Here is a 55,829-nt window from a genome sequence, read left to right as displayed (position 1 = left end):
GCCCACGAGATTGAAACCCTGCTGCGCGAGAGCTTTCCCAACGCGGAAATTCAGGTTGGCGGCAGCGATGGCGTTCACATGTCCGCCATGGTCGTGGACGAGAGCTTTCGCGGCAAGAACCGCGTCCAGCAACAGCGCGCTGTTTATGCGGCCCTGAAAGGCAAAATGGACGGCCCGGACGGTGACCTGCACGCGCTGGCGCTGACCACCAAAGTGCCGGAGTAGGATGGAACATGCGATTGTAATCTCAATTGCGGTTTCCGTCTTTGTTCTGCTCATCACTCTGTTGGCGCGGAACAAATCAAAGACTGGGCGCAAGACGAGGCGTGGATCGCCGCCCGGACAGGGATAACACCTCCTATATTCCTCCTATCAATCACATGACGCTACAATTAGCTCGGCAGAGACCCATATCCCCAAGGAAACGCAAGATTACGCCAAAGCTATGATGCCGAAGAGCAAAGGAAACGCGAAATGACCGACGTGAAGACCCAGATCGACGAAACCGTCAAAGCCAATGACGTGGTGCTGTATATGAAAGGCACCAAAGAGATGCCTCAGTGCGGTTTCTCATCCCGTGTGGCAGGTGTGCTGAACTACATGGGCGTGGACTATGCCGATGTGAATGTTCTGGCCGACGAAGCAGTCCGTCAGGGTATCAAGGACTATTCGGACTGGCCGACAGTGCCGCAGCTTTATGTCAAAGGCGAATTTGTCGGTGGTTGCGATATCATCACTGAAATGACCCTGTCGGGTGAATTGGACACGTTGTTTGACGAAAATGGTGTCGGCTACAACAAGGACGCAGCCGACAAAATCCGTGAGGCCAACGCCTGATCCGGCCTTAACGGCTGGAACAATCCTGAAAAATGACCTGCTCACTGGCGGCGTTTGTCGCCAGGAAGCTTACTGTGGCATTCCACCCTTTTGACCGCAGGATATAGGTTCCGTTCGTATCCACCGATTCGTACCGAATGCCCGAGCCGCTCTCGACCTGACGCATCGCTACCAGAGAATTGTCGACCATCGTTGCCGCGGCGCCCGAGCCGTCCGATGCGTTGAAATAGGTCACTGGCAACGGAATACCGTTCTCGCAGTTGAACGTCACCGTCAGTATGTCGATCTCGGCAATTGCCTTGGATGCACATACAAGGGCCACGGCCCCGCAGATCAAGCCGCATGCTCGTTTCATTTTGCTTTGTCCTCGATATCTGATGCCAGGGCTTCTGCCCGTGCGGCCAGTTCGGCCAGTGTATCCGTGACCGAAGGCGGCACGACAGCGACTTCGATCCGTTCGGGTTCAGGTGCCGGCGCGCTGCGTAGCGTTTGAAGCTCGGCCTCGGTTTCGGCCAGCTTCGCCTCAAGCGCTTTGACTTTGTCATCAGTCGCGGCTGTTTTATCCGCCAACATTAGACCGGCCATCAACAACATGCGGGATTCGGGCATACGCCCAATCTGATCCGAAAGCACCTGCGCTTCGTCATCCAGCATTTTCGCGGCGGCCTGCAGAAAACTTTCTTCCCCGTCCTGACAAGACACGTCAAACCCGCGCCCGCCGATATGAATGGTCACTTCGGGCATTACTCAACCTCACCTTCTGCCAGTTTCGCCTGCGATAGCAGAGGCTCAAGGCGAGCCAGAACAGCCCGTGCCTCGGCCGCATCGGTCGCTTGCGCCGCGCGCGTTGCTTCCAACTCCGCCACAGTCGCCTTATTCAACAGCTCCGCGTCCTGAACTCCCTCTTGCGCCGCAGCGCGCAGGGCATCAACCGAGTTGCGGAGCTGCTCATTCGCCTGCCGCATCCTCTGCAGATCGTCATCCAGACGTGACATGGCAGCCCCGTGGCTGGCGCGCTCGGCCCTCAACATCTCCAGCTCCGCGTTCAGCTCGGCAACCCGTTCGCTATCGGCCAATTCGGCCCTCAAACGGCTATTCTCGGCCTCGATGTCTCCAGCCCGCAAGATAACAGCCCTCATCTCTTCAATCTCGGCCCGCAGCGCGGCCGGGTCTTCCTGACCTTCCAGATCAGCCCGCAATTGCGCGTTCTCGGCTTTCAGAGCGTCCAGTTCCTCGGTGTTTTCCAGTGCCGCCTTCGCCTCAGCCAGTTCGGCCCGCGCAGCCTCGACCGCAGAAAGCTTTGTTGCGGCTTCGGCCAACTCAGCCCGCAGAGCGTCCACATCGGCCGTAGGCTCTGGCGCAGCACGCAGCGCCTCCATATCGGCGCGCATACCGTCAACTTCCTGCTCGTGGCGTTCCTTCAACGAGGTCAGGCGCTCTTGCAGCTGTGCGTTGGCAACGCGTTCATCGTCCAGCGCCGCTTGCAACCCTTCATCTGCATCGCCCACCGGCGCGTTATGCAGGGCGGTCACGCCTGTGCCAATACGCTCCATCGCGGCGAGAATGCGTTGCTGTAACTCTTCAATCTGGCTCATGCCCCTGTCACCTCTTAACCAAGGTTCATTCTGTTGCCGAACCGTCCGAATCAAGAATCGGTCCCGCTTGGCACCAGTCTAACGGAATGTGACGGAAAATACCCACTGTTTGGTTTCAAAGGCTTGGACAGCTCTCTTCAAGCGGTGCGACCTTGTTTCGCCCGGTTCTGCTTGCACTTTGAGGGCTGAATGCTATTGAGCGCGCAATCTGCTTCAAATCCAAAGGAACAACGCCCGTGGACCTGACTGCGCTGCGCAATGCAAACCCCGAACACTGGGACAAAGCTGCGGCCATCCGCACCTTGACCCTGGACGCCGTCGCCGCCGCCAATTCCGGCCATTCCGGCATGCCGATGGGCATGGCCGATGTTGCGACCGTGCTGTTCGAAAAGCACCTGAAATTCGACGCCTCGAACCCCAGCTGGCCCGACCGTGATCGGTTCATCCTGTCAGCGGGTCACGGCTCGATGCTGGTATATTCGCTGCTGTACCTCACCGGCCACGCGGATGTGACACTGGAAGAGATCAAGAACTTCCGTCAGCTTGGCGCAAAAACTGCAGGCCATCCGGAAAACTTTCTGATCAACGGTGTTGAAACCACCACTGGTCCGCTGGGTCAGGGCATCTCGAACGCCGTTGGCTTTGCCATGGCCGAGGAAATCCAGCGCGCGCATTACGGCAAGAAGATCGTTGATCACTACACCTACGTGATCGCAGGCGACGGCTGCCTGATGGAAGGCGTCAGCCAAGAAGCGATCACTCTGGCCGGTCGTCATGAGCTGGGCAAGCTGATCGTCTTCTGGGACGATAACAACATCACCATCGACGGAACTGTGGACATTGCCGACCGCACTGACCAGGTGCGCCGTTTTGCCGCCTCGGGCTGGCATGTTATCGAGATCGACGGCCATGATCCGCAAGCCATCGACGCGGCGATCACGCAGGCGAAAAAGTCGAAAAAGCCTTCGATGATTGCCTGCAAAAGCCACATCGCTCTGGGTCACGCCGCACAGGATACCTCGAAAGGTCACGGCGCGCTGACAGATCAGGAGCAGCTGAAAGCCGCCAAAGAAGGCTATGGCTGGCCGCATGACGCATTCGAGATCCCTGCCAACGTGAAATCGGCTTGGGAAGCCATCGGTGCCCGTGGCGCCGCCGAACGAGCGGAATGGGAAGAGCGTTTTGCGCAAATCTCAGAGCGCAAACAGGCCGAGTTCAACCGCGCCTACGCGTTTGAAGCGCCAAAGAAGCTGGCCGGTGCGATCCGTTCGTTCAAGAAACAGATGTCGGAAGACCAGCCCAAGCTGGCCACCCGCGCCTCGTCCGAGAAGGTTCTGAACGTTGTGAACCCGATCATGACCGAGACCGTGGGCGGCTCGGCCGACCTTACCGGTTCGAACAACACCAAATCGGCTGATATGGGAGTGTTCCTGCCCGAAAACCGCAAGGGTCGCTACATCCACTACGGTATCCGTGAGCACGGCATGGCCGCAGCGATGAACGGTATGGCGCTGCACGGTGGCATCCGCCCCTATGGCGGGACCTTCATGGCCTTCACCGACTATGCCCGCCCGTCCATGCGTCTGGCCGCGCTGATGAAAATCCCGTCGGTTTTCGTGATGACCCATGACTCGATCGGTCTGGGTGAAGACGGCCCGACCCACCAGCCCGTCGAGCATCTGGCAATCAGCCGCGCGACGCCGAACACCTATGTGTTCCGCCCCGCCGACACCGTTGAGACCGCCGAGGCCTGGGAACTGGCGCTGACCTTCAAAGACAGCCCCTCGGTCCTGTCGCTGACCCGTCAGGGCGTGCCGACCGTGCGCAAGGATCACAAAGCCAAGAACCTGACCGCTCAGGGCGCTTACGTTCTGGCCGAAGCCGAGAGCAAGCGTCAAGCGATCCTGATCGCCACAGGCTCTGAGGTTTCGCTGGCGATGGAAGCCAAAGCGATGCTTGAAGCCGAAGGCATCGGCACCCGTGTTGTCTCCATGCCCTGTATGGAACTTTTCGCTGAACAAGACGAAGCCTACCGCAAACGCGTGCTGCCCGCCGGTGCTGTCCGCATAGGAATCGAAGCGGCCGTGCGCGCCGGAGGCTGGGACCAATGGTTGCTGGGTGAGCGTGGTCGTGAAGCCAAGGCAGGTTTCATCGGCATGTCGAGCTTTGGTGCCTCTGCCCCGGCTGGCGAGCTGTACAAGCATTTCGGCATCACCGCCGAGGCCACCGTTGCCAAGGTCAAAGAATTGCTGGGCTAAAACAGCCTGCCACAAAATGAAAAGCCCCGGTCCACACCGGGGCTTTTTTCTTAGACAAAGATGATCACAGACTGCATTCCATCCACGATCAAATCGCCTTCTGTGTTCCAAACGCGCATGACCTGCGAACTATAGCCATCGCGGCCTGCAGTCAGTTGATGCTCCAGTAAAAACCAACCGTCGCGTGTTTGAAAATCCTCGGACAACACGTTGAAAATCCAGTTCATTGACGAATTTGGCCCGGGTTTCTTTAGCGTGGGGTAGATAGCTGGCGGTGGCAGGTCAGCGATTGAAATCAACCCCTCCGTCCTATTCCACATCCGAGGATCGTTGTGTCGGGCCCAAAGGCGCAGATACCCGCGATCTGCCCCCATGAAAGGCAATTCACCCTCGACCTTTCTGACGTCAAAGTTTGTAAGGAAAGGTATCGGCGGTCGTGGCAAATCTGGAGAGAAATAATACTCCGTCATCTCGGGCGAATCTGCGGGCTTGGCCGGGCAGTCGAACGCGACATGGCTGTCTTGCGCGCGGCCAAAGGAAAATGTCGCTTGCGCCGCAACACTGCCACCGATTTCGGCAAGAGCGTTGATGGTCGTCACATTGCGCCCCTCGCGCAAGATTTCCGTTCTGACTTGCGGCGCATCAATGATCGGCGCCGTGAAATTGACCAACGCCGATCTGAGGGGCGGTAGATCGGCGTGCCGATTGTAAACCGTTGACAACATTAAGGCTGACGAAAACCCACCGAATGTTGTGCGGCCTTGCTTCCAGTTCTTCGGTATTGGGTAGCTGAGGCAATCGTCTTGCGCCTCAGCGGCGCTGAGGACATCGAACAGGGATGGCTCGGACATGAGAACTTCACCTAGTAATTGGTGCGGCGAGGATAATACGGCTGAAGACGGAGGCCAGATGGACCTTACGTCATCGCCTAGTGTTCTTTGGATGAACCTGAAAACGCCCCCATCACGGGCCCGATGACTTTGGTTGCCAGGGGGATCAAGACCATCCCCCAGGCCAGACCAAAGATGCCGTCCATGGTCGCCTTGGCGATCCACTCCGCCGCGGCCTCCCACTGCGCGGAGACCGAATGACCAACCGCATAAGCCCAGTCATGGATATGATGCCCCAGCCAGCCAAAGCCCAGAACCTCCATCCCGTGGATGACGATGGACCCGCCCACCCACAGCATGGCCGCCGTTCCGACGATCGACAGGGTTTTCATCACTGTGGGCATGGCCTTGACCAATCCGCGCCCCAGACCTCGGCCCACCGGCGTCGGAGCGTTTCCGGCCAGATACAGCCCGACATCGTCCATCTTCACGATCAAGGCGACTGAGCCATAAACGGCCACCGTCACCCCAAGCCCGACAACAGCCAAAGTCGCCGCCTGCATCCACACATTCGGAGCCTCAATCGCGGCCAGCGCAATGGTCATGATCTCAGCCGACAGGATGAAATCCGTCTTGATCGCACCTTTGACCTTCTGTTCTTCAAGGTGGCCCGGATCGCGTACATCCATGTCCTTTTCAATGGCGTGGCTGCCATGTGGGAACAGAACGTGGAATATCTTCTCAGCCCCTTCAAAACACAGGTATGACCCGCCCAACATCAGTAAAGGCGTGATCAGCCACGGCGCGAAATTCGCAAGCAACAGTGCGACCGGCAGCAGCAGAATGAGTTTGTTGAAAACCGACCCACGGGCAATGCGCCAGATGATCGGCAACTCGCGCGCGGGCGCGAAGCCTTGGACATATTTTGGCGTAACCGCTGCGTCATCGATAATCACTCCGGCCGTTTTGGCTCCAGCCTTACCAGCAGCCGCCACGACATCATCCACCGAGGCCGCAGCCACCTTGGCGATCCCCGCCACATCATCCAAAAGGGCCAACAGTCCGCTCATCGCGTGTCCTTTCCTGTCACCTGCCGCAAACGGACCCTACCCGATCCAACAGCTAGCGCAAGCGTTAGCGCAATCTGCCCAGGTTTGCGCTAACACCTTAAAAATATGCCGCTTTTGCCCTTTTGAGATTCCGGTTTCAAGGCTATATGGCCTCAAACGCAAGCGCATTTGGAGACGTCACATGACCATCAAGGTCGGTATCAATGGTTTTGGCCGCATTGGCCGCTGTACCCTGTCGCACATTGCCGCCTCGGGCCGCAACGACATCGAAGTGATCAAAGTCAACGCCACCGGCCCGCTCGAAACATCGGCGCATCTGCTGAAGTATGACAGCATTCACGGCCGTTTCCCGCGCGAAGTATCGATTGAAGGCGACACCATGGATCTGGGCCGAGGCCCGATGCAGATGTTCTCGACCTACGACATGAACGAATTGGATTGGGAAGGCTGCGACGTCGTTCTGGAATGCACCGGCAAGTTCAACGACGGCACCAAGGCAAAAACCCACCTGGATCGCGGCACGCAGAAGGTTCTGCTGTCGGCCCCCGGCAAAAATGTCGACAAGACCATCGTGTTTGGCGTGAACCACAACACGCTGACCGCAAATGACAACATGGTCTCGAACGGCTCCTGCACCACGAACTGCCTTGCTCCGCTTGCCAAGGTTCTGGACGAAGGTGTCGGCATCGAACACGGTATCATGACCACCATTCACGCCTATACCGGCGACCAGCCGACACTGGATCGTCGCCACAGCGACCTGTACCGCGCTCGCGCGGCGGCGATGTCGATGATCCCGACCTCGACCGGTGCAGCGGCAGCCTTGGGCGAGGTTCTGCCAAATCTGAAAGGTCGTCTGGACGGCTCGGCAATCCGCGTCCCTACTCCAAATGTTTCGGCCGTAGACCTGAGCTTCCGCGCCTCGCGCGACGTGACCGTCGAAGAGATCAACGCAATCGTTGAAGAGGCCGCCAAAGGCCCGATGCAGCGCGTCCTGGGCTATGAGCCCGCGCCTCTGGTCTCGACCGATTTCAACCATACCGAGGAAAGCTCGATCTTTGCTCCTGACCAGACCCGCGTGGTGGATAACCGCATGGTCCGCGTGTTGGCGTGGTATGACAATGAATGGGGCTTCTCGGTTCGTATGGCCGATGTTGCCGTCGCCATGGGGCGCCTTAACTGATTACCCCATGATCGCTTGAACAGCTTCGCCCGCTCAGGTTATCTGAGCGGGCGTTTTTGTTCGGGGCCCTCATGACAAATCAAATCGCCATCTGGCTGGCGCTGCTGATCTTTGGCGCAATCATGCTTGACTATGCCCTGTTCGGGACCGAGCATTTTCTGTTCCTCGGCAAGAAACTTTACGACTTTCTCGACTGGCTCGCCTTCTGGCGCTGAGCAAGGTTTTACTTGACTTTCTCGCCGATCTCGCTTTGTTAGCGCTAACTCATTTCGAGCAGAGACTCTGACGGAGCAGGACATGACACTTAAACTGGCCATTAACGGATTTGGACGTATCGGGCGCGGAGTTTTGCGCGCGGTTATGGAGTCGGGACGGACCGACGTAGAAATCGTTGCGATCAACGATCTGGCCAAGCCGGAAATGAACGCCCATCTGTTCGAATTTGACAGCGTTCATGGCCGCTACTCCAAGCCCGTCACCCTGTCCGAGGCCGGTCTCGACGTTGGCGCGGGTCCGATCCGACTGACCAGCGAACGCGATCCCGAAGCGTTGGACTGGTCGGATGTCGATGTCGTGCTGGAATGCACCGGCGTATTCCGGACCCGGGAAGCGGCTGAGCGTCACCTGAAGAACGGCTCCAAGAAAGTCCTGATCTCCGCCCCGGCCCGTGGAGACGGCGGCGTCAAGACGATCGTATTTGGGGTGAACGACTCCGAACTGACCGCTGAGGACACGATCGTTTCGAATGCCTCATGCACAACCAACTGCCTGTCGCCTGTTGCTGCGGCGCTGGATGCCGGGTTGGGGATCGTGCATGGTAACATGACCACCGTTCACGCCTATACCGCAAGCCAGCCGGTACATGATACCGCAGGCAAAGACCCTTACCTGTCACGCGCGGCGGCTCTGTCGATGATCCCGACAACCACCGGTGCTGCCGCAGCTGTTGGTCTGGTTCTACCTCAGCTGGCGGGCAAGCTGACCGGTCAGGCGATCCGCGTGCCGACCCCGAATGTCTCGGTGGTTGATCTGGTGGCCGAAGTCTCTCGCCCAACGACCGAGGACGAGGTCAACGCCCTGTTTGTTGAGGCCGCTGCCAAAATCCCTGGCGTGCTGGCCGCAGAAAATCGACCGCTGATTTCGATCGATTTCAACCACGATGCCCATAGCTCGACCGTGTCGCTGGCGGAGACCAAGGTCACAGATGGCACGCTGGTGCGCGTGCTGGCATGGTATGACAACGAATGGGGTTTCTCGAACCGGATGCTGGACACAGCCGCCGCGATGGGCGCGTTATCCTAACCGCTCTTTAAGGGCCACATTCACGCTGGGCGTGACGAATTTCGACACGTCCCCGCCTAAACGCGCGATTTCTTTCACCAGTTTCGAAGCAATGGCCTGATGCCGCGCTTCGGCCATCAGGAACACGGTCTCGATGGAATCGTCTAGAGCCCGGTTCATGCCAACCATCTGGAATTCATACTCAAAATCAGCAACGGCCCGCAGCCCGCGCACGATGACCTGCGCGCCCACATCCCGCGCGCAGTCGATCAGCAAGTTCTCGAACGGATGTGCCACGATCTGGGTTCCGGTCTGTTCCGACAGATGCGCGCATTCCGCCTCAATCATGGCAACGCGTTCTTCCAGCGAGAACAAAGGCCCCTTGTCACGGTTGATGGCCACGCCGATCACCAGTTTGTCTACCAGCGCCGAGGCCCGACGGATGATGTCGATATGCCCCAAGGTGATCGGATCAAAAGTTCCGGGATAAAGGCCAACCCGCATCACGCTCTCCTGCGTTCAAAAACTGAACGATAGCAAACACAATCATGCTGCAGGTGCAAGAGGGCGTTATGCCCTGCCCCCCTCAATGCCCCATGATCATGCCTTGCAGGGCGTCTTTTTCCATTGCAAGCTCGGTCAGTTGCGCCTTGACCACGTCCCCGAGGGTGACGATGCCGACAAGCCTGCCATCCTCGACAATCGGCATGTGGCGGAACCGGCCTTCGGTCATGCGTGCCAGAATATCTTCGACCGATTCCTGTCGTGTCGCAGTGATCAGGTCTTTGGTCATATAGCTATCGACCGATTGGTTCAGGCACCCGCTGCCGCTGGCCGCCAGTTCTCGGACGATGTCGCGTTCGGACAGGATACCGATGGCCGTGCTGCCTCCGTCCTCTGAGACAACAACTGTACCGATGCGTCTTTCCGCCAGTATCTTCGCCGCCTCGGACACAGTCGCGGATGGAGCGACGGTCACCACCTCATCGGTGGCTTTGGATGTCAGAATGGCTTGAACGAGCATAAAAAAAACCTCCGGCAATAACGTACTGTTTTCCAAAGCGTTGCCGGAATGGTCATGTGTGTCAAGTTCCGGCTTCCGCCTCAAGCCGTGCAACTTCGTCGCGAATCCCACGGGTCAATGCCTGCGCAAAGCGGTTGAGGCGTTCGTTTCGCTGATCGCCCTGATGTCGAACCAGATGAAAGCTGCGGGTCAGACTGACTTGATCGGTCAACAACCTGCGCAGGTTCGGATGAAACGGAAGCGTGAAGTCATGCGCAACGCAGATCCCCGCCCCAAGCGCCGCCTGACGCAACTGAACCGGTACCGAATTCGACGCAAGCGCTACCCGGTCAATCCCCAGATCGTTGAGGTAGTCCAGCTCGCGATCAAATATCATATCAGGGATATAGCCAATCAAACGGTGGGCTTTCAGGTCCTCGACCGTCTGGATCGGGGCGTGTCGGTCCAGATAGTCCTGCGCCGCAACCAGATGCAGTTTGTAGTCGCTGACTTTTTGCACCAGCAGCTTGCCTGCGGTCGGAGAGCTGACCGTAACAGCCATATCCGCCTCACGCCGCGACAAGTTGATGATCCTCGGCAGCGCTAGGATTTGAATATCCAAATCCGGATTCGCGTCGCTGATCTTTGCACAGACCTGAGGCAACAGGTAGTTCGCCGAACCATCCGGAGCACCAATTCGAATCTGACCACTCAGCGACTCGGTCGACCCAACCACTGCGCCAGCGGCAGCGCGCATCGCCTCCTCGGCTTGCAGACCGTGATCCAGCAGGCGTTCTCCGGCTGTTGTTAAAATGTAGCCTTGTTGCGACTTAGTGAACAGCTGCGCGTCCAGACTGCCTTCTAACCGGGCGATCCTCCGGCCAACGGTAGCGGGGTCAATCTTGAGAATCCGCCCCGCTGACGACAGGCTTTCCTCACGCGCGACGGCAAGAAAAACGCGCATATCATCCCAATTTGGCGTCATCCCGCCCCCCTTGCATTTTTGCAAAGCTCTTTTGAGACATTGCCTCTGTTCAGGTTATTTCTGCAAGCCTATTCTGCGCGCAAACATATCGGAGGAGTTTGCAATGCAAGATCTGACTCATTTCATCAATGGCGAGAACGTGGCCGGAACCTCGGGCCGTTTTGATGACGTTTTCAATCCGGCAACGGGTGAAGTTCAGTACAAATGCCCAATGGCAAGTGCGGCCGAAACCACCGCCGCGATCGAGGCCGCCGCAGCCGCACAACCCGCATGGGGCGCGACCAACCCGCAGAAGCGCGCGCGCGTCATGATGGCCATGGTCGGCCTGATGAACCGCGACATGGACAAGCTGGCCGAAGCGCTGAGCCGTGAGCATGGCAAGACCATCCCCGACGCCAAGGGCGACCTGCAGCGTGGTCTGGAGGTGATCGAATACTGCATCGGCGCACCGCAAATGCTGAAAGGTGAGTTCACCGACAGCGCAGGTCCGGGTATCGACATGTACTCGATGCGCCAGCCTTTGGGTGTTGTCGGTTCGATCATGCCGTTCAACTTCCCGGCGATGATGCCTCTGTGGCACGTTGGTCCGGCGCTGGCCTGCGGCAACGCCGTGGTTCTGAAGCCGTCCGAGCGTGACCCCTCAGTTCCGCTGATGCTGGCCGAGTTGTTCATTGAGGCCGGTCTGCCCAAGGGTGTCTTTCAGGTCGTCAATGGCGACAAAGAGGCCGTGGACACTATCCTCGACAGCGAAATCATTCAGGGCGTCAGCTTTGTCGGCTCGACCCCGATCGCGCAATACATCTACAGCCGCGCGACGGCCAATGGCAAACGCGCGCAGTGTTTCGGCGGCGCCAAGAACCACATGATCGTCATGCCCGACGCGGATCTGGACCAAGCCGCAGACGCGCTGGTCGGTGCGGGCTTCGGTGCGGCGGGCGAACGCTGCATGGCGATCTCGGTTGCCGTTCCTGTGGGCGAAGAAACAGCGGACCGTCTGATCGAAAAACTGATCCCGCGCGTCGAAAAGCTGAAAGTCGGCCCCTACACAGCCGGAGACGACGTGGACATGGGCCCCGTTGTGACCGGAGCTGCAAAAGAGCGCATCCTCGGCCTGATCAACTCGGGCGTTGAGCAAGGCGCGAAGCTGGTCGTCGACAACCGCGATTTCAGCTTGCAGGGCTATGAGGACGGTTTCTTTGTCGGCCCGCACCTGTTCGACCACGTGACGCCAGACATGGATATCTACAAGCAGGAAATCTTCGGCCCGGTCCTGTCGACCGTTCGCGCAGGCTCCTACGAAGAGGCGATTGGCTTGGCAATGGACCACGAATACGGCAACGGCACCGCGATCTTCACGCGCGATGGTGACACTGCACGTGACTTCGCGAGCCGGATCAACATTGGCATGGTTGGCATCAATGTCCCGATCCCGGTTCCGCTGGCCTACCACACCTTTGGCGGCTGGAAGAAATCCATGTTCGGTGACCTAAACCAGCACGGCCCGGACAGCTTCAAATTCTACACTCGCACCAAGACTGTCACGGCCCGCTGGCCGTCGGGCATCAAGGAAGGTGGCGAGTTCAACTTCAAAGCGATGGACTGATCCAAAGCCAAATCTGCTCAAACCCGGCCGCTCTGGCCGGGTTTTTCATTGGCAGGGTTCCGCCAGAACCCTCCAAAACCCGGATTCTCACGATAAATTCAAACTGTAGAGGCTGGCAATTTGCGAGCCTGGCAAATATTTTCGGCGCAACTATATTTTCGAGCAGATTGAATCTCCGGAGGTCGCCTTGTCCAAATCCAACATGACTCGCCGTTCGGCCCTTTTGGGGGCTGCATCCGTTCTGGCCACTCCGGCCCTCGTCCGTGCGCAAAGTTCCGATGCGTTCCCGCAAAGCGAAGACGCGATCAGCACGCAACTGCCGGTACGCCGAAACGTCTCGTCCTTCTCGCAGCAGAACTGGCAAGACCATTTTGATCAGTTGGGTGCGGGCTGCCTGTTGGCCGACATCACTAGCCGCGCGGTTCACTATTGGGGACCGGACGGGACTTATAAACTGTATCCCAGTTCGGTTCCGATGAGTGAAGAGCTGACGAGGCGCGGCTACACAAAGGTTGTCCGCAAGGCCGAATACCCGACATGGACGCCAACCGCCTCGATGCGGGAACGTGATCCGTCTCTGCCCGTTCGGATGGAGGGTGGTGACCCCGGCAACCCGCTGGGAACGCGCGCGATGTATCTGGGCTGGCCAGCTTATCTGGTCCATGGAACCCACGACACCCGCAAGATCGGACGGCAGAGTTCCTCCGGCTGTATAGGCCTTTACAACCAACATGTGGAAGAGCTGTACCCGCTGGTCCAAATCGGTACGCAGGTACGTTTGGTCTGAGGTTCAAAACCCAGGAACAGCAAAGCCCCGGCCATCAGGTCCGGGGCTTTTTGTTTAGCGGGGCGCCAAAGTTATTCGGGCAGAATAACCTCATCGACCACATGGATAACGCCATTGCTGGCTTCGATGTCGGCCTGCACCACATCAGCGCCATTCACGCGGACTCCATTTTTAGCGTTGACGCTCAGGCGATCGCCCTGAACGGTCAGAACCTTCGCGCGCTTGCCAGCGATATCGCCCGACATCACTTTGGCAGGTACGACGTGGTAGGTCAGAATCTCAACCAGTTTGTCCTTGTTTTCCGGCAGCAGCAGGCTTTCCACCGTGCCTTCGGGCAGAGCAGCAAACGCCTCATCCGTCGGTGCGAAAACGGTGAACGGACCGTTGCCCTTCAGCGTGTCGACCAGACCGGCGGCCTGAACGGCTGCGACCAGTGTGGTGAACGATCCCGCAGATACGGCGGTGTCAACGATGTCAGCTGCCTGAGCCTTGATCGGCATGGCAAGTGCAACGGCGGCGGCAGCGCCCATCAATGTGCGACGAAACATGGCTGTCTTCTCCTCTCCAGCTTGTTATGGAAAGGGTTACGGCGCATGCTTCGCACCGGATCACTTTAGGATCACTGTTCTTTGATCTGAACCCAGATACTTTGGGCCCGACCATCGTTCAGAAACGGCAGCGCCTCACACGCATCGGGGCGGTCCTGTTGCAGATAATATCCCGGCCAAAGCATTGAAAACGCTCCAGATTGCAGAAGGGCGTGCAACATGTACTGCTCACCCCAACCTGGACAGTCGTAGAAAAAACGCTTGGGATATTCGTAAGGTAAAAAAACATCATGCACGTGAATGACAACGCCCGGTTTCAGCGTCGGGATGATGCGGCAGAACAGATGCGCGACGTCATTGCTCATCCTGACAACATGGCTGGAATCGATGAACAGAACGTCACCGGCCTCAAGCTGTTCGAACAGAGCCGGATCTACCTCCTCCAGCCGTTTTTGTTCGAACGCATCGACCACATGAGCGATATCCGCCCGCGGGTACGGGTCGATGGCTGTGATTTGCGTGTCCAACCCTCCGTCAAGGATGGCTTGCCGCGTCACGCGGGTTGAGTTTCCGCAGCCGACCTCGATCACACGTTTCGGTTTGAACCTGCGGATCATCAGATACAGAGCGTCAGCATCGGGGCTATCGTAATAGCCGTTGCCCAGCCGGTATCCCGTCTGGTTCCGGGCCGGGTCCTTAAGGGCCTCCAGCGCCTCCTTATGTTGGCCGTATTCGGCGACCAATTCGGCGATGTCGAAATTTTCCATCCCCGGTGACAGCGCGTAAGCCGGGCGCTCCAGCCCGCCTGCCCGCTCGAACGCCTCCAACCGGGCGCGTTCGTCCTGTTCGGTCACCTTGTCGACCAGCTTCACCCCCAGCTCATCAAGGGCTGCGTTGATCTGCGGGAATTTTCTGGGTTTCACGAGGCCGGCTCCGTTATCGCATTGCTGCCCGTTCCTTAGCGCTGCTTGAGGTCGCTCCGCAAGCGGCGCAGCGGCAAACCCTTGGCAAAACGTTGATTTACGTATTCACTGATTGCATTGGAAAACGGCAGGTAGGCCCATGCAACAAGATTTCACGATCGGCATTGAAGAAGAATATCTGCTGGTCGACCGCGACAGCCTGCATCTGGCCGAAGCTCCCGCCGCATTGATGGAGGCCTGCCAGGCCGATTTCGAAGGGCAGGTCAGCCCTGAATTCCTGCAGTGTCAGATCGAAGTTGGTACCCGTCCACACACGACCGTCAAAAGCGCGCGCGAAGATCTCAGGCGTCTGCGCTCTTGTGTTTCAAAGCGGGCCGCCGAGTATAACCTCAGCCCGATCGCCGTGTCCTGCCATCCGTTTGCCGATTGGAAAAAACAGCACCACACACGGAAAGAGCGTTACGACGCGCTGCAACACGCTTTGGGCGGCGTTGCACGGCGGATGCTGATTTGCGGGATGCATGTGCATGTGGGGGTCGAGGACCCGGCCCTACGCGCAGACCTGATGCCGCAACTCAGTTACTTCCTACCCCATCTGCTGGCGCTTTCGGCGTCCTCCCCGTTCTGGAATGGCGAGGATACGGGGCTTTCCTCCTATCGCCTGACAGTGTTCGACAATCTACCGCGTACGGGATTGCCGCCGGTCTACAACAGTTGGAGCGAATACGAACGCACAACCGGCGTCCTGGTCGAGCTTGGCGTGATCGAAGACACCTCGAAAATATGGTGGGATCTGCGCCCCTCACATCGGTTCCCGACGCTGGAAACCCGGATTATGGACGTCCAGCCGCGGCTTGAGCACACCTTATCGCTGGCCGCCCTCGTGCAGGCGCTGACCCGTATGCTGTGTCGCCTCAAGGCCCGCAATCTGCGCTGGCGGCAATATGACCGGTTCCTGATCGGTGAGAACCGCTGGCGCGCGCAACGCTATGGGGTCGGCGAAGGGCTGATTGATTTTGGGGATCGGTCGATCAAACCCATGGCCGAGCTGATCGGCGAACTCATGGGAATGTTGGCTGAAGATGCTGAGGCGTTGGGGACCATGACCGAACTCGCCCGCCTGCGTCAGATCGCCGAGACAGGCACCTCCGCCACTCGCCAACGTCGCGTCCATGCCGAAGCCGTCGCGAAGGGTGAAGACCCCGGCCAAGCCGTTGTCCGCCATCTGATCGAAGAGTTTCACGCGGACCTCTAGCGAACTCTACACTTAAACAGCTCTCAGGATTGCTCATCCTGAAATAGTTCTGTAACGATTGCGAAATAAACAATCGTTCAATTCTTTGCCTGTGGGAGGGTGCGCAATGGATTTCGGGCTGACCGAGGAACAAACGGCCATTTTCGATATGGCCTATGGATTTGGGCAGGACAACATCGCCCCATTCGCCCGCCAGTGGGAGGCAGAAGGCACAATCCCCAAAGAGCTTTGGCCCCGTATCGGAGAGCTTGGCTTTGGCGCGCTCTACGTCTCGGAAGACAGCGGCGGCGCAGACCTCAGCCGTCTCGACGCAACCCTCGTGTTCGAGGCGCTGTCCATGGCTTGCCCCTCGGTCGCGGCGTTCCTGTCGATCCACAATATGTGCGCCAAGATGCTGGACAGTTTCGCCGGTGATGAGCTGAAATCGCGAGTCATGCCAGATGTGCTAAGCCTGAACACAGTTCTGAGTTACTGCCTGACCGAACCCGGCTCCGGCTCGGACGCCGCCGCACTGAAGACGCGGGCTGAGCGCACGAACGAGGGCTACACGCTGAACGGCACCAAGGCCTTTATCTCAGGTGGTGGGTATTCGGATGCATATGTCTGCATGGTCCGCACGGGCACGGAAGGTCCAAAAGGAATCTCGACCGTCTATGTCGAAGACGGCACGCCGGGTCTGAGCTTTGGAGCGCTGGAACAGAAGATGGGCTGGAAAAGCCAACCCACCGCGCAGGTCCAGTTCGACGATTGCAACATTCCTGCAGGCAATCTGGTCGGCACTGAAGGGGACGGTTTCAAATACGCCATGATGGGCCTTGATGGAGGACGTCTGAACATCGCCTCCTGCTCGCTTGGGGCTGCGCAGGCTGGATTGAACATGACCCTGCAATATATGTCTGAACGGAAGGCATTCGGCCAATCCATCGACCAGTTCCAGGCTCTGCAATTCCGCCTGGCCGATATGGAGATCGAACTACAGGCCGCGCGCACCTTCCTGCGACAGGCCGCCTGGAAACTGGATCAAGGCGCGCCGGATGCGTCGAAATTCTGCGCTATGGCCAAGAAATTCGTGACCGAGACCGGCTCAAATGTTGTGGATCAATGTCTACAACTGCATGGCGGCTATGGCTATCTTGCCGATTATGGCATCGAAAAACTTGTGCGCGACCTGCGGGTGCATCAAATACTCGAAGGCACAAACGAAATCATGCGCGTGATCGTGGCGCGCCACCTGCTGGCCGGAACCTGAGGGGATCATGCCTGACATCGACATTCGCACGACCGGTCGCGCCGGGCGCATCACCCTGACCCGCCCAAAGGCATTGAACGCCCTGAGCTATGAGATGTGCATGGCCATCGACACCGCCCTGCGCAACTGGCGCGAAGACGACGAGGTCGACCTGATCATCCTCGACGCCGAGGGCGACAAAGCCTTTTGCGCAGGCGGCGACATTGCCAAACTCTATGAAACCGGACTCGCAGGGGATTTCTCACACGGGCAAACCTTCTGGCGCGATGAATATCGCCTGAATGCACTGATCTTTGCATACCCCAAACCGATCATCAGCTTTCTGCAGGGTTTCACCATGGGCGGCGGTGTCGGTGTCGGGTGCCACGGAACCCATCGCGTGGTCGGAGAGACGTCGAAAATCTCGATGCCGGAATGCGCGATCGGACTGGTTCCGGATGTCGGCGGCTCGTTGATGTTGGCCTTGGCACCAGGGCGGCTGGGCGAATATCTGGGCCTCACCGCCTTCCGGATGGGACCGGCGGATGCCATTTACGCTGGTTTCGCCGATCACTTTATCCCTCAGACCACGTGGCCGGACCTGATCGAACTGCTTGAGGCGTCTGGTAATGCCGAACTGGTCACCGACCACGCCCAACCCGCACCTGACGGGAAATTGCAGCAAATGCAGCCCGGGATCGACCAGTATTTTGCCGGCGAGACACTTGAGGATGTCCTCATCAACCTTCGCTCCGAGGATACTGATTTCACGTCGAAAACCATGGAAATGATGGGTCAGCATGCCCCGCTCTCCATGGCCTGCACGGTCGAGATGATCCACCGCCTGCGCGGCCCGTCCCTGACCATGCACCGTGCATTGGATATGGAGTATCGCTTCACCTATCGCGCACAGGAACACGGAGATCTCATCGAAGGTATCCGCGCGCTGATCATAGATAGGGATCGTAGCCCAAGCTGGCAGTACCCGGATATGAAAGTACCCGCTGTCGCGGTGTCAAAAATGCTGCAACCGCTTGGCGCGAACGCACTGACTTTTCAGGAGGATTAAGAGATGCAAATCGGTTTTATCGGCTTGGGCAATATGGGCGCGCCGATGGCGACCAACCTTGCGAAGGCCGGGCATCAGGTGACAGGTTTTGACACGGCGGACGTTCGAATTGATGGCGTGACGCAAGCGCAAGCCGCAACCGAGGCCGTCTCGGGCGCTGATGCCGTCATCACAATGCTGCCGAACGGCGACATCCTACGCGCGGTCGCCAACCAGATCATCCCGGCCATGCAACAGGGCGCGGTGTTGATAGACTGTTCGACTGTCGATGTAGACAGCGCCCGAGCCGTGGCAGAGCAAGCCATCGCGGCTCAGCTACTGTCCGTGGACGCGCCGGTCTCCGGCGGAATCGGAGGGGCCTCGGCCGGTACCCTGACCTTCATGGCTGGCGGATCATCCGACGCCTTTGCCAAAGCCGCTCCCCTGTTTGACATCATGGGGCAAAAAGCCGTGCATTGCGGTGAGGCAGGTGCCGGTCAGGCGGCAAAAATCTGCAACAACATGATCCTTGGCGTCACCATGATCGCAACCTGTGAAGCCTTCGCCTTGGCCGACAAACTGGGTCTGGACCGGCAAAAGATGTTCGACGTGGTCAGCACGTCCTCCGGCTATAGCTGGACCATGAACGCCTATTGCCCCGCCCCCGGAGTCGGCCCCACCAGCCCTGCGGATAACGACTATCAGCCGGGCTTCGCCGCCGAGTTGATGCTGAAAGACCTGCGCCTCAGCCAGCAAGCTGCCGAAAGCGCCGATGCCGACACCCCGATGGGCCAAGCCGCAACTGCGCTCTATCAGCAGTTCGTCGAGTCCGAAGGGGGATTGGGCCAGGATTTCTCAGCCATGCTGCCCAGATTTGAAAAACGTAGCCGAGAATAAGGCACGCGAGAAAAAAGAACAAAGATCCTTCATTCATCTGGCTAAAAAATATCGCGGAGCGCGAGGCAGAGCCTCGCAAAAAATCGTGTCGCAGCCTATTCAGCCGCGACACGGGTGCCTGAAAGCATCGGTTTGAGGTAACGCCCCGTGTGGCTCCGCTCGACTTCAGCCACTTCTTCCGGTGTTCCGGTGGCAACGATCTCGCCACCGCCATCGCCACCTTCCGGGCCGATATCAATGATGTGGTCCGCGGTTTTCACAACGTCCAGATTGTGTTCGATCACGACAACCGTGTTCCCCTGATCGACTAATTCATGCAAAACTTCCAACAGCTTACGTACATCTTCGAAATGCAGACCCGTGGTCGGCTCGTCCAGAATATACAGCGTCCGCCCGGTTGAGCGTTTCGACAACTCCTTTGACAGTTTGACCCGCTGCGCCTCACCTCCAGACAGCGTGGTCGCCTGCTGGCCCACCTTGATATAGCCCAGCCCAACGCGCGCTAGAGCATCCATCTTGTCGCGGATCGACGGAACGGCCTTAAAGAACTCTTGCGCGTCTTCGACCGTCATATCAAGCACATCGGCGATGGACTTGCCTTTGAACTTGATCTCCAGCGTTTCGCGATTGTACCGCGCACCTTTGCAAGTCTCGCACGTGACGTAGACATCAGGTAGAAAGTGCATCTCAATCTTGATGACACCGTCGCCCTGACACGCTTCACATCGACCGCCCTTGACGTTGAAACTGAAACGCCCGGGCTTGTAGCCGCGCGCTTTGGCCTCGGGCAACCCCGCGAACCAGTCGCGGATCGGCGTGAATGCCCCGGTATAAGTCGCTGGATTTGAACGCGGAGTGCGCCCGATGGGACGCTGATCGATGTCGATAACCTTGTCCAGATGCTCCAACCCTTTGATCGTTTCACAGGGCGCAGGCGTTTGACGCGCGCCGTTCAAGCGCATCGAGGCCGTTTTGAACAGCGTCTCAATCGTCAACGTCGACTTGCCCCCGCCCGACACGCCGGTCACGCAGACGAATTTGCCCAGGGGGAACTCGGCGGTCACGTTCTTTAGATTGTTACCGGTCGCTTTCACTACGGTCAGCTTTTTCTTATTGCCCTTGCGCCGTTCGGCAGGCACCGCAATTTCTCGCGTACCAGCCAGGTATTGCCCCGTGACGGAGGCCGCATCTGCCGTGATCTCGGCTGGCGTTCCCTTGCTTACAACCTGCCCGCCATGAACACCCGCTCCAGGGCCGATGTCGAACACGTAGTCGGCCTCACGGATCGCTTCCTCATCGTGCTCAACGACGATCACCGTATTGCCCTGATCTCGCAGGTTTTTCAGAGTGCCTAGCAGGCGATCATTGTCCCGTTGGTGCAAGCCGATTGACGGCTCGTCCAGAACATAGAGAACGCCTGTCAGGCCCGATCCGATCTGGCTGGCAAGCCTGATACGCTGGCTTTCACCACCGGACAGAGTTCCACTTGAACGCGACAGCGTAAGGTATTCCAATCCCACGTTATTCAGGAACCCGAGGCGTTCGCGAATCTCCTTCAAAATCGCTCGTGCGATCTCGTTTTTCTGAACGCTCAGATGGTTCGGCGCGTCCTCGACCCAAGCCAGAGCCTCACGGATCGACATCTCGACTACCTGCCCAACGTGGAGGCCAGCGATCTTCACGGCCAAGGCTTCCGCGCGCAGACGGTAGCCTTCGCAGGTGCCGCAAGGACGGTTGTTCTGGTAGCGCTCAAACTCTTCCCGAATCCAGGCGCTGTCGGTCTCGCGATAGCGACGCTCCATATTCGGAATGACGCCCTCGAAGTTGCGCGTCACCTGATAAACACGCCCACCTTCATCATAGCGGAACTGGATTTCCTCATCCCCAGAGCCGCGCAGAAACACCTGTTGCACCTTCTTAGGCAGGTCTTTCCACAGCGTGTTCTTGTCGAACTCATAGTGGCGCGCAATGGCTTCGATGGTTTGCAGGAAATACGGAGATTTCCCCTTTCGCCACGGCGCCAGGGCCCCGTCATACAGCTTCAGCGTCTGATCAGGTACCACGAGTCGTTCGTCAAAGAACAGCTCAACCCCCAGACCGTCGCAATCCGGGCAGGCCCCGAACGGGGCGTTGAACGAAAACAGTCGCGGTTCAATTTCGGGAATCGTAAACCCGCTGACTGGGCAGGCAAAGTTCTCACTGAAAGTAATCCGCTCAGGATCCCCTTCGCGCGGCACGGTTTCCAGAATCGCGATCCCATCAGCCAGATCCAGAGCGGTACGCAGACTGTCGGCCAGCCGCGTCTCCATCCCTTCGCGCACGACGAGACGATCCACAACCACGTCGATATCGTGGCGGAATTTCTTGTCCAGCGTCGGCGGTTCATCCAGTTCGTAGAACTCACCATCCACCTTGACGCGCTGGAAGCCCTGCTTGCGCAGTTCAAGAAACTCTTTCTTATATTCGCCCTTCCGGTCGCGCACGATGGGGGCCAGCAGGTAACCGCGCGTCCCCTCCTCCATCGTCATGATCCGGTCGACCATATCCTGCACTTGTTGCGCTTCAATGGGCAGACCAGTCGCAGGGCTGTAAGGTGTCCCCGCACGCGCAAACAGCAGTCGCAGGTAGTCATAAATCTCGGTCACCGTTCCAACGGTCGAGCGAGGGTTCTTGGACGTGGTTTTCTGTTCGATCGAAATCGCCGGAGACAGACCGCTGATATGGTCCACATCTGGCTTTTCCATCATATCCAAGAACTGCCGCGCATAGGCCGAGAGGCTTTCGACGTAACGGCGCTGACCTTCGGCATAGATCGTGTCAAAGGCCAACGAGGATTTACCCGAGCCAGACAGCCCGGTGATCACCACCAGCTGGTCGCGCGGGATATCCACGTCGATGCTCTTGAGGTTATGCTCGCGCGCGCCGCGCACCTCGATATTCTTCAGCTCAGCCATTCTGGCCCCCAACAAACACGTCCCTCAGAGATAGGCGAGCGGCGCTGAGTCTCCAACAGAAAAGTTAGAACAAAATGTGAACGTACCGATTATTGCCGACACATACTGACATCAGCCCAAAACAAAGCCGGCCTCGCGCCAAGAACCAGTGATTTTCGGAAATTTCGAGGGAAAATGGCGCGGTTGACGGGGCTCGAACCCGCGACCCCCGGCGTGACAGGCCGGTACTCTAACCAACTGAGCTACAACCGCGCATCTATTTTCGTGGCCTTTTAACTGGACCAAGTCTGGCAGCGATGGCGCGGTTGACGGGGCTCGAACCCGCGACCCCCGGCGTGACAGGCCGGTACTCTAACCAACTGAGCTACAACCGCCCGCTGCCCGTTCGTTGCTGAACGTTGGGGTGTATTATGGCTACGCTCGGGCATCGTCAAGCGGCGTTTTGAAGTTTTTTGCCTGAAGCCTGATTTTTGTTTGCAGCCGCTCCTCGGCCATCCTTCGAGGCGCGGCGCGTGTGACCGAGCATTTGTGCCCCACCTGCAACAGCATATTGAAATCGCGCCGACCCCCTACTCCTCCTTAACGATAAAAACTAACCAGACATTCATGCGCTGTAGTCTCATTTTAACCCGCGCCAACAAAAACACAAATCGGAGCAGCAACATGAAAAAAATCATTGCTACCAGTGCATTGACCAGCCTTCTACTGACCGGCGCAGCATATGCCGTCGAGGTGACTGGCGGATATGTGGACCTGGGCTATTCCACCTTCACGGACAGCGATCTTGGCGACGTCTACAACCTTAACGGCGCGGGCGAGCTGGCGTTTTCCCGTGCGTTCAGCCTGCAGTTGGATGCGGGCGGCTACCGGTTCGAGGACGAGGACTATAACGGCACAAACGTCACCCTGCACGCCAACCTGCACACGCAAACCGCCTCTTTCGGAGCTTTCTACGGGCAGGACCATATCGAAGACGAGACGTTCCAATTCTACGGCGTTGAGGCCGGTTTCGGCGCAGGCCCTGCACAGATCGAAGGGTACCTGGGCTTTCAAGACCTGAAAGAAGCCTCGGGCGCGGATGGCGCAATTCTGGGCTTCTCGGCCGGAGGGGCCGTCAATGACAAATGGACAGTGATCGGCAAATACGACTACCTGAACGACATTGAAGGCGCTTTGGACGTCAGCGCATTTTCGATTGGCGCGACCTATAATGTTGGCACCAATGCACAGGTTTACGGCGAATTCGGCGCAGCCCACCTGTCCATCGGCAGCGGCAGCAGCACCGAACCCTTCCTTGGCGCAGGTGTCCGTATCAATCTGGGCAACGAGCGCGGCACAACCTTCGGACGCCGTGGCGTTCTGGACAAACTACCCGGCCTCTAAAGAAGATCAGACCCCGGCTTGCATACTGGCCGGGGTCCCGCCCCTATAAGTCTTGCAGCCGCAGATAAGCTGCGATAAGACGCCGGGCAATGGGTGATTAGCTCAGTGGTAGAGCGCTTCGTTCACATCGAAGATGTCAGGAGTTCAAATCTCTTATCACCCACCACCTCCAATTTTTCCCATCTGCAGACAACGCTTGTCAGGTCAAAAGCCGCCTGCGTATCCTTGATGCACGCAGTGTAAAGGGTTGACGCAGATGGCCAAATTGAAGCGTGACATTGGCCTACTGGGTCTGACCTTCATTTCCGTCGGTGGCATTATAGGCTCTGGATGGCTGTTCGGCCCGCTCTTGGCTGTGCAACATGCAGGACCAGCTGCGGTTCTGTCCTGGATCATCGGCGCGGTGGCCATGTTTGTTCTGGCCATCACATTCGCCGAAATCTCAGCCATGCTGCCTATCCCAGGTGGGATCGCCCGGGTTCCTCAATTCTCTCATGGCAACATCGTCGCGATGGCGATGGGTTGGACGGCTTGGATCGGCTACAACACCACTGCGCCAATCGAGGTTGAAGCTATGTTGAAGTACTTAGCCCCCTACGCGCCATGGCTGCACACTTCCGAGAGCGGAGATCTGACGAGCGCAGGTGTGCTGATTGCTCTATCCTTCATGCTTCTGTTCGTTGCCGTCAACGCCTTGGGCGTCAAATTCTTCACACGTGTCAACGCCACATTAACTTGGGCGAAGATAGCGATTCCGGTCATTCTCTCAGTACTCTTGATCGTGAGCAGGTTTGAGGTTCAGAACTTCAGCCGACCCGACGGGTTCGCCCCATACGGACTGCAAGGCATCATGGCTGCGGTGTCGACTGGGGGCGTGATCTTTTCCTTCATCGGATTTCGTCACATCGTCGATATGGCGGGTGAGGTCCGCAACCCGAAATTCGCAATCCCAGCCGCACTGATCCTCTCGATCGTAATGTGTGCGGCCATCTATCTAGCCTTACAGATCGCATTCATCGGCGCCCTTGACCCAACTTCGCTTGCTCAAGGCTGGTCCAGTCTCAACTTCGGCGGTGAAGGGCCGCTGGATGCCGTGATAATGTCCGTCGGCATTGTCTGGTTCCTAAGCATATTGAATGTCGGCTCGGTCATCGGGCCATTCGGCAACGGGCTTGTTGCAACAGGATCAAATGCTCGGATCGCTATGGCCCTGTCGAAGAATGGATTTCTTCCTCAACGTATCATGCGCTTGTCCTCGTTCGGAGTACCCCTCTGGGCGCTTGCATTGAATTTCGGGATCGGAGTTTTGTTCCTGCTTACAGTCCCGTTTACCACGGTCATCGCATTGAACGGGGCGGCCATCGTTTTGTCTTTCGCGGTCGGACCAATCGCTGTCGTATGCCTCAGAAAGCTGATGCCAGATCATCCACGCTCGATCCGAATCCCCGCTGTCCGTTTCGTAGGCGCTCTGGCCTTCGCCATCGCGACACTGATCGTTTATTGGAGCGGATGGGACACTGTATGGCGCTTGGGCGTCGCGTTGATCATCGGAATGATCTTGTTGCTGATCCGCTTTCACAATCGCCTGGATGAAATGGATGTGGCCGAAGCGCGTTGGCTGATGCCCTATTTCGCCGGCATCGGCGTAATCTCAGTATTCGGCCAGTTCGGCGAAGGTGCTCTGAAGCTCATCCCGTTCGGTTGGGATATTCTGGTCTGCATTCTATTCTCGACGGCAATCTTCATGATCGCTGTCCGGTCGTCCTTAGCAGACGAAAAGTTTCAGAAATACATCGAAGAAGAGGAAATTTTGGACCCGAAACAACCCGTTATCGGGCTATAGAAAAAGGCGGGGACCAGCCCCGCCTTTTTCGGTGTGTCTTAGTGTGCCGTAGCAGACGGCCCAGAGATTTCAGCCGCTTTCGCAGCCGCAGCCGCAGCCTCTTCTGCGGCTTCGTCCCATTCGATGGGCTCAGGCTCTTCTACCAGTGCCTGTTTCAGCACTTCCGAGACGTGTTTGACCGGGATGATCTCCAACCCTTCCTTCACGTTGTCCGGAATGTCGGCCAGGTCCTTTTCGTTTTCTTCCGGGATCAGAACCGTTTTGATGCCACCGCGCAGAGCAGCCAGCAGTTTTTCCTTCAAACCACCAATCGGCATCGCATTCCCGCGCAGCGAGACTTCGCCGGTCATAGCGATGTCCTTCCGCACCGGAATGCCGGTCAGCACGGACACAATCGAAGTCACCATCGCCAAACCAGCCGACGGGCCATCCTTAGGCGTTGCGCCATCCGGCACGTGGACGTGGATGTCGATCTTGTCGAACTGAGGCGGCTTCACCCCGATCTGAGGCGAAATCGACCGCACATAGGACGAGGCCGCGTCGATGGATTCCTTCATCACATCGCCCAGCTTACCGGTGGTCTTCATCCGCCCCTTGCCGGGCAGCTTCAGCGCCTCGATATGCAGAAGGTCCCCGCCGACCGAGGTCCAGGCCAAACCGGTGACAACACCAACCTGATCGTCCTGTTCCGCCAGACCATAGCGGAACTTGGGCACGCCGAGGAAATCATCCAGATTTTCAGGCGTCACGGTAACCGAGTCGGCCTCTTTCTTGATGATCTTGGTCAGCGACTTCCGTGCCACTTTGGCTATTTCACGTTCGAGGTTCCGCACGCCCGCCTCGCGAGTATAAGTGCGGATTATCGACTGCAGCGCCTCATCGGTCAGTTCAAATTCCTTGGCTTTCAGACCATGGTTTTTGACCTGTTTGCTGATCAGGTGCTGTTTGGCGATCTCGGATTTTTCCTCTTCGGTGTAACCGGCCAGCGGGATGATCTCCATCCGGTCTAGCAGAGGCCCAGGCATGTTGTAGCTGTTCGACGTGGTCAGGAACATCACGTTGGACAGGTCATATTCGACCTCAAGATAATGATCCATGAACGTGTTGTTCTGTTCCGGGTCCAACACCTCCAGCATCGCCGAGGCTGGATCGCCACGGAAGTCCTGCCCCATCTTGTCGATTTCATCGAGCAGGATGAGAGGGTTTGTGGTTTTCGCCTTCTTCAGCGCCTGAATGATCTTGCCGGGCATCGACCCGATATAAGTCCGACGGTGACCCCGAATTTCGGATTCGTCGCGCACACCACCCAGCGAGATGCGAATGAATTCGCGCCCCGTGGCTTTTGCGACCGATTTACCCAGCGAGGTTTTACCCACACCCGGAGGGCCAACAAGGCACAGGATCGGGCCTTTCAGCTTTTTCGAGCGCTGTTGAACCGCCAGATATTCGACGATCCGCTCTTTGACCTTCTCAAGTCCATAGTGATCGGCATCCAGAATGTCCTGCGCGCGACCCAGATCCTTTTTAACGCGGGATTTGGTGCCCCACGGCAGTGACAGGATCCAGTCCAGATAGTTACGCACGACAGTGGCTTCAGCCGACATCGGGCTCATGTTGCGCAGCTTCTTCAACTCGCCTTCAGCCTTTTCACGCGCCTCTTTCGACAGCTTGGTCTCGTTGATCTTTTCTTCAAGTTCGGCGACTTCGTTCGAGCCGTCCTCGCCATCGCCAAGCTCCTTCTGAATGGCCTTCATCTGCTCATTCAGATAATACTCGCGCTGAGTCTTCTCCATCTGGGATTTGACGCGAGTCTTGATCTTTTTCTCGACCTGCAGAACCGACATCTCGCCCTGCATCAGGCCATAGACCTTCTCAAGCCGCTCGCTGACCGAGAGCGTTTCAAGCAGTTCCTGCTTCTGCTCGACCTCAATGCCCAAGTGACCCGACACGAGGTCGGCCAGCTTGGCGGGCTCGGTGGTTTCACCTACGGCAGCCAAAGCTTCCTCGGGGATGTTCTTGCGCACTTTCGCGTAGCGCTCAAACTCATCCGCGACGGTGCGCAGCAGCGCTTCGGTCGTTGTGACATCGCCCGGAATTTCAGTCAGATACTCGGCACGGGCCTCGAAAAACTGATCGTTTTCAAGGAATTCCGTGATCTGCACACGCGCCTGCCCTTCGACCAGCACCTTGACAGTGCCATCGGGCAATTTCAGCAGCTGCAGAACATTGGCCAGAACGCCAGCCTGATAGATACCATCCACATCCGGATCATCGACACTGGGGTCGATCTGGCTGGACAACAGAATTTGCTTATCATCCTGCATAACCTCTTCCAGCGCGCGGACCGATTTGTCTCGGCCCACGAAGAGCGGCACGATCATATGTGGGAACACCACAATATCGCGCAGCGGCAGGACGGGGTATGAGGAATTCAGAGGCTCTTGCATGCTCTATCCTTATCATTGGCAAGACGGCTCTGGTCCCTGCTTGAGGCAACCGCTGGCCGTCTCCTGTCTTGGATGGTTTAAGGTGGGGCTGTTACCGCCCTATTTCAACCTCACCACCGTGTCTCAATTCGCAGCATGACCAAAGGTTCTGCGGACCGCAAGGCACGCCGAGAAGATATCCACCGAAATTGTGCCGGTGCCTGCTAAATCGGCTCAATATCGCCCTGCGCACGCTGCGCATGGAAATTGGTCTGCCAGGCCTCAAACGTTCCTGCCGCAATCGCGTCGCGCATGCCCTGCATGATTTCCTGGAAGTAATGTAGGTTGTGCCAGGTCAACAGCATGCCAGAGATCATCTCGTTCGAACGGAAGACATGGTGCAGGTAGGCGCGCGAGTAGTTCGAACAGGCAGGGCATGTGCACTCTTCATCCAACGGACGTGGATCATCGGCATGGCGCGCGTTCTTGATATTCACCACGCCGTGCCGTGTAAAAACTTGACCGGTGCGTCCGGACCGGGACGGCAAAACGCAATCCATCATGTCCACACCCCGCGCCACAGCTCCCACGATATCATCCGGTTTGCCCACCCCCATCAGGTAGCGCGGCTTGTCAGTGGGCAGGAAATCTGGGGCAAAATCGAGGCAGTCAAACATCGCCTCCTGCCCCTCACCCACGGCCAGACCACCGATGGCGTAGCCTTCGAACCCGATCGCTTTCAACGCCTCGGCGCTTTCCTCACGCAGGTCTTGTTCCAGCCCGCCTTGCATAATCCCGAACAGCGCGTGGCCCGGGCGATCCCCGAACGCATCCCGCGAGCGCTTCGCCCATCGCATCGACAGCTGCATCGACTCGGCAATACGTTTGCGGTCCGCAGGCAGTGAAGGGCATTCATCGAAACACATCACGACGTCCGACCCCAGAAGGCGTTGAATCTCCATTGACCGTTCCGGTGTCAGCTCATGCTTGGAGCCGTCGATATGAGATTTGAAGGTCACGCCCTTTTCGGTCAGTTTGCGCAACCCTGCCAGAGACATGACCTGAAAACCGCCCGAGTCGGTCAGGATGGGACGTTCCCAATTCATGAACTTGTGCAGCCCTCCCAAACGGTCGATCCGTTCGGCCGTGGGGCGCAGCATCAAATGGTAGGTATTGCCCAGCAGGATATCGGCCCCGGTGGCGCGCACACTTTCGGGCATCATCGCCTTGACCGTTGCTGCAGTGCCAACCGGCATGAAGGCAGGTGTGCGAACCTCGCCGCGTGGCGTGTTAATCACGCCGGTGCGGGCTTTGCCGTCGGTTGCTTTGAGGTCAAAGGAAAACTGCTGGGTCATGTCATCATCTCGGATCGCGGAACCGGGCAGGATTTGCCCGATCCGCCGGGTCTTTGCAACCCGTCAGGGCAGAGAGGCCACGCGGGCCGTAAACAGATCAACAACCCCTGCCCCGTCAACGTCCCGGCAGACCCAAACCGGGGGCCGCGCCTCATCCGGGATTGTGGCTCCGATTGCCTCGCCTTCGGTTGCCACCTTCAATCCTGTTTGAACGACCTCAAACATATGATCATGCGTGCAGGCGATGACGGCGGTCGAGTCGTGCAAGCCGCAGCCCTCCAACCCTCCGATCTCTTTGTAGAACTTCAGATAGAACCGAGAGATATCGCGCAGAAATGCCCCCATATCAGGCGATCTCAGGGCCAAATCCTCGAAATCAGCACTCTTGTAGAGCGTTTTCAGCGTCACATCTAAACCAACCAGAACAGTCTCAGGCGGTGCCGAAAACACCGCGTCGGCGGCTTTGGCGTCGTGGTAAATATTCGCTTCGGCATGTTCCGTGATGTTGCCGGGGCAATAGACTGCGCCGCCCATTATCACCAGGCGTTTAAGATTCGAGGCGAATTCTGGATCCAGAGCCATTGCATCCGCGATATTGGTCAAGGGGCCGACCGCGCACACGACAAGCTCACCCGGATGTTGGCGTGCCGTTTCAACCAGAAACGCGGCCGCGCTCAGGTCGTGGTTCTGCCCGATCTCTGGGATTTCGGTCAGATCACCAAAGCCTTCCGGCCCATGCACATGCTCGGATGGGCGATGGTCGTCCTCGCCTTGAGCAAAGGGGGCGCCCTGTGCCACCGGGACAGCTAGTCCAAGCTTATCAACCAGATAGCGCGCGTTGCGGCTGGATTGATGGACATGGGTGTTTCCGAAAACGGTGGTTAGCCCGATCAGGTCAATCTCGGGTGCGGCCGCAGCGTAGGCAATCGCCATTGCATCGTCGATGCCGGGGTCTGTGTCGATTATCAGTTTCATCCTCACCCGATAGCGCAAGCATTCACAGATGCAAAGCGGTCACTGACTTTAGGTTCAGCCATAAATTTCGGGTATTCTGGATTTGCAACCACCCCGGTTCCCGCCATACCAGAGTTGAAATCGGGCGACTCAATCCCCAAATGTATACTATAGTACACAATAAAAGAGGACAGTTATGACAGAAGAGCAGATCATCGGATTGCTTTCGTCGAATATCATTTACCTGTTGGCCGCCATTCTGGTGGTGGTCGTCATTTTCAAAGGTATCAAAATCGTTCCCCAATCTGAGAAGTATGTGGTGGAGCGGTTCGGGCGCCTGCACTCGGTCCTTGGGCCGGGGATCAACTTTATCGTTCCGTTTCTGGATGTTGCACGTCACAAGATATCCATTCTTGAGCGCCAGCTGCCCAACGCAACGCAGGACGCGATTACCAAGGATAACGTGCTGGTACAGATCGATACCTCGGTCTTCTATCGCATTCTCGAGCCGGAAAAGACTGTCTACCGTATCCGTGATGTGGACGGCGCGATTGCGACCACGGTCGCGGGTATCGTGCGGGCTGAAATCGGCAAGATGGACCTGGATGAGGTCCAATCGAACCGCGCGCAGTTGATTGCGCAAATTCAGGCCAGCGTAGAAACCGCTGTCGACGACTGGGGTATCGAAGTGACCCGGGCCGAGATTCTGGATGTGAACCTCGATCAGGCCACTCGCGATGCGATGCTGCAGCAGTTGAACGCGGAACGCGCGCGCCGCGCTCAAGTCACTGAGGCTGAAGGTCAAAAACGCGCGGTCGAGCTGCAGGCGGACGCCGAACTCTACGCGGCCGAGCAAACCGCAAAGGCCCGCCGCATTGAGGCCGAAGCCGAAGCCTACGCAACCGGCGTTGTTGCAAAGGCCATTCAGGACAACGGCATCGAGGCCGCGCAGTACCAGGTTGCTCTGAAACAGGTGGAATCGCTGAACGCCCTGGGTAATGGTACAGGTAAGCAGACGATTGTTGTGCCGGCCAACGCGCTTGAGGCGTTTGGCGATGCGTTTAAGATGCTCAAAGGGGTTAAATGATGGCTGACCCGTTTTGGATGACGTGGTGGATCTGGATGGCGGGCGCTTTGGCGCTCGGCATTCTCGAGATCGTCCTGCCCGGGTTCATCTTTCTCGGATTCGCCATCGGGGCCGCGGGCACCGGCTTGCTGCTTCTGATCCCGGGTCTTGCGCCCTCTCTGCCGGTTCTGATGCTGATCTTCGCAGTTTTATCGCTGGTTGCATGGCTGGCCTTGCGCAAGACCTTCGCGCACCCGCATGGGCAGGTGAAAACGTTTGAACATGATATCAACGACTAAGCACAGGCGGCACCCAAGAGTCATTGCACGACTGGACGCTGCCAAACCTGTTCCCTATATAAATACTCAGGCAACTGACCCGAGGCAAAGATGACTCACCCGAGTGAACAGTTAGAAGGCACACCCTTGATTGCGCCATCGAGCATTGAACACCCCCTGTATGATCAGGTGGTCGAAGCATGCCGGACGGTCTTTGATCCGGAAATCCCGGTCAATATCTACGACTTGGGCCTGATCTACACGATCGACATCAAGGACGACAACGCCGTTAAGGTGATCATGACCCTGACCGCGCCGGGCTGCCCCGTCGCCGGAGACATGCCGGGCTGGATCATGGAAGCCATCGAACCCGTCGCTGGCGTGAAGGAAGTTGACGTCGAACTGACCTGGGAACCGCCTTGGGGAATGGAGATGATGTCAGACGAAGCGCGGCTTGAGCTAGGCTTTATGTAGCATCAGCACCTAGCTAAGCCTTTGTCACAAAAGGTTAACCCTTCTGTTACCAAAGTGTAGAGCTACTGTCACAGTACTGCGGGACACATGCGGCGCAAGTGTTTGTATTCCCAAACGCTCTCGCAAACGGGCCTGACTGGAAGACACCGCCCCCCATGATACCGGCCCCGAAATTGGACCGCCCTTGCCCGAGGGCGGTCATTTTTTTGACCCTAGCTAACCCCGCACTTGGCTTTGATTTCATCCGATCGCGCGTCAAGCTGCTTAATGTAGTCACCGGACAGCATCTGCAACCGCTTGCCCTCGGTCCCGGTCACCAAACCCAGCAAAGCGCCTGCAGGAGTGATAGCGGCAACGCTTTCCAATTGCTTGTCCTCAGCATGTTTCTTCTCAGCTGCAATCGCACGCAGATCGCCTTCGGCGGTTGCGCAGTTGATAGGATGTCGTTTCAGAGTTTCATCGGCAGTAGCTGGGACCGACAGGGCCACAAGACTCCCACCAACCAAAAAAGCCCTTAAACACACCTTCACTTTACCTTCTAACCTATTCATTTTAATATATTCTCCCCAAATAAGATCTCTGACCTCAAGCGCGTGGCTGCGATCACCCAGAAACAGGCTATGCCTATCCTCAATGCGAAAGCAACACTGACTCGGCTGTGCTTTCAGTATCAAATTTCAATTTCTAGGGGCGCTCTGACTTGAGCCTACTGAAAGACGACCCTAAATTACATCTATCGCGCGACGACGGAGACTCAGATGTTCGGCATCCCCGGCAAGCAAGCCGTGACCATGACGCCCAAAGCGGCAGAGCAGATCACCCGCCTGATGAAGTCTGGCGGCCATGCCGGTCTGCGCATTGGCGTGAAAAAGGGTGGCTGCGCTGGTATGGAATATACCATGGACTACGTCGATGAGGCCGATCCCCATGACGAGGTCGTGGAACAAGACGGTGCGCGCGTGATGATTGCCCCAATGGCCCAGATGTTCCTGTTCGGCACCGAAATCGACTACGAGGTCTCGCTTCTGGAATCCGGGTTCAAGTTCAAGAACCCCAATGTTGTCGACGCCTGCGGTTGCGGCGAATCCATCAAGTTCGACGAAACCCTCGCCCAGCAATCCTAACTTGCGTTCAAGTGAATGTAGGTCTCGTTGTAACGCCGTGTCAGGTGCTCTCCGGCAGTGATCACTTTATCTGACGTCGGAGGGGCCACATTCGTGTGGTAGGACGGGTTGAAGAATAGCGGGACCGAGATCCTCTCATTCGTGCCGCCAACCACACGATGCTCGGTCGCCTTGGCGCGACCGGCAGTCCAGAACTCCAACATCTCACCAAAGTTGATGATGAACACGCCCGGCTCGGCTTCGACCTTTTCCCAGCTACCATCGGGCATCCGCACCTCAAGCCCCGCAGTGCCGTCGGTCGCCAGAAGGGTCACGCAGCCATAGTCGGTATGCGCGCCGATGCCGAAATCCTTCTCCCCAGCCCACTCCGGGCGCTGCGGATAATAGTTGCCACGCAACAAAGCCATGGGCGTGTCAAAAGCGTCGTCAAAACTGTCCGAGCCGCGCCCCAGAGCAACCGCAATTGCCCGCAGAACACGCATCGCGACATCGCAGGCGTCGGTGTAGTAGGACTGAATAGATTCCCGGAACCCCTCGGGCTTCGCAGGCCAAAGGTTCGGCGCATAGACGCTGAGTTTTTCCACGCGATATGGGTTTTCCGGGGGCAGCTCAAAGCCGCAATCGAACACTTCCTTGAAATCGGGATTTGCGTTTGGATCGACCTGTTCGGATCTCGGCGCGCCCCAACCCCGGTTCGATCCGGTTGACGCCATGTCGACCGATTTTTTCTCCTGCTCAGGCAAGTGGAAAAAGGCGCGGTAGGCCTCGATGACGTGCTTAACCCGCTCAGCGCTAAGCCCAGTGTTGCCGACGGTCAGAAACCCCACCTGCCCGACGGCCCGCAGCAATCTGGCAAGCTCATCAATGTCCTGATTATCCAATTTTTCAAGGTTGAGTTTGTCGATCATGGAACCCTCGGAATCGCTGCGCGGACCCTGCCTTTCCGGTACCAGAACTGCAACCGGAATTGTAAGGCCGGACCAAGGGTGATATCGCATGGAAAAACCTCAAAATAGCGACAAGGGAGACGCGGAGATGCGGCGCAAACTGGCGGCTGGAAACTGGAAAATGAACGGAACCAGCGCGGCGCTGAGCGAGTTGGACGCGCTTGCTGCTAAGCACCCATCGCCTAGCGTTGATGTCCTGATCTGCCCCCCCGCCACGCTGTTGCACCGGGCCGCTGAGCGCACCCAAGGCACGGGCGTTGCCGTCGGTGGACAAGATTGCCACTCCGCACCCTCGGGCGCGCATACCGGCGATACCAGCGCCGAGATGCTGAAAGACGCCGGAGCAACGGCCGTGATTCTGGGGCATTCCGAACGGCGCGAGGACCATGGCGAACAGAACGAAGATGTGCGCGCCAAGGCCAACGCCGTTATGGAGACTGGCCTCCAGGCGATCATCTGCGTCGGCGAAAGCCTTGAGCAGCGCGAGGCCGCAAACACGCTGGACATCATCGGAGGTCAGATGTCGGGGTCGATCCCGGACCGCTCCACCGGTGAGAACCTGATTGTCGCCTATGAGCCGATCTGGGCCATCGGCACCGGCAAAGTTCCGACATTGGACGAGATCGGAGAGGTCCATGACTTCATCCGCGCCCGACTGGAACGCCGTTTTGGCGAAGGCGTCGGGCGCTCGGTGCGTCTGCTCTATGGTGGTTCAGTCAAACCGTCCAACGCAGCCGAGATTTTTGGCGTGTCCAATGTGGATGGCGCGTTGGTCGGTGGGGCCAGCCTGAAAGCAGCCGATTTCTCGGGCATCGTCGAAGCACTGGAAACGGCCTAAGGACCCTCAGGCCAGTTTCATCGTGATCAGGCCCGCAACAATCAGAACCGCTGCGAAGATACGCGTGGCGGTGACGGCCTCGCCCAGAAACATGATGCCAACAAGAAACGCGCCAACCGCGCCAATGCCCGTCCAGATCACATAGGCTGTCCCCAGAGGAAGGGTCCGCATCGCAAGCGCCAGCAAGGCGAAGGACCCGATCATCGACACGCCCATCACAGCCGTGGGCCACAGCCGCGTGAAACCGGCCGATTGCTTCATTGCAACGGCCCAGACAATTTCCAACAGGCCGGCAAGTAGAAGAAAAATCCAGGACATCGAGGACCCCTATTCTGATATTCGGGTCGTCCCGAATGATCACCCTTGGTGGGGAGGTCGTCCTCTGACGCTCTAATTAGGTACTTCGCACCCGTCTTCAAGGCACGAAAAAACCGGGCGAGAAAACTCGCCCGGTTCACACTCGTTTATCACCCCTAGTTGGTTATGATTTCCGGCCCCATGAAGGTGTTGGGCAGGAAGGTCGATATCCACGGGATATACGTCACCATTATCAGGAAAACGAACAGGACAGCCAGGAACGGCAGCGCAGCCTTCACGACGCCCATCATCGGCATCCCGGCAACGCCAGAGGTCACGAACAGGTTCAGCCCGACCGGAGGTGTGATCATTCCGATCTCCATATTGACCACCATGATGATACCCAGATGGATCGGGTCGATGCCCAGTTCGATCGCAATTGGGAACACCAGAGGCGCCACGATCACCAGCAGGCCCGAAGGCTCCATGAACTGACCACCAATCAGCAAGATCACGTTTACCACGATCAGGAAAGTAACCGGACCCAGCCCAGCCGACAGCATGGCGCTGGCGATATGTTGCGGCACTTGCTCATCCGTCAGCACGTGCTTGAGGATCAGCGCATTGGCGATCACGAACAACAGCGTGACGGTCAGCTTGCCGGCCTCGAACAGCGTGTGCTTGGTATCGGGGTGGAAAAAAGCCGTGAGCAACGCATAGGGCTTTTTCAGCAGCGACAGGTTCTGCGTGCCTTCCTCGGTGCTGAGCGGCCCCATATCCTTGTAGACAAAGCTGGCGATGAAGAAGGCATAAACAGCAGCCACCGCAGCAGCCTCAGTCGGGGTAAAGATGCCCCCATAAATACCGCCGAGGATGATAACGATCAGGAACAGGCCCCAACCGGCTTCACGGGCGGAGACAAAGATCTCACCCCAACCCTTCCAATCACCCTTGGGCAGGTTCTTGACCTTCGCCATGACGTAAATGGTGATCATCAGCATCAAACCAGCCATCAGGCCAGGAATGACCCCCGCGAGGAACATTCGCCCGACCGAGACCTCAACGGCGGCCGCGTAGACAACCATCACAATCGACGGCGGGATCAGGATACCCAGCGTACCGGCGTTACAGATCACACCAGCGGCGAACTCCTTGGAATAGCCAACCTGACGCATCCCTGCGATGACGATTGAGCCGATGGCCACAACAGTCGCAGGGGACGACCCCGAAAGCGCTGCGAACAACATACAAGCAAACACGCCCGCAATCGCCAGGCCACCCGGAAGGTGTCCCACACAGGCAATCGAGAAACGGATGATCCGCCGCGCGACACCTCCGGTCGTCATGAAGGACGACGCGAGGATGAAGAACGGGATCGCCAGGAGTGTAAAGTGCCCCTCGAACGCCTCGAACAATGTGCCCGCAACCGATGCTAGTGAGCTGTCGGAATAGATCAGCAGGAACAGGGTCGAGCTGAGGCCAAGTGCCACCGCAATCGGAACCCCGATCAGTAGCAGGCCGATGACCATGGAAAAAAGAAGTACAACGTCCATTAGTCATGCTCTCCTTGCTGCGCACGAACCTCTTCGATCTCATCTTCAACCTCGTGGCTCGCGACCAGACGGTCCGCCTCACCACGCCATATCTGCACCGCGACCTGCGCAAAGCGGATCACCAGCAGCAACATCGACAGCGGAAGTATGAAATATGGAACAACCTTGGGCAGCTTCTCGTAATATTCGCCGTAGTTGATCAAGTCCTCGAGAAAGCGGAACGGCGCGATCATTGGGATATCGTCAACTTCGTAAAAGCTCTGACTGCGCGCGTCGAAGTTCAGACCCGTGGGAAACCAGCGTCCCGAGGTTGGCGGCAGATCCGCGAAGACAGCCCAATAGTCATATGACCCCTTCAGCAGCAGCAGCGAAAACGCGAGACAACAGGCCACCGAGATCAGCGCCAGAATCCGACGCGGCGCAGGGGCCAGCATGTTCAGGATCGCATCAACGCCCAGATGGGCGTGTTTCTTGACGGCATAGGACGCCCCCAAAAGCACCAGCCACCCAAACAGGAAGACCGTCAGCTCAAGCGCCCACAGGATATTCGAGTTGAAGAAGAATCGCGCGATCACGTTGGCAAAGGTCACGGCCGTCATCAGGCCAAGCAGCACTGCGATCAGGGTTTCTTCGATATGGTCGACCAGCCCAGCCGGGCCGGATTTCGCACCAGACATCTATCTGTCCCCACATTTTTTGTGATGATGAGAGTGTTGGGGCGGGCCTATTCCGGCCCGCCCGGCCTGCGCGCAGATTACTCCCCAGTCCCCAGCGCGCGGCTTGAACCGGGATCAGAACCCAGCGTTAATGGCCTGAGCGGCGTCGATCTTGTCCTGACCTACGTCATCCGCGAACTGGTCCCAAACCGGCTTCATTGTGTCGACCCAGGCCTGACGCTGTTCGGGCGTCAGCTGACGAATGATGCCACCCGCTTCGGTGATCGAGGCCTTGGCGGCTTCGTTCACGGCAAAGGCTTCTTTGTTACGGGTCTCGGTGACCTCAGCCAGAATGGTCAGGAATTGGTCACGCACTTCGGGGTCGAGGCTGTCCAGCCAGTCCACCGAGGTCACGACCAGATAGTCGATGATGCCATGGTTGGTCTCGGTGATGCCGTCCTGCACCTCAAAGAACTTCTTGCCGTAGATGTTGGACCAGGTGTTCTCCTGCCCGTCGACAACACCCTGTTGCAGCGCACCATAGACTTCAGAGAACGCCATTTTCTGCGGGCTGCCACCGATAGCTTCCATTTGCGCAACCAGCACGTCCGAGGACTGTACGCGGAACTTCAGACCATCTGCATCAGCCGGTGTTTCCAGCGGCTTGTTCGCCGACATCTGCTTCATGCCATTGTGCCAGAACCCCAGCCCCTGCAAACCGCGGCGTTGCATGCTGTCCTTCATTGCCTGACCGGCATCCGAGGCCTGGAAGGCATCCACTGCGTCAATGTTCTTGAACATGAACGGCAGGTCGAACAGGCGGAACTGCTTGGTGAACTTTTCGAACTTGGACAGCGAGGGCGCGGCCAACTGAACGTCGCCCTGAAGCATCGCCTCAAGAACCTTGTCATCATTGTAGAGCGTCGAGTTCGGATATACTTCGACGCACATGACGCCCTGCATCTCGTCATTGACGCGCTGCTCCAGCAGCGAGGCCGCGATGCCCTTGGGATGCTTGTCGGTGTTCGTCACATGCGCGAACTTTACGACGATCTCACCGTCGTCACACGCAGCCATGCCCGCTGTCGCCGTTACCGTCAAAGCCAGCGCTGTGGCTGCTGTTGTTAGGAATTTCATCTGTTTTCCTCCCAGACTTCCTCGAAATGTCTCATCGGCCCCATTTCGGCACCGTATGGACGGCAGTGAACCGACTGCTTCACGGTGAAACAACAATTTGTAACAGGCTTTGCGACGTCAGGATTTTTCGCATTAAAACAGCATATTACAACCTGCATTTAAAACACGAAATTCTGCCACGAGCGCACATGTGCGAAATCCCGCACATCTCTCGACGGTGCTGTGCGGAATCCCGCACAGTTTTTCGAATCACCCTCGAATCGCTCTGGCACCACCCGCAGTCCGCCTTAGCGGACTGCTTGGCACAACAGCTTTAACCGCATGCAAATGCGGGCAAAGCTGGCGGGAGCCCCTCCTATCGCCGGTAATCCTCGGGGCGAATCTGATACCGCGCCAGTTTGTCGTAGAACGTCTTGCGCGGCAGCTTCAACGCCTTCGCCGCGTCCGAGGCCTTTCCGTTGTGCCGCCCCAACGCAGCGATCAGCAACGAACGTTCCACCCGTGCCATCTGCTCGTTCAAGCCCAGATCCGTCGCCTCGGTAACCTCTTCGGGCATCCCCAAAACAAACCGCATGGCCGACGACATCAAAGAGCGCGCATTGCCCGGCCAATCGCTGGCCATCAACGCCGCAAGATGCTCAGGTGACACGTCCGGTTCAGCAATTCCCGCCTGCTCGGCGGCCTGCGCGACATAGTGACGAAAGAGCGTCGGGATATCCTCGGGTCGCTCTGCCAGAGACGGTATGCGTACCCGCATCACATCCAAACGGTAGTAGAGATCGGCGTTGAACCGGCCCTCAGCCGAGATCGCAGACAAGTCCGAGGTCGTGCCCGCAATGATCCGCGCCCCTGCGCCGCGCTCAATCACGTCCAGCGCTTCATACTGAGTCGCTTGCGGCATGGCCGATATCTCATCCAAAAACAGGGACCCGCCCTTGGCATCTTCGCAGGCTTGGGTGAATTCCTGAACGCTCAATCCGGCCGCCGCGCGTTTGACGAACGGTCCCTGCCCAACGGGCGACATCAGATGCACAACCTCGGCAACCTTGGAAATCCCGCTGCCCGCCGGGCCTGTGACCAGCACTTCGGCGCCAGTCGGAGCGACACTGCGCACCCGCTCACGCAAGGCCTCGGCTTGAGGGGAAAGGCCAAACAAAAGTCGCGCTGCGGGGTCTCCGCGTTCCAGCTCTGATTTTAACGCGCGTTGTTGGATGATATGCTCGCGGGCGTCAAAAGCCCGGTCGAGTACCGCTAGAAGGTCCGCCGCGGCACAGGGTTTCTCCAGAAAGTCGAAGGCCCCCTGCCCTATGGCCTGAACCGCCATCGGAATGTCACCCTCGCCTGTCAACAAAACAACCGGCAACTCCGGGTCGATTTCTTGCGCGTAGCTAAGCAGATGAAACCCATCCCGCCCTGGCATCCGGATGTCTGACAGGATCACCCCTGGAAAATCAGATCGAATGTGGTCTTTGGCGGCCACAAAAGACCCCGCCGCAATCGGCTGATACTCCGCCAGTTCGAGGGTCTGGGCCAGCGCCTCGCGCACGGCAGCGTCGTCATCTACCAACAAAACGACCCGAGTCATGCTGCCTGTTCCTTCTCACAAGGCTCCAGCTCGACCGTAAACTCTGCCCCTTCTTCCGTGTTGATCCCACGGATGTTGCCCCCGAAGCTCTGGACCAAACCGTAGGAGATCGAAAGCCCAAGCCCCATTCCTTCGGAAGAACCAACGGCCTTGGTGGAATAAAATGGCTCGAACAGCTTTTCCGTATTCTCGATCCCCGGCCCGATGTCCCGCACGGTAACTGAAAGCCTTTCGCCGGGATGAATCTCGATCTGAATGCGGCGGTCTTCCTGCTGGCTCATCGCGTCGGCCGCGTTGTTGATCAGGTTCACAAAAACCTGCACCAACCGGACCTCGCCGCCCCACGCAAAGACTGGATGTTCGGGCGCGGACCAGTCCAAAAAGACATTTTCGGAACGCAGCCGAGCCTCAGTCAACTCGACAGCAGCGTTCAGAACCTGCACCAGATCCACACGCCCCATCGGTTCGCTTTCATTGCGGGCAAATGCGCGCAGGTTCTTGATAATCCGCGCCATACGTGCCGCCATCTGAGAAATTCGACCCAGATTTTCCGCGGCTTTCTCGGATTTCCCTCTCTCCATGAAGGCTGAGCCATTGTCGGCAAACTGCTGGATCGCCATCAAAGGCTGGTTCAATTCATGGCTGATCCCAGCGGACATCTGTCCGAGTGCACTTAGCTTACCGGCCTGCACAAGATCCGCCTGAGCGCGCTTCAGGGCGGCTTCGGCCTCCTGCCGCTCTGTGATCTCGCGGCGCAGCGCGGCATTTGCTTTCGTCAGATCTTTGGTGCGTTTTGCCACACGGGTTTCCAGCACAGCGTTTGCCTCTGTCAGCGTGCGCCGCCGCTCGGTCGCCAGAAACAGCAACGCGCCGAAAGCCAAACAGAGGGCCGCAACAGTCGCGGCCTGCAATCCCGCCAGTCGCCGGGCCGGAGCAACATCCATCAAGACCTCACCGGTCATGCCGATGACCGGCAATTCCTTGACAAGATGCAAAGCCCGTCGCGGCAGATATGGACTCCAATCCAACGTCCAGAGTTCATATGGCCCCAAGCGCCGCGCCTGAAAAGACACCGCCTGGCCATCCGGAGGGGTCAAGCCAATCTCTGCGTCCACGCGTTGCCACATCAGCAGTTCCAGCCGGTTTGCAATGAAGACCAGACCGGAGTGATCGACAAAGAACACCGCTTCGGTGCTGCCGCGCCAAGTTTGTTCGATATCCTCAACGTCGGCAATCACGATCAAAGCCCCGATCACCGCTCCGCTGATATCGAAATCGGGCGCAGCATAGGTGAAAATCCGATTGCCGGGCCCCGGCAGAATACCATGCGCGCTCCCTAGCGCGCCTTGCATGGCGCGTGTGAAAGCTGGATTGTCTTGGACCGAGCCAGCGACACTTTCATGCGCAGACGCCAGAACCGCCCCGGACCGGTCGGCATAAAGAACCTCGACCGCCGCCGTTTTATCCGCGACCTCCAACAGCAACGCCTGCGCGGTGGCGCGTCCGGATAGTGTATCCAGATCCTCAAGCACGGGGTGGCTCGCCATCAGCACCGCCAGTTCCTGATAAACCTGCAACTGCGTGGTCAACCGATCCGCAGCTAGATCCAGATCAGCCTCAGCCTTTTCGCTGAGTTGAAACACAGCCTGCCGGTAGCCATAGGACCATACAACCGAAGACAAAACTCCGACCATCAATAGAAATCCGGCTATGATCAAAATGCGCTGCATGTCCTACGGTCTTGCATTGGCGGCGCCTTATGGCAAGTCTGCACAACTTCCAAAAAGCTTCGTGCCAGACTGCATCCCGCCGCAAAGACGAAATAAATCAGCCTCCGGGCGGGTGAAAATTCTGCAAAACCGCGCTAGCGCGCGATGCCTCCGGCGGGGATATTTAGGGCCAGATGAAGCATCGGATCCTTTATTCATCTGGCTAAAAATATCTCGGGGGAGTCGCCGCTTCAGGGGCGGCGGGGGCAGCGCCCCCAATCTATTGCTAGCTCTCCACCAAAGCGTTGAGAGGCAGCATCGTGGTCGACTTGATCTCTTCCATCGACAAGAGAGCGGTTACGTTATGAACACGCACCTCTGAGATCAGCTGCTGGTAGAACTGATCATAGGCGCGGGCATTCTTGACCCTCACTTTCAGGATATAGTCGATGTCCCCTGCTAGCCGATGTGCCTCTTGGACTTCAGGTTGATCACGCAGGGCCTTCAGGAACTTGCGCTGCCATTCGGCCTCATGCTCTGAGGTCCGGATCAAGACGAAGAACGTGGCCTCGAAACCAAGCGCTTCGGCATCAAGCAAAACGGTCTGTTGACCTATGATACCGGCCCCCTTCAACTTGCGGATTCGATTCCAAACAGGCGTCTTGGAACTGCCGACCTGCGCCGCTATTTCGTCCAGAGATTGGCTGGCATCGCGCTGCAGCTCAGCCAGAATTTTCCGATCTGTGTCGTCTATTCGCACCGACATTCTAATTTTCCTTACGTTTCGAAACCAGCGTTCCGAATTCTAAACTCACAAGAACGTATGTTCTTATTTGGCGCAACATATGGCGCGATACCGGGAATATTTCCTATATATCAGGACAAGTCAAACCAACTGGAACAGTAGATGACGCAGTCGGAGTCACAAAAAAACTTAGGGCACGTCGATTTTGTCGGCGCAGGACCCGGTGATCCGGATTTGCTCACGCTCAAGGCGCTCAAAGCCTTTGAGCGGGCGGATGTCGTGCTGCATGATCGCCTCATCAGCGCAGAGGTTCTGAAACTTGTTGGTCAGTCGGCCGTTCTGGTCGATGTGGGCAAGGCAGGTTTTGGTCCTTCATGGAAACAGGAAGACATCGACGCGCTGCTGGTCTCCTACGCCATCAACGGCCAACGTGTTGTGCGTTTAAAATCGGGCGACCCGACCGTCTTCGGACGTCTGGATGAAGAGATTGAGGCTGTCGCGGCCGCGGGTATCTCGTGGCAGATCGTGCCGGGTATCACCGCTGCCTCTGCCGCCGTGGCCGGGATCGGTCAAAGCCTGACGCGCCGTGGTCGCAACTCCTCGGTTCGGTTCCTGACCGGCCACGACATGAAAGGGTTCGCGGATCACGATTGGGCGGCCCTTGCGCTCGAGGGATCAGTTGCGGCGGTCTATATGGGTAAGAAATCAGCACGTTTCATTCAGGGCCGCCTGATCATGCACGGCGCCGACCGACAGACGCCTGTGACGCTGATCGAGAACGCCTCGCGCCCCGACCAACGCATTCTGGAAACCAATCTGGACCGTCTGCCAAAAGATCTGGCTGCTGCCGAGATGGACGGCCCTGCCCTCATGTTTTATGGCCTCGCCCCGCGCCAAGCGGCCCTGGCCCTGACCGAATTCAAAAAGGAGCATGCCTGATGGCCCGCGCTTTTACCCCCAAAGTCGTCACCGCCAACGATCTGCTCGAAGGTGACGTGATATATCAGACCGAAGATGACCGCTGGTCGCGTGAACTGTCCGAGGCCGAGCTGATCACCGATGAGGCCCATGCGCAGGTCCGTTTGCTGGACGCCGCGCGTCAGGCGAACAAGATCGTCGGCGTATATCTGGCCGATGCAGTCGCCGGTGAAAACGGCCCCGAACCCACCCATTTCCGAGAGGAGTTCCGCCGCACCGGACCCTCGAACTATGCCCATGGCAAGCAGGAAACACAGTCGCAGCCCCGGGCCTGACCTCCGGCCCCTTTCTCCCCATTAAGGCCCCAAGGTTTCGGGGCTGCATTTAAGGACAGCTACACATGTATCGCTACTCCGAGTTTGACACAGCATTCCTGGCCGAGCGCAACCGTCAGTTCCGCGCACAGGTCGAACGCCGCATCGACGGCTCGCTGACCGAGGATGAATTCAAGCCGCTGCGCCTGATGAACGGCCTGTATCTGCAGCTGCACGCCTATATGTTGCGGGTTGCCATTCCCTACGGCACGCTCTCCAGCGCACAGATGCGCCAACTGGCACTTCTGGCCGAGAAATGGGACAAGGGCTATGGCCATTTCACCACCCGTCAGAACATCCAGTACAACTGGCCGAAACTGAAAGACGTGCCGGATATGCTGGACGCGCTGGCCGAAGTTGGCATGCACGCCATTCAGACCTCGGGCAACACGATCCGTAACGTGACAGCCGACCACTTTGCCGGTGCTGCCGCGGATGAAATCGCTGACCCACGCCCATATGCCGAACTGCTGCGCCAGTGGTCGACTGACCACCCGGAATTCCAGTTCATGCCGCGTAAGTTCAAGATCGCCATCACGGGCTCGGAAAACGACCGCGCCGTGATCAAAGCGCACGATATCGGCCTTCAACTGGTTGAGCGTGACGGCGTTCTGGGCGCTCGCGTGATCGTAGGTGGCGGTCTGGGCCGTACACCCATGATCGGTAAGGAACTGTCTGAGTTCGTCGCCTTTGACGACCTGCTGGCCTATCTTGAGGCTACCGTTTCCGTGTGGAACCAGATCGGTCGCCGTGACAACAAATACAAAGCACGGATCAAGATCACCGTGCACGAGCATGGCATCGACGCCATCCGCGCCAAAGTCAACGAGCGCTTCTTGCAGGTACGCCCGCAGTTCAAAGGCGCCGACATGGCGCTGCTGGAAGAGATCAAGGGTCATTTTGCAGCGCCAGACTTCCGCGAAGCTTCGGTTGCGTCGTTTGAGTCCGCCTACACCAACGATCCGGTCTTCCGGTCGTGGGTCGACACCAACATCGCGCCGCACAAGAACGCGGACCACGCGATCGTCACGATCTCGATCAAGAAGCACGGGAAAACGCCGGGCGATGCAACCGCCGAGCAGATGCGTGTGATGGCCGATCTGGCCGAAGAGTTCGCCTATGACGAACTGCGCATCAGCCATGAGCAGAACGTGATCCTGCCGCATGTCCACAAATCGGACCTGCCCGCGATCCACGCCAAGTTGAAAGAGCACGAGCTGGCCACAGCCAATATCGGCCTGATCAGCGACATCATCGCCTGCCCCGGCATGGATTATTGTGCGCTGGCGACAGCCCGCTCGATCCCGGTTGCAGAACAGATCGCGACCCGTTTTGATGAGTTGAAGCTGGAGCATGATATCGGCCACCTGAAGATCAAGATCTCGGGCTGCATCAACGCCTGTGGTCACCACCATGTCGGCCATATCGGCATTCTGGGTCTGGATCGCGCTGGCGTCGAGAACTACCAGATTACGCTGGGTGGCGACGGTACCGAGACCGCGGCCATCGGCGACCGCACAGGTCCCGGCTTTGCTTATGATGAGATCGTTCCGGCCGTCGAGCGCATCGTCGACACTTATCTGAACCAGCGGGAGAGCGCTGAAGAAACCTTCCTGGAAACCTACCGCCGTATCGGTATGGCGCCCTTCAAGGCTGCACTCTACCCCGAGGCACAGGCCAATGCCGCTTGATCTGATCCAGACGGAACTGGGTAAAGATCGCGCTGAACTGACCGAAAAGGTCAACGCGCTGAACGCCCGGTTCCGCCATCACTCGGCGCATGATGTCATGCACGGGGCGATTGAGGAAATCGACGATCTGGCTCTGGTCTCAAGCTTTGGGGCCGAGTCGGTTGTTCTGTTGCACATGGCTGCCGTTGTCGACCAGATGACGCCGGTTCTGTTTGTCGACACCATGATGCTGTTTGCGGAAACGCTTGAATATCAGCAGGATGTCAGCGAACGCCTTGGCCTGAAGAACATTAAAATCATCCGCGCCGAGGATGAGGACATTCAGCGTGAAGACCCCTATGGCGCGCTGCGTCTGCGGGATACGGATGCGTGCTGCAACCTGCGCAAGACCTTCCCGCTGCAACAAGCCCTTGCCGGCTATTGCGGCTGGATCACCGGTCGCAAGCGGTTTCAGGCCGGCACCCGCGCCACGCTCGAGTTCTTTGAGGTCGAGGACGGCACTGGCCGGATCAAGGTCAACCCGCTGGCCCATTGGGCGCCCGAAGACGTGCGCGCCTATATGGATGAAAACAACCTGCCCCGCCATCCGCTGGTGGCCAAAGGCTATCCCTCCATCGGTTGTGCGCCCTGCACCTCGCCGGTCAAGGAAGGCGAAGACCCCCGCGCCGGACGTTGGCGCGACCAGAACAAAGAAGAATGCGGCATCCATTTCGTCGATGGCAAAATGGTGCGCGCCGGAGAGAAAACATGAACGTAATTGTATCGGATGAGGGGTTCTCCCCCGATGATTGGACAGACGGCTTTGTCACGCTTGAGGACGCGGCCAATGATGTTGTGGCGCTTGATGTGGCCTCGGACACCGACCCCGATGAGCTAGTCGAGCGTCTTGGCAACGCCCAGATGGTGCGGGTGGATTTCCCGTCCTCGGCGGATGGTCGCGGTTTCACTATTGCCCGCGTGCTACGCCTGAAAGGCTATACGGGCCGTTTGCGCGCCAAAGGGCACGTTCTGGCTGATCAATACGCCATGGCCCGCCGCAGCGGCTTTGACGAGGTCGAGATCGACGACGCCCTCGCCTCTCGCCAGCCCGAAGATCAGTGGTTGGCTCGCGCCAACTGGGAAGAAAACAACTATCAGGCTCGCCTGCGGGGCTGACCCCACATCGCCAGCTTGTGACGCTTAAGGGGCATTTCGCCCCTTTTCCTGACTTGGATCAAAGATTAAACGGAGATGTCGGTTTAGCAGACCGATAGCGAAACGATGACAGAGATGAAGCCCGTGAGTGAAGCAACCGCCATAAAGGCCCCCGTTCTGCCGGACGCCCAGACCGTGACCGAGGTCAAACACTGGACTGACAGCCTGTTCTCGTTCCGGGTGTCGCGCCCTGCGACGCTGCGCTTCCGCTCGGGTGAGTTCGTGATGATCGGCCTGATGGGCGATCCTGATCCCAAAACCGGTCGACAGAAACCGCTGCTGCGCGCCTATTCAATTGCGTCTCCGTCCTGGGACGAAGAGCTGGAGTTCTACTCGATCAAGGTACAGGACGGCCCGCTGACGTCGAAGCTGCAGCACATCCAGCCCGGCGATCAGATCATCCTGAGGCCCAAGCCCGTGGGCACGCTGGTGCATGACGCTCTGCTGCCCGGCAAACGCCTATGGTTCTTCGCCACAGGCACCGGCTTTGCCCCCTTCGCCTCGCTGCTGCGCGAGCCACAGACCTATGAGGACTATGACGAGGTGATCATCACCCATACCTGCCGCGAAGTGGCTGAGCTGGAATATGGTCGCCAACTGATCGAGAACATCCGTCAGGACGAAATGCTGGCCGAGCTGATGGGTGAAGGCTTTGCCGACAAGATTCGTTACTACCCAACAACGACTCGGGAAGAGAGCCCAAAGATGGGCCGCATCACCAACCTGCTGAAAGACGGCACCGTGTTTTCCGATCTGGGGATCGAAGGTGGTATCATGCCGGAAACCGACCGTGCGATGGTCTGCGGTTCGCTGGCCTTCAACCTGGACATCAAGGAAATCCTCGAGGAATTCGGCATGCGTGAAGGTGCAAACTCCGAGCCCAAAGAGTTCGTGATCGAAAAAGCATTTGTTGGCTGATCAACCTATTTGGCCGGGTCCATCGGGTCCCGGCCAGCTGTTTCCTGTGATCAATCGTGGGAAATTCCAGTCTTTAAGCCTTTATGCTGCTTGAAACACTGCGCGCACCCGTCTAAATTCCCACCTCGAAATTCTGCAATAATCAAAGGAATGAACCCATAGCTCGCAGACCCCACAACGCGCCGCCGCAGAGAGACACTGGCCCGCGCGTAAATGAAAAGATACGTGCCCCCGAAATCCGCCTGATTGGTGCCGAAGGTGAAAATGTCGGGGTGGTTCATCCCGCCAAAGCCATGCAACTTGCCGCCGATGCCGGCCTTGATCTGGTCGAGATCTCGCCCAATGCGAACCCGCCGGTCTGCAAGATCATGGATTTTGGCAAGTTCAAGTACGAACAGCAGAAACGCGAAAGCGAAGCCCGCAAGAAACAAAAGATCATCGAGGTGAAAGAGGTCAAATTCCGACCCAACACCGACACGCATGACTATGAAGTCAAAATGAAGAACGTCTATAAGTTCTTGGAAAAGGGCGACAAGGTCAAAGTCACCCTGCGTTTCCGTGGCCGTGAGATGGCGCACCAGAACCTGGGTCGCGAATTGTTGGAGCGTGTCGCCGAAGACATCAAGGAACTGGGCAAGGTTGAGAATATGCCCAAGATGGAAGGCCGTCAGATGATCATGATGATCGGCCCGCTGCCGCAGAAGTAACTCGGCCTATCACCGCAAATACCCAAGCCCCTTCGATCTCCGAAGGGGCTTTTTTCATCCCGCTTTCCGGTTGCGCATCCAATGGGCTGCATCCCGCACGTCGAATACCAACGAGATGACATCGACAATCATCAGCAGCCACAGGAACCGAAAATAGTTGGGGTTGAGCGTGTCTGCTGCGCTCAGCATCCCCGCAACCACAATGACCAGCGGAACCCAGCACAGGAGATGCGGAAGGGCCATCGTCCCGCTCATCCCGCGCGCGGCCATCATGATCGGCAGGTTCAATGCCATTCCCGTGATCGCAAGAGCGGCAATCAATTCCCCCTGCGGCTGGTCTAGAAAGAACAGCGGCATCAGGTTGACCGGAACCAAAATCACGGCCACCCAGATTTGCACCCAAAAGGGTAAACCTCGGAAACTATGCCAAATATCCTGCACCACGACCGCGCCCTCTTCTCAGTTCGCGTCAAACTTACCGAATTTGCGTTGGGCGAAAAGGGCTGTCACCGGATTGTCAGATCACGGCGGCGATCGCCCGGCCAAGCTTGGTGACAAGCTCGTCTATCTGCTCCTCTTCGATGATGAAGGGCGGAGCCAGCAGGATGTGATCTCCGGCCTTGCCGTCTCGCGTTCCCGACATCGGATAGCAGATCAACCCTTCGGCCAATGCAGCCTTTTTGATCTTTGCGGCCACACCCAGCGCCGGATCGAACGGAGTTTTGCTTTCGCGATCCGCGACCAGCTCAATCCCACGAAACAGGCCACGGCCTCGGATATCGCCCACATTGGCGTGCTGACCAAGAGCCGCTTCCAGCGCGGATTGAAGTTTGCCCCCCATCACACCGGCCCGCTCAGTCAGGTCTCGGCTGGTCAACTCACGAACCACGGCTAGGGCCGCAGCCGTCGCCACCGGGTGGCCAATATAGGTGTGACCATGCTGGAAAAAGCCCGAGCCCTGTTGGATCGCTTCGTACATCTTGTCCGTGCAGAGCATGGCTCCAATCGGTTGATACCCGGCCCCCAACCCTTTGGCGATGCACAGAATGTCCGGTGAGACGCCATCGTGATCGCAGGCAAACAGATGCCCGGTTCGGCCCATCCCACACATCACTTCATCAAGGATCAGCAGAACCCCGTATTGGTCACAAATCTCGCGAATACGCTTGAAATACCCCTCGACCGCCGGAACAGCACCGAGGGTCGCCCCGACTACTGGTTCCGCCATGAACGCCATGACGGTTTCCGGCCCAAGACGCACGATCTCCTGCTCCAACTCATTCGCAACGCGCTGACCGTAGTCAAAGCTGCTCTCACCCTCGGGCTTTTCCGCATATTCATAACACGCCGCGATATGGGTCATCTCGATCAGCATCGGTGCGAACTGCGCCCGCCGCCATGCATTGCCGCCCGCAGACAGCGCACCCAGCGTATTGCCGTGATAGCTTTGACGCCGCGCGATCACATGGCGACGTTCAGGCTGACCGATCTCAAGGAAATACTGGCGCGCCAGCTTGATCGCCGCCTCAGTCGCCTCGGAGCCGCCGGACACGAAATACACCCGGTCCAGATCGCCTGGCGCATGCTGGATCAGCAGATCGGCCAACTCTTCCGCCGGTTCCGAGGTCATGAAACCGCTATGGGCAAAGGCGATCTGTTCAACCTGCTGCTGAACAGCTTCGATCACCGCGCGGTTGGAATGCCCCAAACAAGACACCGCTGCATCGCCACAATCCAGATAGCGCTTGCCGTCGGCATCAATCAGGTAGCACCCATCGCCGCCTGCCGCGATGGGTAGCTCGGCTTTGGTGTGGCGCGGAAACACATGGCTCATTCTTGTTCTCCTTTGATCAACGACACGAGAGCTGCAACCGAAGCTGCATTGTTCGGCCAGGTTTGACCCGAGGAATCCGTCAGGCTGTTCTCAAACCCGACGCGCACATCCCCGCCCTGCAGTGCGGCCTTCAGCAGACACGCGTGTTCCTTTGCCCCAAACGCACAGAGCATCCACGGACCACCCTCTTTCGGAAACTGATCCAAGTCTTCGGGTGCAGATTTCTGCCCCGTCGCATACCGCCCCAAAACAAACAGGCGATCCACCTGCCCGGCCCTGACAACACCTTCTGCCTGCAATCGCGCCAACAAAGCCGCGTCCTCAGCATCATAGAGGATATGCTGCACGCGCGTCCCCTGATCTTGGCAAAGACCGTAGACCCGATCTGCTATCTCCGCGACTTCGCGCACAGAGATAGAGGCCCATGTGGGGCGCACCTGCCGCAAACATTCGAATTGTGCCTCTGCGTCGTAGACCCCCGCGGCCTCGGTTGTGATCTGCACCTCCAGACCCGGCAACTGCTGACGCAACTCACCTAGGGCTTCACGATACAGCCCCGTATCCAAAGAGTGTCGCCCCTCGGCGTTCCGAACATGCAGATGCAGCCCGTCCGCTCCCGCCGCATGGCAGTCATGCGCGGTTTGAAGGGTTTCCCGCAAGCTCACCGGCAGCTGAGGATGATCCGCATGACCACGCCGCGCCCCATTGGGGGCAACTAGGACATATGGCTTTGGGGCGGTGGACGTCATTGAACACTCCGTTCTGTATGAGGTCGATCTACACTCATACAGTTCGTTTTCAATTGGCTATTCTAAAAACATATGTTTTCTTCTGTTTTATGACCGATGCGCTCAGCCCTCTGATCTCTGCTCTCCGGCAATCAATCGACCAAATGCCGCCGCAACTACAGGCGGCAGCCAAATATGTGATAGACCATCCGGGCGACTTTGGCCTCGACCCGATCCGCACGACCGCGACGAAGATCGGTGTTAGCTCAAACGTTCTTGTCCGCCTCGCCCAGCGGATGGGCTTTGATAGCTACAACGCCTTGCGCAAACCCTTTCGACATGCCCTGGTCACAGATGGTGAGACCCGCTTGGATCGGGATTGGTTGAACGAGGTGCGAACAGATGCTTCGTTCGACACCGCTCAGGCAGGGTTTGCGCGAAATGAAATGAACGTCGTGGCAAGATCCCTACGTTTGATGGATCCGGAGAAAACAAGCGCCGTGATCCAGCTTATCTTAAACGCTAACCGCTGCTTCATAACAGCAACGCGCGCAAGTTATGCGCTCGCTCATTACTTCCACTATGCAGGCCGCATGGCCCATCCGGGTTTACAACTGATCCCGCGTCACATGGGGTCCGCAACCGACGATCTGCTGGATGCGGGGCCGAATGATTGTCTGCTGGCCATAACCGTTCGACCCTATTCGTCCGAGGCGATCCGAACCATGCGCTTCGCCGCGGACCGAGGTTTGAAGATCATCCTTATCTCGGACAGCGACATGATCGCACCCGGTATTCGCCCGGACCTGAGCCTGCAGATCAGCACGCGGTCGATGCACCACTTCTCTAGCTTCTCCGGAGCGATGGCCGTTCTGGAATGCCTGCTCAGTCACCTATTCGCAGCCGGCGGAGAAAACGCCCTGCGCCGCGTGGAAGCCTATGAGAAAACACGCGAAGACACCGGGGCCTATTGGCAGCCTGCAAAGCTCCCAAAAGTTAGAAAAACATAGCAAAAGCCCCGGGGTTTTGCCCGGGGCTTTTGGGTTTGTTGTTTTTGTGGTTACACGCAGTCTTGGACGGCGCGTTTCGTCATCACCCCAACCAAATGCGCGCGGTAGGTTTTGCTGCCATGCAGGTCGGCGATCATGTTCATCGGGTTGACGCTCAGCCCCATCAATGCCTCGGCGCTGAAGGATTTGTTCAAGGCCTCTTCGGCCTCTGCCCACCGGAACACGCCGTCTTCGCTGGCGCCGGTCACGGCCACGCGGACACCATCCGCGAACCGCGCCACGTAGACACCGACCAATGCAAACCGGGACGCGGGCTGCAGGAACTTCTGATAGCTCGCCGCCTGCGGCACAGGGAACCGGACCGAGGTGATGATCTCACCCTCATCCAGCGCGGTGGCAAACATGCCCTGAAAGAAGTCGTCCGCCGCGATCTGCCGCGCGTTGGTCACGATGGTCGCGCCTGAGCCCAGCACACCCGCCGGATAACAGGCCGCCGGATCATTGTTGGCCACCGACCCGCCAATGGTGCCGCGGTTGCGCACCGCCGGGTCGCCGATCTGACCCGCCAAAGCCGCCAGCGCCGGATACGACCCCGCCGCCTCACGCGCCACCGTGGCATGGGGCGTCGCCCCGCCAATGACGACCGAGCCGTCATCCTCGACACAGACACCCTGCATCTCGGCAATCCCACCCATGCTGACCAGCACCGAAGGGGCCGCCAGGCGCTGCTTCAGCGTCGGGATCAGCGTCTGACCCCCGCCCAATGGCTGCGCATCCTCGGCCCCCAACGCAGCAACCGCGTCGGCAATGCTCGAAGGCTTCTCAAACTCGAAACTGTACATTCCGCTTTTCCTTTCCGAAGAGCGCAGATCCGCTCTTCATCTGGCTAAAAATACCTCGGGGGTCCGGGGGCTGGCCCCCGGTCCGCCCTCTCAACTCAGCTGTTCATCGCCGCCCAGACGCGCGACGGGCTTACTGGCATGTCGATGTGATCCACCGCCTTGCCGCCCGAATTCATCGCATCCAGAACGGCATTGACCACAGCCGGCGGAGAGCCAATCGCCCCGGCCTCACCACAGCCCTTCACACCCAGCGGGTTATGCGTACAGGGCGTCTGGCTGGAATGATCCACGCCGTAGAAGGGCACATCATCGGCGCGCGGCATGGCGTAATCCATGAAGGACGCGCTCAACAGCTGGCCATTCTCATCATAGGCGCAGTTCTCCAGCAGAGCCTGGCCGATACCCTGGCCAATGCCGCCATGCACCTGACCATCCACGATCATCGGATTGACAATGTTGCCAAAGTCATCCGCCGCGGTGAAGGCCTCGATACTGACCTGACCGGTCTCGGGGTCGACCTCAACCTCGCAGGCATAAGCGCCCGAGGGGAAGGTGAAGTTGGCCGGGTCATAGAACGCGGTCTCCTCCAGCCCCGGCTCAACCTCCAGCGGGAAGTTATGCGGCACATAAGCTGTCAGGGTCACGTCGCCCCAGGCCACCGACTTGTCGGTGCCCGCGACGCTGAACTGACCGTCCTTCAGCTCAATATCGGCCTCAGACGCCTCCAGCAGGTGGGCTGCGATCTTCTTGGCCTTGTCGATCACCTTCTCGGTGGCCTTCACCATGGCCGAGCCACAGACCGCCAGAGAGCGCGAGCCATAGGTGCCCATGCCGAACGGGATTTTTGAGGTGTCGCCATGCACGATCTCGACCATCGATTCATCAATGCCGATCATGTCGGCCACAACCTGCGGGAAGGCGGTCTCATGCCCCTGCCCGTGGCTGTGCGCGCCAACCATGACGCTGATCGAGCCGGTGGCATTCACCCGCACGGTCGCCGCGTCATAAAGACCCGCTCGGGCCCCCAGCATGCCAACGATGTTCGAGGGCGCAATGCCGCACGCTTCGATATAGCAGTTGATGCCCAGACCCCGCAGCTTGCCCTTGGCCTCGCTTGCCGCACGGCGCGCGGCAAAGCCTGCCAGATCAGCCGCAGCTTCCAGCTTGTCCATGGTCCCGTTGTAATCCCCAGTGTCATAGGTCAGAGCGACCGGCGTGTCATAGGGGAACTGGGTGATGAAGTTCTGACGGCGCAGGGCAATCGGATCGACTCCCAGCTCGCGCGCAGCTTTATCCACCACGCGTTCCAACTGGAACGTCGCCTCGGGCCGGCCCGCGCCGCGATAGGCATCCACCGGCACTGTGTTGGTGAACATCGCCTTCACATTCACCTGAATGACCGGCGTCTTGTAATTGCCCGCCATCAACGTGCCGTGCAGCCATGTGGGCACCGAGCTGGAGAAGGTCGACAGATACGCTCCAAGGTTCGCGTAGGTGTTGGTCCGCAACCCGATGAAGTTATTGTCTGCATCCAGCGCCAGTTCGATTTTGCTGACATGATCCCGGCCATGGGCGTCCGACATGAACGCCTCGGACCGGCTGGAGGTCCACTTGACCGGGCGGTTGCAGGCCTTGGCGGCGAAGGTACAGAACGCCTCTTCCGCATAGTGGAATATCTTGGTGCCAAAACCGCCGCCCACATCCGGGGCCACCACGCGGACCTTATGCTCGGGCAGGCCCAGCACAAAGGCGCACATCAGCAGGCGGATCACATGCGGGTTCTGCGACGTGGTATAGAGCGTGTACTCATCCGTGCCCCGCTTATACTCACCAACCGCCACGCGTGGTTCCATCGGGTTGGCGACCAGGCGGTTGTTGACCAGATCCAGCGTGGTCACATGGGCCGCATTGGCGAAGACCTCATTGACCTTTGCATCGTCAGTCTCGCCCAGCTGCCAGTCATAGCAGATGTTGTTCTTCAGATCGTCATGGACCAGCGTCGCGCCCTCTTGCGCTGCGGCCTTCATGTCGATCACGGCGGGCAGTTCCTCGATCTCGAGGTCAATCGCCTCGGCCGCGTCACGCGCCTGCTCCAGGCTGTCGGCCACGATGGCGGCGATGGGATCGCCCACATGGCGCACCTTGCCCTGGGCCAGAATGGGATGCGCAGGCTCCTGCATGGGCGCGCCGTGCTTGTCCGTCACCTCCCAGCCGCAGGGCATGCCGCCCACGCCTTCGAAATCCTTGCCGGTGAACACCTTGACCACGCCCGGCATGGCCTCGGCCGCCGAGGTATCAAGGCTGGTGATCCGGCCATGCGCGATATCCGAGCGCAGGAAATGAACATAGGCCTGTCCGGCCACGTTGATGTCGTCGGTGTAATTGCCTGCTCCGGTCAGAAAGCGCACGTCCTCGCGCCGCTTGGAACTGGCTCCGATGCCACTGTCTTTGGGCATTGCTTGTTCTCCTCCCTCGGGCCGCTTATTCGGCGGCGATGCTGCTGACGTCCTGGCCCGAAGCGGCCATGATCGCCTTGACGATGTTGTGATAGCCTGTGCAGCGGCACAGGTTGCCTTCCAGATACTTGCGAATCTCGGCCTCGGACGGGCGGGGATTGTCCTTCAGCAAGGCCGCCGCGCTCATCACCATGCCCGGTGTGCAGAAGCCGCATTGCAGCCCGTGGTGATCCTGAAACGCCTGCTGGATCGCATTGAGCGTCCCATCCTCGGCCGCCTGACCCTCGATCGTGCCGACCTCGGCACCGTCGGCCTCAACCGCCAGCATGTTGCACGACTTCACGGCCTCGCCGTTCACATGCACCACACAGGCCCCACATTGCGCCGTATCACAGCCAACATGCGTCCCCGTCAAAGACAAATGATCCCGCAAAAAACCAGACAATAACGTCCGACCCTCAACATCACCGCTCACAGACATGCCATTCACAGTCAGCGATAT

At 58.2% G+C, this 55,829-nt stretch carries 56 protein-coding genes and 3 tRNA genes (1 of these 59 running past the window's edge); 28 read left to right on the top strand and 31 right to left on the bottom strand.

The genetic code is table 11. The features are described 5' to 3' along the window. A protein-coding gene (locus ACP15L_RS00295) for a BolA/IbaG family iron-sulfur metabolism protein (RefSeq protein ID WP_170373612.1) crosses the window boundary here: on the top strand, window positions 1–225 show its 3' portion. It extends 12 nt beyond the left edge of the window; 225 of the gene's 237 nt are visible here — the last part of the coding sequence; its start codon lies beyond the left edge, outside the window; its stop codon occupies window positions 223–225. A 249-nt stretch (window positions 226–474) separates the two neighbouring features. Next, window positions 475–837 (top strand): Grx4 family monothiol glutaredoxin, encoded by a 363-nt coding sequence (gene grxD, locus ACP15L_RS00290; protein WP_170458109.1) that lies wholly within the window; start codon window positions 475–477, stop codon window positions 835–837. Between the two features lie 7 nt (window positions 838–844). Here grxD and ACP15L_RS00285 read toward each other — a convergent pair whose 3' ends face one another. The 3 genes from ACP15L_RS00285 to ACP15L_RS00275 are packed head-to-tail and all read right to left on the bottom strand — an operon-like array spanning window position 845 to window position 2,432. Next, the gene (locus ACP15L_RS00285; protein ID WP_425082716.1) at window positions 845–1,192 is read right to left on the bottom strand and encodes an MliC family protein; all 348 of its coding nucleotides are present in this window, start codon (window positions 1,190–1,192) and stop codon (window positions 845–847) included. Then, on the bottom strand, window positions 1,189–1,581 hold the full coding sequence (locus ACP15L_RS00280) for a cell division protein ZapA (protein ID WP_425082715.1): 393 nt from the start codon (window positions 1,579–1,581) through the stop codon (window positions 1,189–1,191). Before ACP15L_RS00280 ends, ACP15L_RS00285 begins: the two co-directional genes overlap by 4 nt. Continuing rightward, entirely contained in the window at window positions 1,581–2,432 is an 852-nt protein-coding gene (locus ACP15L_RS00275; protein WP_425082714.1) for a hypothetical protein, read from the bottom strand. Before ACP15L_RS00275 ends, ACP15L_RS00280 begins: the two co-directional genes overlap by 1 nt. Window positions 2,433–2,668: 236 nt before the next feature. On the opposite strand from ACP15L_RS00275, the gene tkt reads away from it, so the two are divergent. Then, a complete protein-coding gene (tkt, locus tag ACP15L_RS00270; RefSeq protein WP_425082713.1) occupies window positions 2,669–4,690 on the top strand; it encodes a transketolase in 2,022 nt (673 codons plus the stop codon). A 50-nt stretch (window positions 4,691–4,740) separates the two neighbouring features. Here tkt and ACP15L_RS00265 read toward each other — a convergent pair whose 3' ends face one another. Then, on the bottom strand, window positions 4,741–5,541 hold the full coding sequence (locus ACP15L_RS00265; RefSeq protein ID WP_425082712.1) for an acyl-CoA thioesterase: 801 nt from the start codon (window positions 5,539–5,541) through the stop codon (window positions 4,741–4,743). A 77-nt stretch (window positions 5,542–5,618) separates the two neighbouring features. Next, window positions 5,619–6,590, bottom strand: a complete 972-nt coding sequence (locus ACP15L_RS00260; RefSeq protein ID WP_170373605.1) for a DUF808 domain-containing protein — start codon at window positions 6,588–6,590, stop codon at window positions 5,619–5,621. Window positions 6,591–6,771: 181 nt separating this feature from the next. On the opposite strand from ACP15L_RS00260, the gene gap (ACP15L_RS00255) reads away from it, so the two are divergent. The 3 genes from gap (ACP15L_RS00255) to gap (ACP15L_RS00245) all read left to right on the top strand — a co-directional run bounded on the left by gap (ACP15L_RS00255) (window position 6,772) and on the right by gap (ACP15L_RS00245) (window position 9,075). Continuing rightward, complete coding sequence (gene gap, locus ACP15L_RS00255; protein ID WP_425082711.1) at window positions 6,772–7,773, top strand: type I glyceraldehyde-3-phosphate dehydrogenase; 1,002 nt, start codon at window positions 6,772–6,774, stop codon at window positions 7,771–7,773. A 71-nt stretch (window positions 7,774–7,844) separates the two neighbouring features. Beyond that, window positions 7,845–7,988 carry a hypothetical protein gene (locus tag ACP15L_RS00250; protein WP_425082710.1) on the top strand — a complete coding sequence of 48 codons (144 nt, stop codon included), beginning with the start codon at window positions 7,845–7,847 and terminating at the stop codon, window positions 7,986–7,988. A gap of 82 nt (window positions 7,989–8,070) precedes the next feature. Beyond that, the gene (gene gap, locus ACP15L_RS00245; RefSeq protein ID WP_425082709.1) at window positions 8,071–9,075 is read left to right on the top strand and encodes a type I glyceraldehyde-3-phosphate dehydrogenase; all 1,005 of its coding nucleotides are present in this window, start codon (window positions 8,071–8,073) and stop codon (window positions 9,073–9,075) included. Here the strand turns inward: gap (ACP15L_RS00245) and coaD are convergent. The 3 genes from coaD to ACP15L_RS00230 form a co-directional block, all read right to left on the bottom strand. After that, window positions 9,067–9,558 carry a pantetheine-phosphate adenylyltransferase gene (gene coaD / locus ACP15L_RS00240; protein WP_425082708.1) on the bottom strand — a complete coding sequence of 164 codons (492 nt, stop codon included), beginning with the start codon at window positions 9,556–9,558 and terminating at the stop codon, window positions 9,067–9,069. The genes gap (ACP15L_RS00245) and coaD overlap by 9 nt on opposite strands. Window positions 9,559–9,640: 82 nt before the next feature. After that, on the bottom strand, window positions 9,641–10,078 hold the full coding sequence (locus tag ACP15L_RS00235) for a CBS domain-containing protein (RefSeq protein ID WP_170548990.1): 438 nt from the start codon (window positions 10,076–10,078) through the stop codon (window positions 9,641–9,643). A gap of 61 nt (window positions 10,079–10,139) precedes the next feature. Next, window positions 10,140–11,042 carry a LysR family transcriptional regulator gene (locus tag ACP15L_RS00230; protein WP_170373599.1) on the bottom strand — a complete coding sequence of 301 codons (903 nt, stop codon included), beginning with the start codon at window positions 11,040–11,042 and terminating at the stop codon, window positions 10,140–10,142. 103 nt (window positions 11,043–11,145) lie between these two features. On the opposite strand from ACP15L_RS00230, the gene ACP15L_RS00225 reads away from it, so the two are divergent. Then, on the top strand, window positions 11,146–12,645 hold the full coding sequence (locus tag ACP15L_RS00225) for a CoA-acylating methylmalonate-semialdehyde dehydrogenase (protein WP_170467131.1): 1,500 nt from the start codon (window positions 11,146–11,148) through the stop codon (window positions 12,643–12,645). Between the two features lie 202 nt (window positions 12,646–12,847). Then, window positions 12,848–13,432 (top strand): L,D-transpeptidase, encoded by a 585-nt coding sequence (locus tag ACP15L_RS00220; protein ID WP_170641445.1) that lies wholly within the window; start codon window positions 12,848–12,850, stop codon window positions 13,430–13,432. Between the two features lie 71 nt (window positions 13,433–13,503). On the opposite strand, the gene ACP15L_RS00215 is transcribed toward ACP15L_RS00220, so the two are convergent. Together ACP15L_RS00215 and ACP15L_RS00210 are read right to left on the bottom strand one after the other, a co-directional pair. After that, the gene (locus tag ACP15L_RS00215) at window positions 13,504–13,980 is read right to left on the bottom strand and encodes a fasciclin domain-containing protein (protein ID WP_170373597.1); all 477 of its coding nucleotides are present in this window, start codon (window positions 13,978–13,980) and stop codon (window positions 13,504–13,506) included. A gap of 71 nt (window positions 13,981–14,051) precedes the next feature. Next, window positions 14,052–14,903 (bottom strand): class I SAM-dependent methyltransferase, encoded by an 852-nt coding sequence (locus ACP15L_RS00210; RefSeq protein WP_425082707.1) that lies wholly within the window; start codon window positions 14,901–14,903, stop codon window positions 14,052–14,054. Window positions 14,904–15,042: 139 nt separating this feature from the next. Here ACP15L_RS00210 and ACP15L_RS00205 point away from each other — a divergent pair, with 139 nt between their 5' ends. From ACP15L_RS00205 to mmsB, 4 genes are all read left to right on the top strand, one after another. Then, window positions 15,043–16,158 (top strand): carboxylate-amine ligase, encoded by a 1,116-nt coding sequence (locus tag ACP15L_RS00205; protein ID WP_170675973.1) that lies wholly within the window; start codon window positions 15,043–15,045, stop codon window positions 16,156–16,158. 106 nt (window positions 16,159–16,264) lie between these two features. Next, the gene (locus ACP15L_RS00200; protein ID WP_425082706.1) at window positions 16,265–17,407 is read left to right on the top strand and encodes an acyl-CoA dehydrogenase family protein; all 1,143 of its coding nucleotides are present in this window, start codon (window positions 16,265–16,267) and stop codon (window positions 17,405–17,407) included. Between the two features lie 7 nt (window positions 17,408–17,414). Next, entirely contained in the window at window positions 17,415–18,455 is a 1,041-nt protein-coding gene (locus ACP15L_RS00195; RefSeq protein WP_425082705.1) for an enoyl-CoA hydratase/isomerase family protein, read from the top strand. A 3-nt stretch (window positions 18,456–18,458) separates the two neighbouring features. Then, window positions 18,459–19,331: a 3-hydroxyisobutyrate dehydrogenase gene (mmsB, locus tag ACP15L_RS00190; protein WP_425082704.1), complete on the top strand. Its 873-nt coding sequence runs from the start codon at window positions 18,459–18,461 to the stop codon at window positions 19,329–19,331. A 95-nt stretch (window positions 19,332–19,426) separates the two neighbouring features. Here mmsB and uvrA read toward each other — a convergent pair whose 3' ends face one another. From uvrA to ACP15L_RS00175, 3 genes are all read right to left on the bottom strand, one after another. Then, window positions 19,427–22,285, bottom strand: coding sequence for an excinuclease ABC subunit UvrA (gene uvrA, locus ACP15L_RS00185; protein WP_425082703.1), 2,859 nt, complete (start codon window positions 22,283–22,285; stop codon window positions 19,427–19,429). Window positions 22,286–22,460: 175 nt separating this feature from the next. Continuing rightward, window positions 22,461–22,537, bottom strand: a tRNA-Asp gene (locus ACP15L_RS00180). Window positions 22,538–22,582: 45 nt separating this feature from the next. Beyond that, window positions 22,583–22,659: transfer RNA gene (locus ACP15L_RS00175), tRNA-Asp, on the bottom strand. 289 nt (window positions 22,660–22,948) lie between these two features. Between ACP15L_RS00175 and ACP15L_RS00170 the strand changes: the two genes are divergently transcribed. The 3 genes from ACP15L_RS00170 to ACP15L_RS00160 all read left to right on the top strand — a co-directional run bounded on the left by ACP15L_RS00170 (window position 22,949) and on the right by ACP15L_RS00160 (window position 25,511). After that, on the top strand, window positions 22,949–23,668 hold the full coding sequence (locus ACP15L_RS00170) for a porin (RefSeq protein ID WP_425082702.1): 720 nt from the start codon (window positions 22,949–22,951) through the stop codon (window positions 23,666–23,668). Window positions 23,669–23,759: 91 nt separating this feature from the next. Continuing rightward, window positions 23,760–23,834, top strand: a tRNA-Val gene (locus tag ACP15L_RS00165). A gap of 90 nt (window positions 23,835–23,924) precedes the next feature. Continuing rightward, complete coding sequence (locus tag ACP15L_RS00160; RefSeq protein ID WP_425082701.1) at window positions 23,925–25,511, top strand: APC family permease; 1,587 nt, start codon at window positions 23,925–23,927, stop codon at window positions 25,509–25,511. A 38-nt stretch (window positions 25,512–25,549) separates the two neighbouring features. Here ACP15L_RS00160 and lon read toward each other — a convergent pair whose 3' ends face one another. From lon to ACP15L_RS00145, 3 genes are all read right to left on the bottom strand, one after another. After that, window positions 25,550–27,958, bottom strand: a complete 2,409-nt coding sequence (gene lon, locus ACP15L_RS00155; protein WP_425082700.1) for an endopeptidase La — start codon at window positions 27,956–27,958, stop codon at window positions 25,550–25,552. A gap of 203 nt (window positions 27,959–28,161) precedes the next feature. Then, window positions 28,162–29,292 carry a tRNA guanosine(34) transglycosylase Tgt gene (tgt, locus tag ACP15L_RS00150; protein WP_425082699.1) on the bottom strand — a complete coding sequence of 377 codons (1,131 nt, stop codon included), beginning with the start codon at window positions 29,290–29,292 and terminating at the stop codon, window positions 28,162–28,164. A 63-nt stretch (window positions 29,293–29,355) separates the two neighbouring features. Then, entirely contained in the window at window positions 29,356–30,267 is a 912-nt protein-coding gene (locus tag ACP15L_RS00145; RefSeq protein ID WP_425082698.1) for a nucleoside hydrolase, read from the bottom strand. A 175-nt stretch (window positions 30,268–30,442) separates the two neighbouring features. On the opposite strand from ACP15L_RS00145, the gene ACP15L_RS00140 reads away from it, so the two are divergent. From ACP15L_RS00140 to ACP15L_RS00130, 3 genes are all read left to right on the top strand, one after another. Further along, complete coding sequence (locus ACP15L_RS00140; protein WP_170373587.1) at window positions 30,443–31,333, top strand: SPFH domain-containing protein; 891 nt, start codon at window positions 30,443–30,445, stop codon at window positions 31,331–31,333. After that, window positions 31,333–31,611 (top strand): hypothetical protein, encoded by a 279-nt coding sequence (locus ACP15L_RS00135; protein WP_170458086.1) that lies wholly within the window; start codon window positions 31,333–31,335, stop codon window positions 31,609–31,611. The genes ACP15L_RS00140 and ACP15L_RS00135 overlap by 1 nt, the downstream gene beginning before the upstream one ends. Before the next feature lie 90 nt (window positions 31,612–31,701). Further along, window positions 31,702–32,064 carry an SUF system Fe-S cluster assembly protein gene (locus ACP15L_RS00130; RefSeq protein ID WP_170458085.1) on the top strand — a complete coding sequence of 121 codons (363 nt, stop codon included), beginning with the start codon at window positions 31,702–31,704 and terminating at the stop codon, window positions 32,062–32,064. 212 nt (window positions 32,065–32,276) lie between these two features. Here the strand turns inward: ACP15L_RS00130 and ACP15L_RS00125 are convergent, their stop codons facing one another. After that, window positions 32,277–32,615 (bottom strand): hypothetical protein, encoded by a 339-nt coding sequence (locus tag ACP15L_RS00125; protein WP_425082697.1) that lies wholly within the window; start codon window positions 32,613–32,615, stop codon window positions 32,277–32,279. A 207-nt stretch (window positions 32,616–32,822) separates the two neighbouring features. Between ACP15L_RS00125 and ACP15L_RS00120 the strand changes: the two genes are divergently transcribed. Next, window positions 32,823–33,188, top strand: coding sequence for a HesB/IscA family protein (locus ACP15L_RS00120; protein WP_170467154.1), 366 nt, complete (start codon window positions 32,823–32,825; stop codon window positions 33,186–33,188). On the opposite strand, the gene ACP15L_RS00115 is transcribed toward ACP15L_RS00120, so the two are convergent. Then, the gene (locus ACP15L_RS00115) at window positions 33,185–34,096 is read right to left on the bottom strand and encodes an isopenicillin N synthase family dioxygenase (protein WP_425082696.1); all 912 of its coding nucleotides are present in this window, start codon (window positions 34,094–34,096) and stop codon (window positions 33,185–33,187) included. The genes ACP15L_RS00120 and ACP15L_RS00115 overlap by 4 nt on opposite strands. Before the next feature lie 127 nt (window positions 34,097–34,223). On the opposite strand from ACP15L_RS00115, the gene tpiA reads away from it, so the two are divergent. Next, on the top strand, window positions 34,224–34,973 hold the full coding sequence (gene tpiA, locus ACP15L_RS00110; protein ID WP_425083194.1) for a triose-phosphate isomerase: 750 nt from the start codon (window positions 34,224–34,226) through the stop codon (window positions 34,971–34,973). A gap of 6 nt (window positions 34,974–34,979) precedes the next feature. On the opposite strand, the gene ACP15L_RS00105 is transcribed toward tpiA, so the two are convergent. The 7 genes from ACP15L_RS00105 to ACP15L_RS00075 form a co-directional block, all read right to left on the bottom strand. Then, complete coding sequence (locus tag ACP15L_RS00105) at window positions 34,980–35,291, bottom strand: DMT family transporter (RefSeq protein ID WP_425082695.1); 312 nt, start codon at window positions 35,289–35,291, stop codon at window positions 34,980–34,982. Between the two features lie 155 nt (window positions 35,292–35,446). Beyond that, on the bottom strand, window positions 35,447–36,823 hold the full coding sequence (locus tag ACP15L_RS00100; protein ID WP_170549035.1) for a TRAP transporter large permease: 1,377 nt from the start codon (window positions 36,821–36,823) through the stop codon (window positions 35,447–35,449). Further along, a complete protein-coding gene (locus ACP15L_RS00095) occupies window positions 36,823–37,500 on the bottom strand; it encodes a TRAP transporter small permease (protein ID WP_170373581.1) in 678 nt (225 codons plus the stop codon). The genes ACP15L_RS00100 and ACP15L_RS00095 overlap by 1 nt, the downstream gene beginning before the upstream one ends. A 114-nt stretch (window positions 37,501–37,614) precedes the next feature. Next, window positions 37,615–38,616 (bottom strand): DctP family TRAP transporter solute-binding subunit, encoded by a 1,002-nt coding sequence (locus ACP15L_RS00090; protein ID WP_425082694.1) that lies wholly within the window; start codon window positions 38,614–38,616, stop codon window positions 37,615–37,617. Between the two features lie 355 nt (window positions 38,617–38,971). Beyond that, window positions 38,972–40,201 (bottom strand): sigma-54-dependent transcriptional regulator, encoded by a 1,230-nt coding sequence (locus ACP15L_RS00085; RefSeq protein WP_425082693.1) that lies wholly within the window; start codon window positions 40,199–40,201, stop codon window positions 38,972–38,974. Next, a complete protein-coding gene (locus ACP15L_RS00080) occupies window positions 40,198–41,931 on the bottom strand; it encodes a sensor histidine kinase (protein WP_425082692.1) in 1,734 nt (577 codons plus the stop codon). Before ACP15L_RS00080 ends, ACP15L_RS00085 begins: the two co-directional genes overlap by 4 nt. Before the next feature lie 265 nt (window positions 41,932–42,196). Next, window positions 42,197–42,676 carry an Lrp/AsnC family transcriptional regulator gene (locus tag ACP15L_RS00075; RefSeq protein WP_170373577.1) on the bottom strand — a complete coding sequence of 160 codons (480 nt, stop codon included), beginning with the start codon at window positions 42,674–42,676 and terminating at the stop codon, window positions 42,197–42,199. Window positions 42,677–42,817: 141 nt separating this feature from the next. On the opposite strand from ACP15L_RS00075, the gene cobA reads away from it, so the two are divergent. From cobA to infC, 7 genes are all read left to right on the top strand, one after another. Beyond that, window positions 42,818–43,594: a uroporphyrinogen-III C-methyltransferase gene (gene cobA, locus ACP15L_RS00070; protein ID WP_425082691.1), complete on the top strand. Its 777-nt coding sequence runs from the start codon at window positions 42,818–42,820 to the stop codon at window positions 43,592–43,594. Then, a complete protein-coding gene (locus ACP15L_RS00065; RefSeq protein WP_425082690.1) occupies window positions 43,594–43,908 on the top strand; it encodes a DUF2849 domain-containing protein in 315 nt (104 codons plus the stop codon). Before cobA ends, ACP15L_RS00065 begins: the two co-directional genes overlap by 1 nt. Before the next feature lie 65 nt (window positions 43,909–43,973). Further along, window positions 43,974–45,638, top strand: coding sequence for a nitrite/sulfite reductase (locus ACP15L_RS00060; protein WP_425082689.1), 1,665 nt, complete (start codon window positions 43,974–43,976; stop codon window positions 45,636–45,638). After that, entirely contained in the window at window positions 45,628–46,389 is a 762-nt protein-coding gene (locus ACP15L_RS00055) for a phosphoadenylyl-sulfate reductase (RefSeq protein WP_425082688.1), read from the top strand. Before ACP15L_RS00060 ends, ACP15L_RS00055 begins: the two co-directional genes overlap by 11 nt. Beyond that, window positions 46,386–46,793 (top strand): DUF934 domain-containing protein, encoded by a 408-nt coding sequence (locus ACP15L_RS00050; protein WP_170373572.1) that lies wholly within the window; start codon window positions 46,386–46,388, stop codon window positions 46,791–46,793. The genes ACP15L_RS00055 and ACP15L_RS00050 overlap by 4 nt, the downstream gene beginning before the upstream one ends. Before the next feature lie 105 nt (window positions 46,794–46,898). Further along, window positions 46,899–47,750 (top strand): ferredoxin--NADP reductase, encoded by an 852-nt coding sequence (locus ACP15L_RS00045; RefSeq protein ID WP_425082687.1) that lies wholly within the window; start codon window positions 46,899–46,901, stop codon window positions 47,748–47,750. Window positions 47,751–47,908: 158 nt separating this feature from the next. Next, window positions 47,909–48,457: a translation initiation factor IF-3 gene (gene infC, locus ACP15L_RS00040; protein ID WP_170374292.1), complete on the top strand. Its 549-nt coding sequence runs from the start codon at window positions 47,909–47,911 to the stop codon at window positions 48,455–48,457. A gap of 54 nt (window positions 48,458–48,511) precedes the next feature. Here the strand turns inward: infC and ACP15L_RS00035 are convergent, their stop codons facing one another. The 3 genes from ACP15L_RS00035 to ACP15L_RS00025 form a co-directional block, all read right to left on the bottom strand. Further along, window positions 48,512–48,844, bottom strand: coding sequence for a hypothetical protein (locus ACP15L_RS00035; RefSeq protein WP_425082686.1), 333 nt, complete (start codon window positions 48,842–48,844; stop codon window positions 48,512–48,514). 130 nt (window positions 48,845–48,974) lie between these two features. Next, window positions 48,975–50,291 (bottom strand): aspartate aminotransferase family protein, encoded by a 1,317-nt coding sequence (locus ACP15L_RS00030; protein ID WP_425082685.1) that lies wholly within the window; start codon window positions 50,289–50,291, stop codon window positions 48,975–48,977. Further along, a complete protein-coding gene (locus ACP15L_RS00025) occupies window positions 50,288–51,040 on the bottom strand; it encodes a 3-keto-5-aminohexanoate cleavage protein (RefSeq protein WP_425082684.1) in 753 nt (250 codons plus the stop codon). The genes ACP15L_RS00030 and ACP15L_RS00025 overlap by 4 nt, the downstream gene beginning before the upstream one ends. 89 nt (window positions 51,041–51,129) lie before the next feature. On the opposite strand from ACP15L_RS00025, the gene ACP15L_RS00020 reads away from it, so the two are divergent. Then, a complete protein-coding gene (locus ACP15L_RS00020) occupies window positions 51,130–52,029 on the top strand; it encodes a MurR/RpiR family transcriptional regulator (RefSeq protein WP_425082683.1) in 900 nt (299 codons plus the stop codon). 50 nt (window positions 52,030–52,079) lie between these two features. Here the strand turns inward: ACP15L_RS00020 and ACP15L_RS00015 are convergent, their stop codons facing one another. The 3 genes from ACP15L_RS00015 to ACP15L_RS00005 all read right to left on the bottom strand — a co-directional run. Then, entirely contained in the window at window positions 52,080–52,871 is a 792-nt protein-coding gene (locus ACP15L_RS00015) for an FAD binding domain-containing protein (protein WP_425082682.1), read from the bottom strand. A 95-nt stretch (window positions 52,872–52,966) separates the two neighbouring features. Beyond that, on the bottom strand, window positions 52,967–55,327 hold the full coding sequence (locus tag ACP15L_RS00010) for a xanthine dehydrogenase family protein molybdopterin-binding subunit (RefSeq protein WP_425082681.1): 2,361 nt from the start codon (window positions 55,325–55,327) through the stop codon (window positions 52,967–52,969). Window positions 55,328–55,352: 25 nt separating this feature from the next. Continuing rightward, window positions 55,353–55,829: (2Fe-2S)-binding protein (locus tag ACP15L_RS00005; RefSeq protein WP_425082680.1), on the bottom strand; the 477-nt coding region annotated here is incomplete at its 5' end.

The sequence above is a fragment of the Ruegeria profundi genome (assembly GCF_049800715.1).
Classification (GTDB): Bacteria; Pseudomonadota; Alphaproteobacteria; order Rhodobacterales; family Rhodobacteraceae; genus Ruegeria; species Ruegeria profundi_A.
Note: the sequence above shows the minus strand (reverse complement) of the source record. Positions and strands in the feature narration are given on the sequence as shown.

Excerpts from the sequence above, each read along its gene's own strand:
- grxD (WP_170458109.1), top strand. The coding sequence starts at position 475 with ATGACCGACGTGAAGACCCAGATCGACGAAACCGTCAAAGCCAATGAC.
- ACP15L_RS00285 (WP_425082716.1), bottom strand. The coding sequence starts at position 1,192 with ATGAAACGAGCATGCGGCTTGATCTGCGGGGCCGTGGCCCTTGTATGT.
- ACP15L_RS00280 (WP_425082715.1), bottom strand. The coding sequence starts at position 1,581 with ATGCCCGAAGTGACCATTCATATCGGCGGGCGCGGGTTTGACGTGTCT.
- ACP15L_RS00275 (WP_425082714.1), bottom strand. The coding sequence starts at position 2,432 with ATGAGCCAGATTGAAGAGTTACAGCAACGCATTCTCGCCGCGATGGAG.
- ACP15L_RS00265 (WP_425082712.1), bottom strand. The coding sequence starts at position 5,541 with ATGTCCGAGCCATCCCTGTTCGATGTCCTCAGCGCCGCTGAGGCGCAA.
- ACP15L_RS00260 (WP_170373605.1), bottom strand. The coding sequence starts at position 6,590 with ATGAGCGGACTGTTGGCCCTTTTGGATGATGTGGCGGGGATCGCCAAG.
- gap (WP_425082711.1), top strand. The coding sequence starts at position 6,772 with ATGACCATCAAGGTCGGTATCAATGGTTTTGGCCGCATTGGCCGCTGT.
- ACP15L_RS00250 (WP_425082710.1), top strand. The coding sequence starts at position 7,845 with ATGACAAATCAAATCGCCATCTGGCTGGCGCTGCTGATCTTTGGCGCA.
- gap (WP_425082709.1), top strand. The coding sequence starts at position 8,071 with ATGACACTTAAACTGGCCATTAACGGATTTGGACGTATCGGGCGCGGA.
- coaD (WP_425082708.1), bottom strand. The coding sequence starts at position 9,558 with ATGCGGGTTGGCCTTTATCCCGGAACTTTTGATCCGATCACCTTGGGG.
- ACP15L_RS00235 (WP_170548990.1), bottom strand. The coding sequence starts at position 10,078 with ATGCTCGTTCAAGCCATTCTGACATCCAAAGCCACCGATGAGGTGGTG.
- ACP15L_RS00230 (WP_170373599.1), bottom strand. The coding sequence starts at position 11,042 with ATGACGCCAAATTGGGATGATATGCGCGTTTTTCTTGCCGTCGCGCGT.
- ACP15L_RS00225 (WP_170467131.1), top strand. The coding sequence starts at position 11,146 with ATGCAAGATCTGACTCATTTCATCAATGGCGAGAACGTGGCCGGAACC.
- ACP15L_RS00220 (WP_170641445.1), top strand. The coding sequence starts at position 12,848 with ATGACTCGCCGTTCGGCCCTTTTGGGGGCTGCATCCGTTCTGGCCACT.
- ACP15L_RS00215 (WP_170373597.1), bottom strand. The coding sequence starts at position 13,980 with ATGTTTCGTCGCACATTGATGGGCGCTGCCGCCGCCGTTGCACTTGCC.
- ACP15L_RS00205 (WP_170675973.1), top strand. The coding sequence starts at position 15,043 with ATGCAACAAGATTTCACGATCGGCATTGAAGAAGAATATCTGCTGGTC.
- ACP15L_RS00200 (WP_425082706.1), top strand. The coding sequence starts at position 16,265 with ATGGATTTCGGGCTGACCGAGGAACAAACGGCCATTTTCGATATGGCC.
- ACP15L_RS00195 (WP_425082705.1), top strand. The coding sequence starts at position 17,415 with ATGCCTGACATCGACATTCGCACGACCGGTCGCGCCGGGCGCATCACC.
- mmsB (WP_425082704.1), top strand. The coding sequence starts at position 18,459 with ATGCAAATCGGTTTTATCGGCTTGGGCAATATGGGCGCGCCGATGGCG.
- uvrA (WP_425082703.1), bottom strand. The coding sequence starts at position 22,285 with ATGGCTGAGCTGAAGAATATCGAGGTGCGCGGCGCGCGCGAGCATAAC.
- ACP15L_RS00170 (WP_425082702.1), top strand. The coding sequence starts at position 22,949 with ATGAAAAAAATCATTGCTACCAGTGCATTGACCAGCCTTCTACTGACC.
- ACP15L_RS00160 (WP_425082701.1), top strand. The coding sequence starts at position 23,925 with ATGGCCAAATTGAAGCGTGACATTGGCCTACTGGGTCTGACCTTCATT.
- lon (WP_425082700.1), bottom strand. The coding sequence starts at position 27,958 with ATGCAAGAGCCTCTGAATTCCTCATACCCCGTCCTGCCGCTGCGCGAT.
- tgt (WP_425082699.1), bottom strand. The coding sequence starts at position 29,292 with ATGACCCAGCAGTTTTCCTTTGACCTCAAAGCAACCGACGGCAAAGCC.
- ACP15L_RS00145 (WP_425082698.1), bottom strand. The coding sequence starts at position 30,267 with ATGAAACTGATAATCGACACAGACCCCGGCATCGACGATGCAATGGCG.
- ACP15L_RS00140 (WP_170373587.1), top strand. The coding sequence starts at position 30,443 with ATGACAGAAGAGCAGATCATCGGATTGCTTTCGTCGAATATCATTTAC.
- ACP15L_RS00135 (WP_170458086.1), top strand. The coding sequence starts at position 31,333 with ATGGCTGACCCGTTTTGGATGACGTGGTGGATCTGGATGGCGGGCGCT.
- ACP15L_RS00130 (WP_170458085.1), top strand. The coding sequence starts at position 31,702 with ATGACTCACCCGAGTGAACAGTTAGAAGGCACACCCTTGATTGCGCCA.
- ACP15L_RS00125 (WP_425082697.1), bottom strand. The coding sequence starts at position 32,615 with ATGAATAGGTTAGAAGGTAAAGTGAAGGTGTGTTTAAGGGCTTTTTTG.
- ACP15L_RS00120 (WP_170467154.1), top strand. The coding sequence starts at position 32,823 with ATGTTCGGCATCCCCGGCAAGCAAGCCGTGACCATGACGCCCAAAGCG.
- ACP15L_RS00115 (WP_425082696.1), bottom strand. The coding sequence starts at position 34,096 with ATGATCGACAAACTCAACCTTGAAAAATTGGATAATCAGGACATTGAT.
- tpiA (WP_425083194.1), top strand. The coding sequence starts at position 34,224 with ATGCGGCGCAAACTGGCGGCTGGAAACTGGAAAATGAACGGAACCAGC.
- ACP15L_RS00105 (WP_425082695.1), bottom strand. The coding sequence starts at position 35,291 with ATGTCCTGGATTTTTCTTCTACTTGCCGGCCTGTTGGAAATTGTCTGG.
- ACP15L_RS00100 (WP_170549035.1), bottom strand. The coding sequence starts at position 36,823 with ATGGACGTTGTACTTCTTTTTTCCATGGTCATCGGCCTGCTACTGATC.
- ACP15L_RS00095 (WP_170373581.1), bottom strand. The coding sequence starts at position 37,500 with ATGTCTGGTGCGAAATCCGGCCCGGCTGGGCTGGTCGACCATATCGAA.
- ACP15L_RS00090 (WP_425082694.1), bottom strand. The coding sequence starts at position 38,616 with ATGAAATTCCTAACAACAGCAGCCACAGCGCTGGCTTTGACGGTAACG.
- ACP15L_RS00085 (WP_425082693.1), bottom strand. The coding sequence starts at position 40,201 with ATGACTCGGGTCGTTTTGTTGGTAGATGACGACGCTGCCGTGCGCGAG.
- ACP15L_RS00080 (WP_425082692.1), bottom strand. The coding sequence starts at position 41,931 with ATGCAGCGCATTTTGATCATAGCCGGATTTCTATTGATGGTCGGAGTT.
- ACP15L_RS00075 (WP_170373577.1), bottom strand. The coding sequence starts at position 42,676 with ATGTCGGTGCGAATAGACGACACAGATCGGAAAATTCTGGCTGAGCTG.
- cobA (WP_425082691.1), top strand. The coding sequence starts at position 42,818 with ATGACGCAGTCGGAGTCACAAAAAAACTTAGGGCACGTCGATTTTGTC.
- ACP15L_RS00065 (WP_425082690.1), top strand. The coding sequence starts at position 43,594 with ATGGCCCGCGCTTTTACCCCCAAAGTCGTCACCGCCAACGATCTGCTC.
- ACP15L_RS00060 (WP_425082689.1), top strand. The coding sequence starts at position 43,974 with ATGTATCGCTACTCCGAGTTTGACACAGCATTCCTGGCCGAGCGCAAC.
- ACP15L_RS00055 (WP_425082688.1), top strand. The coding sequence starts at position 45,628 with ATGCCGCTTGATCTGATCCAGACGGAACTGGGTAAAGATCGCGCTGAA.
- ACP15L_RS00050 (WP_170373572.1), top strand. The coding sequence starts at position 46,386 with ATGAACGTAATTGTATCGGATGAGGGGTTCTCCCCCGATGATTGGACA.
- ACP15L_RS00045 (WP_425082687.1), top strand. The coding sequence starts at position 46,899 with ATGACAGAGATGAAGCCCGTGAGTGAAGCAACCGCCATAAAGGCCCCC.
- ACP15L_RS00030 (WP_425082685.1), bottom strand. The coding sequence starts at position 50,291 with ATGAGCCATGTGTTTCCGCGCCACACCAAAGCCGAGCTACCCATCGCG.
- ACP15L_RS00025 (WP_425082684.1), bottom strand. The coding sequence starts at position 51,040 with ATGACGTCCACCGCCCCAAAGCCATATGTCCTAGTTGCCCCCAATGGG.
- ACP15L_RS00020 (WP_425082683.1), top strand. The coding sequence starts at position 51,130 with ATGACCGATGCGCTCAGCCCTCTGATCTCTGCTCTCCGGCAATCAATC.
- ACP15L_RS00015 (WP_425082682.1), bottom strand. The coding sequence starts at position 52,871 with ATGTACAGTTTCGAGTTTGAGAAGCCTTCGAGCATTGCCGACGCGGTT.
- ACP15L_RS00010 (WP_425082681.1), bottom strand. The coding sequence starts at position 55,327 with ATGCCCAAAGACAGTGGCATCGGAGCCAGTTCCAAGCGGCGCGAGGAC.